49 protein-coding genes and 7 pseudogenes (1 of these 56 only partly in view) are annotated in these 57150 nt (G+C 66.4%); 22 read left to right on the forward strand and 34 right to left on the reverse strand.

Features of this window, described 5'->3' with window-relative positions:
- The 4 genes from I71_RS38075 to I71_RS00650 all read left to right on the forward strand — a co-directional run.
- Positions 1 to 1481 (forward strand): MBG domain-containing protein (locus tag I71_RS38075; RefSeq protein WP_042688689.1); only part of this gene is annotated, 1481 nt, incomplete at its 5' end.
- Positions 1478 to 2044, forward strand: a complete 567-nt coding sequence (locus I71_RS00640; protein WP_049975836.1) for an invasion associated locus B family protein — start codon at positions 1478 to 1480, stop codon at positions 2042 to 2044. The genes I71_RS38075 and I71_RS00640, both read left to right, overlap by 4 nt.
- 129 nt (positions 2045 to 2173) lie before the next feature.
- Entirely contained in the window at positions 2174 to 3688 is a 1515-nt protein-coding gene (locus I71_RS00645) for a HAMP domain-containing sensor histidine kinase (protein WP_049975837.1), read from the forward strand.
- The gene (locus I71_RS00650) at positions 3685 to 4383 is read left to right on the forward strand and encodes a response regulator transcription factor (protein WP_042688691.1); all 699 of its coding nucleotides are present in this window, start codon (positions 3685 to 3687) and stop codon (positions 4381 to 4383) included. The genes I71_RS00645 and I71_RS00650 overlap by 4 nt, the downstream gene beginning before the upstream one ends.
- Positions 4384 to 4441: 58 nt before the next feature.
- Here I71_RS00650 and I71_RS36990 read toward each other — a convergent pair.
- The 4 pseudogenes from I71_RS36990 to I71_RS00660 form a co-directional block, all read right to left on the reverse strand.
- Positions 4442 to 4534 (reverse strand): annotated as a pseudogene (locus I71_RS36990) (IS5/IS1182 family transposase); the annotation flags it as partial.
- 52 nt (positions 4535 to 4586) lie between these two features.
- Positions 4587 to 5143: pseudogene (locus I71_RS38670) on the reverse strand (Tn3 family transposase); the annotation flags it as partial.
- Between the two features lie 24 nt (positions 5144 to 5167).
- A pseudogene (locus I71_RS38675) lies at positions 5168 to 5626 on the reverse strand (DUF4158 domain-containing protein); the annotation flags it as partial.
- 7 nt (positions 5627 to 5633) lie between these two features.
- Positions 5634 to 6221, reverse strand: a pseudogene (locus I71_RS00660) (recombinase family protein).
- A gap of 255 nt (positions 6222 to 6476) precedes the next feature.
- Here I71_RS00660 and mgtA point away from each other — a divergent pair.
- A complete protein-coding gene (mgtA, locus tag I71_RS00665; protein ID WP_042688695.1) occupies positions 6477 to 9050 on the forward strand; it encodes a magnesium-translocating P-type ATPase in 2574 nt (857 codons plus the stop codon).
- A 45-nt stretch (positions 9051 to 9095) separates the two neighbouring features.
- Here the strand turns inward: mgtA and I71_RS00670 are convergent, their stop codons facing one another.
- Positions 9096 to 9950 carry an efflux RND transporter permease subunit gene (locus tag I71_RS00670; RefSeq protein WP_042688699.1) on the reverse strand — a complete coding sequence of 285 codons (855 nt, stop codon included), beginning with the start codon at positions 9948 to 9950 and terminating at the stop codon, positions 9096 to 9098.
- A 20-nt stretch (positions 9951 to 9970) separates the two neighbouring features.
- Positions 9971 to 11128 (reverse strand): efflux RND transporter periplasmic adaptor subunit, encoded by a 1158-nt coding sequence (locus tag I71_RS00675; protein WP_042688702.1) that lies wholly within the window; start codon positions 11126 to 11128, stop codon positions 9971 to 9973.
- 451 nt (positions 11129 to 11579) lie between these two features.
- Here I71_RS00675 and I71_RS38080 point away from each other — a divergent pair, with 451 nt between their 5' ends.
- The gene (locus tag I71_RS38080; protein WP_159107328.1) at positions 11580 to 11735 is read left to right on the forward strand and encodes a hypothetical protein; all 156 of its coding nucleotides are present in this window, start codon (positions 11580 to 11582) and stop codon (positions 11733 to 11735) included.
- A 2-nt stretch (positions 11736 to 11737) separates the two neighbouring features.
- Here I71_RS38080 and I71_RS35440 read toward each other — a convergent pair.
- Positions 11738 to 12411, reverse strand: a pseudogene (locus tag I71_RS35440) (IS5 family transposase); the annotation flags it as partial.
- 157 nt (positions 12412 to 12568) lie between these two features.
- Between I71_RS35440 and I71_RS00690 the strand changes: the two are divergent.
- Positions 12569 to 13768, forward strand: a complete 1200-nt coding sequence (locus tag I71_RS00690; RefSeq protein WP_042688710.1) for an IS256 family transposase — start codon at positions 12569 to 12571, stop codon at positions 13766 to 13768.
- Between the two features lie 71 nt (positions 13769 to 13839).
- Here I71_RS00690 and I71_RS36995 read toward each other — a convergent pair.
- A pseudogene (locus I71_RS36995) lies at positions 13840 to 13941 on the reverse strand (IS5/IS1182 family transposase); the annotation flags it as partial.
- 59 nt (positions 13942 to 14000) lie between these two features.
- Between I71_RS36995 and I71_RS00695 the strand changes: the two are divergent.
- The 3 genes from I71_RS00695 (at position 14001) to I71_RS00705 (ending at position 15619) form a co-directional block, all read left to right on the forward strand.
- Positions 14001 to 14324: a hypothetical protein gene (locus I71_RS00695; RefSeq protein ID WP_042688713.1), complete on the forward strand. Its 324-nt coding sequence runs from the start codon at positions 14001 to 14003 to the stop codon at positions 14322 to 14324.
- Between the two features lie 467 nt (positions 14325 to 14791).
- Complete coding sequence (locus tag I71_RS00700) at positions 14792 to 14992, forward strand: hypothetical protein (protein WP_042688715.1); 201 nt, start codon at positions 14792 to 14794, stop codon at positions 14990 to 14992.
- A gap of 273 nt (positions 14993 to 15265) precedes the next feature.
- Positions 15266 to 15619, forward strand: a complete 354-nt coding sequence (locus I71_RS00705) for a hypothetical protein (RefSeq protein WP_042688719.1) — start codon at positions 15266 to 15268, stop codon at positions 15617 to 15619.
- 60 nt (positions 15620 to 15679) lie between these two features.
- Here I71_RS00705 and I71_RS00710 read toward each other — a convergent pair whose 3' ends face one another.
- The 7 genes from I71_RS00710 to I71_RS34710 all read right to left on the reverse strand — a co-directional run bounded on the left by I71_RS00710 (position 15680) and on the right by I71_RS34710 (position 23578).
- Positions 15680 to 16183, reverse strand: a complete 504-nt coding sequence (locus I71_RS00710; RefSeq protein ID WP_049975838.1) for a hypothetical protein — start codon at positions 16181 to 16183, stop codon at positions 15680 to 15682.
- Positions 16184 to 16196: 13 nt separating this feature from the next.
- Entirely contained in the window at positions 16197 to 16439 is a 243-nt protein-coding gene (locus I71_RS00715; protein ID WP_042688720.1) for a DUF4160 domain-containing protein, read from the reverse strand.
- 832 nt (positions 16440 to 17271) lie between these two features.
- Complete coding sequence (locus tag I71_RS00720; RefSeq protein WP_049975839.1) at positions 17272 to 17784, reverse strand: hypothetical protein; 513 nt, start codon at positions 17782 to 17784, stop codon at positions 17272 to 17274.
- A 420-nt stretch (positions 17785 to 18204) separates the two neighbouring features.
- On the reverse strand, positions 18205 to 18942 hold the full coding sequence (locus I71_RS00725) for a hypothetical protein (RefSeq protein ID WP_042688724.1): 738 nt from the start codon (positions 18940 to 18942) through the stop codon (positions 18205 to 18207).
- A 305-nt stretch (positions 18943 to 19247) separates the two neighbouring features.
- Positions 19248 to 19919 carry a cold-shock protein gene (locus tag I71_RS34705; RefSeq protein WP_049975840.1) on the reverse strand — a complete coding sequence of 224 codons (672 nt, stop codon included), beginning with the start codon at positions 19917 to 19919 and terminating at the stop codon, positions 19248 to 19250.
- A 162-nt stretch (positions 19920 to 20081) separates the two neighbouring features.
- Positions 20082 to 21497, reverse strand: a complete 1416-nt coding sequence (locus I71_RS00735) for a site-specific integrase (RefSeq protein WP_049975841.1) — start codon at positions 21495 to 21497, stop codon at positions 20082 to 20084.
- Positions 21467 to 23578 carry a P-loop NTPase fold protein gene (locus I71_RS34710; protein ID WP_049975842.1) on the reverse strand — a complete coding sequence of 704 codons (2112 nt, stop codon included), beginning with the start codon at positions 23576 to 23578 and terminating at the stop codon, positions 21467 to 21469. Before I71_RS34710 ends, I71_RS00735 begins: the two co-directional genes overlap by 31 nt.
- Positions 23579 to 23742: 164 nt before the next feature.
- Here I71_RS34710 and I71_RS00745 point away from each other — a divergent pair, with 164 nt between their 5' ends.
- Together I71_RS00745 and I71_RS34715 are read left to right on the forward strand one after the other, a co-directional pair.
- The gene (locus tag I71_RS00745) at positions 23743 to 24975 is read left to right on the forward strand and encodes a hypothetical protein (protein WP_042688727.1); all 1233 of its coding nucleotides are present in this window, start codon (positions 23743 to 23745) and stop codon (positions 24973 to 24975) included.
- A 590-nt stretch (positions 24976 to 25565) separates the two neighbouring features.
- Entirely contained in the window at positions 25566 to 27248 is a 1683-nt protein-coding gene (locus tag I71_RS34715) for a tetratricopeptide repeat protein (protein ID WP_049975843.1), read from the forward strand.
- A 79-nt stretch (positions 27249 to 27327) separates the two neighbouring features.
- Here the strand turns inward: I71_RS34715 and I71_RS00755 are convergent, their stop codons facing one another.
- From I71_RS00755 to I71_RS00765, 4 genes are all read right to left on the reverse strand, one after another.
- On the reverse strand, positions 27328 to 28764 hold the full coding sequence (locus tag I71_RS00755; RefSeq protein ID WP_042688730.1) for a tetratricopeptide repeat-containing glycosyltransferase family protein: 1437 nt from the start codon (positions 28762 to 28764) through the stop codon (positions 27328 to 27330).
- Between the two features lie 147 nt (positions 28765 to 28911).
- Positions 28912 to 29346: a hypothetical protein gene (locus I71_RS00760; RefSeq protein WP_083896892.1), complete on the reverse strand. Its 435-nt coding sequence runs from the start codon at positions 29344 to 29346 to the stop codon at positions 28912 to 28914.
- Between the two features lie 1005 nt (positions 29347 to 30351).
- Positions 30352 to 30924 carry a methyltransferase domain-containing protein gene (locus tag I71_RS35450; protein WP_159107329.1) on the reverse strand — a complete coding sequence of 191 codons (573 nt, stop codon included), beginning with the start codon at positions 30922 to 30924 and terminating at the stop codon, positions 30352 to 30354.
- A gap of 307 nt (positions 30925 to 31231) precedes the next feature.
- The gene (locus I71_RS00765; RefSeq protein WP_042688735.1) at positions 31232 to 31909 is read right to left on the reverse strand and encodes a ParA family protein; all 678 of its coding nucleotides are present in this window, start codon (positions 31907 to 31909) and stop codon (positions 31232 to 31234) included.
- A 340-nt stretch (positions 31910 to 32249) separates the two neighbouring features.
- Here I71_RS00765 and I71_RS34720 point away from each other — a divergent pair, with 340 nt between their 5' ends.
- Positions 32250 to 34166, forward strand: coding sequence for a hypothetical protein (locus I71_RS34720; RefSeq protein ID WP_049975844.1), 1917 nt, complete (start codon positions 32250 to 32252; stop codon positions 34164 to 34166).
- Between the two features lie 19 nt (positions 34167 to 34185).
- Here I71_RS34720 and I71_RS00775 read toward each other — a convergent pair whose 3' ends face one another.
- Positions 34186 to 35616, reverse strand: coding sequence for a tetratricopeptide repeat protein (locus I71_RS00775; protein WP_042688736.1), 1431 nt, complete (start codon positions 35614 to 35616; stop codon positions 34186 to 34188).
- Positions 35617 to 36093: 477 nt separating this feature from the next.
- Between I71_RS00775 and I71_RS00780 the strand changes: the two genes are divergently transcribed.
- On the forward strand, positions 36094 to 36900 hold the full coding sequence (locus I71_RS00780; RefSeq protein ID WP_049975845.1) for an FkbM family methyltransferase: 807 nt from the start codon (positions 36094 to 36096) through the stop codon (positions 36898 to 36900).
- Positions 36901 to 36916: 16 nt separating this feature from the next.
- Here the strand turns inward: I71_RS00780 and I71_RS00785 are convergent, their stop codons facing one another.
- Positions 36917 to 38518, reverse strand: a complete 1602-nt coding sequence (locus I71_RS00785) for a tetratricopeptide repeat protein (RefSeq protein WP_083896894.1) — start codon at positions 38516 to 38518, stop codon at positions 36917 to 36919.
- 438 nt (positions 38519 to 38956) lie between these two features.
- The gene (locus I71_RS00790; protein WP_042688739.1) at positions 38957 to 39895 is read right to left on the reverse strand and encodes a LysR family transcriptional regulator; all 939 of its coding nucleotides are present in this window, start codon (positions 39893 to 39895) and stop codon (positions 38957 to 38959) included.
- Between the two features lie 93 nt (positions 39896 to 39988).
- Between I71_RS00790 and I71_RS00795 the strand changes: the two genes are divergently transcribed.
- Positions 39989 to 40444, forward strand: coding sequence for an ester cyclase (locus I71_RS00795; protein WP_042688741.1), 456 nt, complete (start codon positions 39989 to 39991; stop codon positions 40442 to 40444).
- Between the two features lie 91 nt (positions 40445 to 40535).
- Here I71_RS00795 and I71_RS00800 read toward each other — a convergent pair whose 3' ends face one another.
- The gene (locus I71_RS00800) at positions 40536 to 41261 is read right to left on the reverse strand and encodes an SDR family oxidoreductase (protein WP_042688744.1); all 726 of its coding nucleotides are present in this window, start codon (positions 41259 to 41261) and stop codon (positions 40536 to 40538) included.
- A 149-nt stretch (positions 41262 to 41410) separates the two neighbouring features.
- Here I71_RS00800 and I71_RS00805 point away from each other — a divergent pair, with 149 nt between their 5' ends.
- The 4 genes from I71_RS00805 to I71_RS00820 all read left to right on the forward strand — a co-directional run bounded on the left by I71_RS00805 (position 41411) and on the right by I71_RS00820 (position 44024).
- Entirely contained in the window at positions 41411 to 42343 is a 933-nt protein-coding gene (locus I71_RS00805) for a LysR family transcriptional regulator (protein WP_042688748.1), read from the forward strand.
- A 278-nt stretch (positions 42344 to 42621) separates the two neighbouring features.
- Complete coding sequence (locus I71_RS00810) at positions 42622 to 42876, forward strand: type II toxin-antitoxin system ParD family antitoxin (protein ID WP_042688751.1); 255 nt, start codon at positions 42622 to 42624, stop codon at positions 42874 to 42876.
- Positions 42873 to 43235, forward strand: coding sequence for a type II toxin-antitoxin system RelE/ParE family toxin (locus tag I71_RS00815; protein ID WP_042688753.1), 363 nt, complete (start codon positions 42873 to 42875; stop codon positions 43233 to 43235). The genes I71_RS00810 and I71_RS00815 overlap by 4 nt, the downstream gene beginning before the upstream one ends.
- Positions 43236 to 43361: 126 nt before the next feature.
- On the forward strand, positions 43362 to 44024 hold the full coding sequence (locus I71_RS00820; protein WP_049975847.1) for an HAD family hydrolase: 663 nt from the start codon (positions 43362 to 43364) through the stop codon (positions 44022 to 44024).
- Positions 44025 to 44048: 24 nt separating this feature from the next.
- Here I71_RS00820 and hydA read toward each other — a convergent pair whose 3' ends face one another.
- The 6 genes from hydA to I71_RS00850 form a co-directional block, all read right to left on the reverse strand.
- A complete protein-coding gene (hydA, locus tag I71_RS00825; RefSeq protein WP_042688755.1) occupies positions 44049 to 45485 on the reverse strand; it encodes a dihydropyrimidinase in 1437 nt (478 codons plus the stop codon).
- A 56-nt stretch (positions 45486 to 45541) separates the two neighbouring features.
- On the reverse strand, positions 45542 to 46795 hold the full coding sequence (locus I71_RS00830; protein WP_199902073.1) for a cysteine desulfurase-like protein: 1254 nt from the start codon (positions 46793 to 46795) through the stop codon (positions 45542 to 45544).
- A 17-nt stretch (positions 46796 to 46812) separates the two neighbouring features.
- Positions 46813 to 47340 carry an ureidoglycolate lyase gene (locus I71_RS00835; protein ID WP_049975848.1) on the reverse strand — a complete coding sequence of 176 codons (528 nt, stop codon included), beginning with the start codon at positions 47338 to 47340 and terminating at the stop codon, positions 46813 to 46815.
- Positions 47337 to 48125, reverse strand: coding sequence for an amino acid ABC transporter ATP-binding protein (locus I71_RS00840; RefSeq protein WP_083896888.1), 789 nt, complete (start codon positions 48123 to 48125; stop codon positions 47337 to 47339). The genes I71_RS00835 and I71_RS00840 overlap by 4 nt, the downstream gene beginning before the upstream one ends.
- A 1-nt stretch (position 48126) precedes the next feature.
- On the reverse strand, positions 48127 to 48798 hold the full coding sequence (locus I71_RS00845; RefSeq protein ID WP_042688757.1) for an amino acid ABC transporter permease: 672 nt from the start codon (positions 48796 to 48798) through the stop codon (positions 48127 to 48129).
- A 116-nt stretch (positions 48799 to 48914) separates the two neighbouring features.
- Positions 48915 to 49715: a transporter substrate-binding domain-containing protein gene (locus tag I71_RS00850; protein ID WP_042688761.1), complete on the reverse strand. Its 801-nt coding sequence runs from the start codon at positions 49713 to 49715 to the stop codon at positions 48915 to 48917.
- Positions 49716 to 49904: 189 nt separating this feature from the next.
- On the opposite strand from I71_RS00850, the gene I71_RS00855 reads away from it, so the two are divergent.
- Positions 49905 to 50642: a FadR/GntR family transcriptional regulator gene (locus I71_RS00855; protein WP_049975849.1), complete on the forward strand. Its 738-nt coding sequence runs from the start codon at positions 49905 to 49907 to the stop codon at positions 50640 to 50642.
- Positions 50643 to 50667: 25 nt separating this feature from the next.
- On the opposite strand, the gene I71_RS00860 is transcribed toward I71_RS00855, so the two are convergent.
- The 5 genes and pseudogenes from I71_RS00860 to I71_RS00880 form a co-directional block, all read right to left on the reverse strand.
- Positions 50668 to 51558 carry a LysR family transcriptional regulator gene (locus I71_RS00860; RefSeq protein ID WP_042688763.1) on the reverse strand — a complete coding sequence of 297 codons (891 nt, stop codon included), beginning with the start codon at positions 51556 to 51558 and terminating at the stop codon, positions 50668 to 50670.
- Between the two features lie 52 nt (positions 51559 to 51610).
- Positions 51611 to 52074 (reverse strand): annotated as a pseudogene (locus I71_RS00865) (DUF1348 family protein).
- Between the two features lie 48 nt (positions 52075 to 52122).
- Entirely contained in the window at positions 52123 to 54192 is a 2070-nt protein-coding gene (locus I71_RS00870) for a pyridoxamine 5'-phosphate oxidase family protein (protein ID WP_042688764.1), read from the reverse strand.
- Positions 54193 to 54238: 46 nt separating this feature from the next.
- Entirely contained in the window at positions 54239 to 54847 is a 609-nt protein-coding gene (locus I71_RS00875) for a glutathione S-transferase family protein (RefSeq protein ID WP_042688819.1), read from the reverse strand.
- Positions 54848 to 55105: 258 nt separating this feature from the next.
- Positions 55106 to 55465: a hypothetical protein gene (locus tag I71_RS00880; protein ID WP_049975850.1), complete on the reverse strand. Its 360-nt coding sequence runs from the start codon at positions 55463 to 55465 to the stop codon at positions 55106 to 55108.
- 254 nt (positions 55466 to 55719) lie between these two features.
- On the opposite strand from I71_RS00880, the gene rbsD reads away from it, so the two are divergent.
- Together rbsD and I71_RS00890 are read left to right on the forward strand one after the other, a co-directional pair.
- Positions 55720 to 56139 (forward strand): D-ribose pyranase, encoded by a 420-nt coding sequence (rbsD, locus tag I71_RS00885; protein WP_042688766.1) that lies wholly within the window; start codon positions 55720 to 55722, stop codon positions 56137 to 56139.
- 14 nt (positions 56140 to 56153) lie between these two features.
- On the forward strand, positions 56154 to 57150 hold the 5' portion of the coding sequence (locus tag I71_RS00890; RefSeq protein WP_042688768.1) for a sugar ABC transporter ATP-binding protein. 500 nt of this gene lie beyond the right edge of the window; 997 of the gene's 1497 nt are visible here — the first part of the coding sequence; it begins with the start codon at positions 56154 to 56156; its stop codon lies off the right edge, out of view.

Genomic DNA, 57150 nt, shown 5'->3' on the forward strand with positions numbered 1-57150 from the left:
CGCCAGCAAAGACCTACGACGGGCTGGCCTACAGCGGCGGCAACGGCGTCAGCTACAGCGGTTTCGTCAATGGCGAAACGGCGGCGGTGCTCGGCGGAGCGCTGGCCTATGGCGGCACCGCACAGGGCGCGGTGAACGCCGGCACCTACACGCTCACCGCGTCCGGCCTCAACTCCGCCAACTACGCCATCTCCTACGCGCCCGGCGCTCTGACGGTGAACCAGGCGGCGCTGACGGTATTGACGGTGACCGCCAACAACGCCAGCAAGACCTACGACGGGCTGGCCTACAGCGGCGGCAACGGCGTCAGCTACAGCGGCTTCGTCAATGGCGAGACGGCGGCGGTGCTCGGCGGAGCGCTGGCCTATGGCGGCACCGCACAGGGCGCGGTGAACGCCGGCACATACACGCTCACCGCGTCCGGCCTCAACTCCGCCAACTACGCCATCTCCTATGTGCCGGGCACCCTCACCATCAATCAGGCGGCGCTGGTGGTGACGGCGGGCAACGGCACGAAGACCTACGACGGGTTGGCCTACAGCGGCGGCAACGGCGTCAGCTACAGCGGCTTCGTCAATGGTGAGACGGCGGCGGTGCTCGGCGGGACGCTGGCCTATGGCGGCACCGCACAGGGCGCGGTGAACGCCGGCACCTACACGCTGACCGCGTCCGGCCTCAACTCCGCCAACTACGCCATCTCCTATGTGCCGGGCACCCTCACCATCAATCAGGCGGCGCTGGTGGTGACGGCGGGCAACGGCACGAAGACCTACGACGGGCTGGCCTATAGCGGCGGCAACGGCGTCAGCTACAGCGGCTTCGTCAATGTCGAGACGGCGGCGGTGCTCGGTGGAACGCTGGCCTATGGCGGTACCGCACAGGGTGCGGTGAACGCCGGCACCTACACGCTGACCGCGTCCGGCCTCAGCTCCGCCAACTACGCCATCACCTACGCGCCCGGCGCGCTGACGGTGAACCGGGCGGCGTTGACGGTGACCGCCAACAACGCCAGCAAGACCTACGACGGGTTGGCCTACAGCGGCGGCAACGGCGTCAGTTACAGCGGCTTCGTCAATGGCGAGACGGCGGCGGTGCTCGGCGGAGCGCTGGCCTATGGCGGCACCGCACAGGGTGCGGTGAATGCCGGCCGCTACACGCTCACCGCGTCCGGTCTCGCCTCCGGCAACTACGCCATCTCCTACGCGCCGGGTGCGCTGACGGTGAACAGCGTCGTGAACACCGGAGAGATCACCACACCGGTCGTGCCCGCGTCCGACGCGCCGACGGCAAGCACGCTCATCCGCCTCACCCGCGCGGCGAGTGATGGGGACAATCCCGGCGGTGCGACGGTCGGTGACGGGGTGGCCCCCGCCGCCGGCGGGGGCGGGGCGCTTCGTTCCTTGTCCAACGCTCCGTCGACAGCGGCGCGGCCCGTCCTCGTCGTCGCCCCGAACCCGATCCGGGTTGGGAACGCGCCATGACCCGCCCCTGGCATCATCGTGGTCGGAACGGCGTTCAAGGACTGCGCCGGTGGTGCGGCCTCGCCGTTCCGGCGATCATCGCCGCCGTCGCCGGGCATGCGGCGGCCTCCGGCCTGCCGGCCGGCTCCAGCACCCTGCGTGAAACCTACGACCGGTGGGAGGTCGCATGCGTCGCCCAGGAGGCGTCGCCCCGGTGTTTCATGATGCAGACCTTGCTCGACGGGGAGTCCCGGCAGCGCCTGCTGACCGTCGAGGTTCTGCCGGCTCCCGGCGGCACCGCAAAGGCGACCCTGATCATGCCGTTCGGTCTGGATCTGGCCAAGGGCGTGACCCTGTCCTATGGGGATGACGCAACGGGGCCGAGCCGGCCGATCACCACCTGCCTGCCGATCGGGTGCATCGTCCCTCTGGCGTTCGACGCGGCCACGATCGCCGGCTTGACGAAAGTCGCGACCCTGACGGTCGGCGCAGTCACCATAGACGGCGGCAAGGCGGTTCGGATCCCGGTTCCGCTCAAGGGCTTTCCGGCCGCCTTCGCCCGGATCTCCGCGATGTCCAACTGAGGGCGCGCCGATGGCGGCACGGCGCGGGCCACCGCGCCGACCGCGCAGCCGCGATCTTTTCCACTGCCGAGGTCGCGGTGATATCCGCTACACAAAGCGTTCCAGCATTAGCCAGGTCGCAACGCACCGATGTTTGACCTCAAGACAATCGTCGCCGTCCTGTTCTTCAACGCGCTGATGCAATCCGTCGTATGGACGCTGATGTGGTTGTCCTTACGCCGCTTTGCCGCGTTGAAGTTCGTCGCCGGCGGGCTGCTGCTGGTCGCCATCGGCCTTTTCCTGTTCATGCAGCGGGAAACGCCTCCCGAGCCTTGGCGCGTCATTCTCGACAACCTGCTGATCAAGGCCGGTCTTCTGATGCTCGCCGACGCGCTGGCACGTTTTCTTGGACAGCCGTGCTATCCCCGGCTCGCGGTGGCGTGGTTCGGTCTCCACGCGGCGATCTGGAGCACCTCGGTCATTCTCACCCCGAGCGATCTCGGCCCGCGCGTCCTGTCCGCGGTGATCTACACCTCCGTCGTCATGCTCTTCATGTGCGCGACTTTGATGCGCGACCGCAGCCAGCCGAGGGCGTTGCGCTGGATCACCACAGGCATTCTTGTGGAATACATCGTGGCGATCACCGGCGTGTACATTATGGGGGTCACCCTGCGATCCGGCGACACGGCCGAGACGGCGGTCCTGACGAACGGCGATGGCTGGTTCTTCCTGCAAGCGAACCTGTTCCTGATGGCCTATTTCGGTTGCATGCTGTTCATGGTCAGCAACCGATTGGCCATCGATCTGAGGATGCAGAACCACGCCCTTGCCCAGGAAGTCCAACGGCGCCGCGAGCTGGAGGCGGAACTGTCCGCCAGCCTGGCGGCCGAGACGGCGCTGCGCAAGGATCAGGAACAGTTCATCCGGATGGTCGGGCATGAATTCCGCACCCCGTTGGCGATCATCAAGCGGGCGACGGAGATGACCGGTCTGATGCTGCCCAATCCCCCTGCCGGCGTGACCGAGCGTCTGGGATGGATCGACGACGCGGTCAGCCGGTTGATCACCCTCATCGACCGTTTCCTGGTGATCGACAGCCGGGATGGCGGGATGTTGCAGATCGAGGACATCGACGTCAACGCCATGCTGGAGGATGTCGACCGCCATTTCGAGGCATTGGGGATGGCCCCACGGCTGCGGGTCGAGCCCTACCCGGGGACGTTGATCTACCGCGGCGATCCCGACATGCTGCTGACTGTGATGATCAATCTCGTGGACAACGCGCTCAAATATTCTCCGCCGGACAGCGTCGTCGATGTCCGGGTGTCGATCGTCGACTCCGCCATTCTATTGATGGTGACCGACGCCGGCATCGGAATCCCCGAGGAGGAGAAGGGCCGGATCGGCAGCCGTTTCTACCGCGCGTCCAACACCCGCGCGGCGACCGGCACCGGCCTGGGGCTGTACAACAGCCGCCGGCTGCTGGCCTATCACGACGGGACGCTCACGCTGGCCCGGCGCCAAGGTGTCCCTGGGGGTGTCCCTGGGGGCGACCCCAACGGCGACCGCAGGGACGGCGGCGGGGGAACGGTCGCCACGGTCAGGCTTCCCCTGCCCGGCCCGAACGCCGCCATGGACAGTGCGCGAAAGGTCGATGTACCATGAGTTGGATTCTGGTGGTTGAGGATGAGCCGGCGCTGCGCGCCGATCTCGTCACGTATCTCGGCATGCGGGGCTTCACCGCTGAGGGGACGGGGTCGGTCGCCGCCATGGCGGAGCTGATGGCGACGCGACCGGATCCGGCCGTGGTGATCCTCGACATCGGCCTGCCTGACGGCGACGGGCGGGAAATCGCGCGCCGGCTGCGCGCAGAGCGAACCTGCGCGATCATCATGCTGACTGCCCTCAGCGAAGCCGACGAGCGGGTGCGCGGCTATGACAGCGGTGCCGACATCTACATGGTCAAGCACACCTCGTTGCGTGAGATCGAGGCGGCGATCAACAGCCTGCTCCGCCGTATCCAGGAACCGTCCCACCGGACACAGCCGCTCCCCCCACGGACCTGGGTCCTCCACCGGCCGAGTTGGAGCCTGATCGCTCCCGATCTCAGCGCAGTGAAGCTGACCGCCACCGAGGTGGCGTTTCTGACCGTGCTGATGAACACCATCAACGAGACCTGCCTGCGCGACGACCTGGTCCGCGCCATGGCCCGCCGCTACACCACCTTCGACAATCGCCACCTCGACGCGGTGGTCAGCCGCCTGCGCCGCAAGATCGCCAAATCCACTGATCTTCCCTCGCCAATCAAGGTGATCTATGGCACCGGCTATGCCTTCACCAGCCCTGGACGGATCGACTGATACCGCCGCTCCCTGCGGATCTTCGCCTCATACACTTTGGCGAGACCGGGACCCGGACTCATAACCGGTAGGCGACGGTTGCCGCGATGTGGACGGCGGCCATGAAGTTGGTGACGGACCGGTCGTAACGGGTGGCGATGCGCCGGAAATCCTAGAAGTGTCCGAAACTGGGGTCCGAGTAGCAGCGGAACAGAAAGTCCGATTCAGGCGTCCTCATAGGCCAAGGCTACCGGACTGCGCAGTGGCCGCAGTTTACCCCGAGCCACCGGCTCCGGAAGGGTGAAGGCGTAACGGCCGAGCACGTTGATGTGCTCATGGGTAAGCGGTGACAGGCGGGCCACATCCTCGTCACGAACATCGAAGCCTTCCATCCGTAATTGGCCGAGCGCAGCATCCATGTAGATCGTGTTCCATAGGATGATGGCGTTGACACCAGACCAAGGGCGCCAAGCTGATCCTCCTGGCCTTCCCGGTAGCGCTGTCGCAGTTCGCCCCGCTTGCCGTGAAGGACGACGCGGGCGAGCTGGTGGCGGCCCTCGCCACGGTTGAGCTGGGTGAGGATGCGGCGGCGGTAGGCTTCGTCGTCGATGTAGGCCAACAGGTAGAGCGTCTTGACGATGCGGCCCAGTTCCTCCAGCGCCCGCGCCAGCCGGGTCGGCCGGTCGTTCGTCTGGAGCGTTCGCATCAACCCGCCGGCTTGTACGAGGCCCAGCTTGAGGGAACCGGCCAAGCGCAGCAGATCATCCCAATGCTCGGCGATGAGGCCCGTCCGCACCTTGTGCGTTACCAGCCAGGCCGTCGCCTGGTCGAACAGGGCCGTCGGCCGGTCTGTCCCCGTCCAGCACAGCGCGTAGAGCCACCGCTGGAGGCGCCATTGCGCGGCCGGCTCAGCGAACTCGCGATAGCCGTAGGCGTGTCGGATTTCGGCCGCGTGGTGCCAGCGGGCCTTTCCGCCGCGATAGCGGCCAAGGCATGCCGGGTCGGGGATGCCGATTTGTCGGGCCAGGGTGGCAGCCACCTCCGCCGGCACCTCGGTCGGGTCGGCGAGAAAGGTGCCAAGGAAGCGCACCGTGCCGAGTTGCACGGCGAAGCCGAGGCGCATGTGATCCCATCGCCGGCGCCCGATCATCGCCAGATCGGCGTCGTCGAGATGGAAATGGCGATCGAGCTGTTCCTGGGCCGGGACACCGTTGAAACGGCCGTACCGCCGCTCCTGCTCGGGCGTCAGGAAGCTGACCGGCATTCCGGGATCACCGAGGCGAGCCGGGGCCGGTCCAACCGGCGCGGGCCAACGTGTCGATGAGCGTGCTCCGGGCGATACCGAAGGTACGGCAAACCGCCGCTTTGCTCGCGCCGTTATCAAGAGCGGCAACGACCGCGTCCAGTTTTTCAGGTGCAATGGCGAGAGGGCGACCACCAATCCGGCGGCGCCGTCGTGCCGATACAAGCTAAGATTGTGCTCGCTCCCGGGTCAAGGCACGCTCATACTGGGCAAGCGCCCCGAAGATATGGAACAGAAGCTCCCCATGCGGTGTGTTCGTGTCCATGCCCTCCGTCAACGACCGGAACGCGACGTTGCCGTTGCGCAAGCCGGTCACGATGTCGAGCAGGTGGGGCAGCGTACGGCCGAGACGGTCGAGCTTCCACACCACCAGCGTGTCGCCGGGCTTCAGGAAGGCGAGACATGCTTTGAGGCCGGGGCGGTCATCGCGCGCTCCCGACGCCTTGTCCTCGAACAGGTGACGTGCATCGATGCCGGCGGCGATCAGGGCATCGCGCTGCAAGGCCGTGCTTTGCCGGTCGCTGTCGGACGAGACGCGCATGTAGCCGACCCGCATGTACGGAAAACCGCTCTGCGGCGATTTCCGTGCAGCCTATCATTCCGACGGGGATTGCCGTACAGGAAAGCGGAGCCGGTGAGCCGACCAGCGGCGAGGTGGGGAAACCTGTCGGAAAACAGGTGTTTTTCGATGCCTGAGCCACCGTGCCGCCAATCTCTTTAGTCTTGAAGAGCCGGGCCGATCGTTCGCGTCGTTTCCTCGCCATCGGTGGTCGTTTACCATGGCGCATGCCGCACAGCCGAGGGCACGCCAGTGGGCCAGGGCACCATCCGGGATGAGATTTGGAACCGGCCGATCTCTGCTGTTCTCGAAAGCCTTGAAACAACCGTCGCCGGGTTGAGCCGGACCGAAGTGGAGGACCGCCGTCGCCAATACGGCCTCAACCAACCGCTGGCGCACCGTCACCGGCCTTTGTGGCTGCAATTCCTGACCCGTTTCCTCAACCCCCTGGTGCTGATCCTGCTGTTCGCCAGCGGCCTGTCGGCAGCCACCGGCAACGTCACCAGCTTCGTCATCGTCATCGTTATGGTCGCGCTCAGCGTCACTTTGGACTTTGTCCAGGAGGTGCGAGCCGAGAATGCCGTGGAGGCGTTGCGCCGCACCGTCGCCGTGCGCGTCCAGGTCCGCCGGGACGGCGTGGAGGTGTCGGAGCCGGTGGATCAGCTGGTCCCTGGCGACGTGGTGCGTCTGGCCGCCGGCGATCTGGTTCCAGCCGACTGCCGCCTCATCGAAACGCGCGACCTGTTCGTCAACCAGGCCATGCTGACCGGGGAGCCCTACCCGGCGGAGAAGCGCGCCGAGGCACCCGCCGCTCCAGCCCAGGATGCCGGCGAGGCGCTCAACACCGTCTTCATGGGCACCTCGGTGATCAGCGGCAGTGCCATCGCCGTGGTCTGCCGGACCGGCGACGCCACAGCGTTCGGCCAGTTGAGCGGCACCCTGCAGGCGCCCCCGCCGCCCACCGCCTTCGAGCTGGGCATCCGTCAGTTCGGTTTCCTCATCCTGCGCCTGACGATCTTCCTGGTGCTGTTCGTGCTGGCCGTGAACGTGCTGTTCCACCGGCCCTGGCTGGAGTCCCTGATGTTCGCCCTGGCCTTGGCGGTCGGGCTGACGCCGGAACTGCTGCCGATGATCGTCACCGTCACGCTGGCGCGCGGGGCGATGCGGCTGGCGCAGCGCCGGGTCATCGTCAAACGGCTGGCCGCCATGCACAACGTCGGCGCCATGGACGTGCTGTGCACCGACAAGACCGGGACGCTGACCGAAGCGACGATCCGCATGGTCCGCCACTTGGACTTCCGCGGCAAGGAGAGCGAGCGGGTCTTCCGCCTCGCCTACCTGAACAGCCATTTCGAAAGCGGCATTAAGAGCCCGCTGGACGAGGCCATCATCGCTTTCCGCACCCTGGATGTGACCGGCTGGCAAAAGATCGACGAGGTGCCCTTCGACTTCGAGCGGCGGCGCGTCTCGGTTCTCGTCACCGATGGCACCGAGCGGTTGCTGGTGGTCAAGGGGGCGCCGGAAGACGTTCTGCGGCAATCCACCCATTACGAAGGAGAGGGAGGCGTCGAGAAGCCGCTCGACCCGGCGGCGCGGGCCGCGTTGGATGCCCTGTTCCAGAAGCTGGGAGAGGACGGGTTCCGGGTGCTGGCGATCGCCTCCAAGGCGATGGGACCGGAGCATACCTCCGCCGCGCTGGGAGACGAAAGCGAGCTGGCCTTCGCCGGCTACGCGGTTTTCCTCGATCCGCCCAAGGCAAGCGCGATGGCGGCGATCCGCGATCTGACCGGGGCCGGGGTGGCTGTCCGCATCCTGACCGGCGACAACGAGCGGGTGACGCGGCACGTCTGTGCCGAACTCGGCCTGCCCGTCACCGGCCTGATCACGGGCGACGATCTGCGGGCAATGAGCGAGGAGGCGTTGCGCGCCCGCCTCCCCAAGGTCAACGTGTTCTGCCGGGTGACGCCGGCGCAGAAGGAACGCGTGCTGCTGGCCTACAAGCGGTCCGGCCGGGTGGTCGGTTTCCTCGGCGACGGGATCAACGACGCCTCGGCCCTCCATGCCGCCGACGTCGGCATCTCGGTGGACAGCGCCGCCGACGTTGCCAAGGAAGCCGCCGGCCTGATCCTGCTCGACCACGATCTGTCTGTGGTGCACGAGGCGGTGATGGAGGGGCGCCGGACGGTGCAGAACGTCACCAAGTACATCCTGATGGGCAGCAGTTCGAATTTCGGCAACATGTTCAGCATGGCGGGAGCCTCGCTGTTCCTGCCCTTCCTGCCGATGCTGCCGACCCAGGTGCTGCTCAACAACCTGCTGTACGATGCGTCGGAGGCCGGCGTTCCGCTCGACAACGTGGAGGCGGAGGCGTTGGCCTTGCCGGTACAGTGGGATCTGCAACTGATCCAGCGCTTCATGCTGGTGCTGGGCCCGGTCAGCTCGCTGTTCGATTTCCTGACCTTCTACGCCTTGCTTCACCTCTTCAACGCCGATGAGGCGCTCTTTCAGACCGGATGGTTCGTGGAGAGCCTGGCCACCCAGGTGCTGGTCATCTTCGTGATCCGCACCCGCCGCAGCCCTTGGCTCAGCCGACCCAATGCGATCCTGGCCGGGCTGACGCTGGGAAACGCCACCATCGGCGCGCTGCTGCCGCTGAAGCCGCTGGCATCCTTCTTCGGCTTCGTGGCGCCGCCGGTATCCTTCTATCTGTTCCTGGTGGCCGCCGTCGTCACCTATCTGGTCCTCGTGGAGATCATCAAGCGGGTGTTCTTCCGCTATGTCGCTCCACAGCACGGCGTGCGAGGCCGGGTCTCATTGTGGCATTGATCGCCTCCTGCCCTCTCCGAGGCGCCTTGCAGGCGCCCCCAAAAATCACCAACCGACGATCGACACTCTCAATCGGACTTTCTGTTCCACTGCTACTCGGAGCCCGACATCGCCGAGCGTCACCTTCGAGCCGTTGGACTCCGCGCGGAGCACGATGCCGGCGAACTCCTCGGCTGTGGTCAGCTGTCCCTGAACGGTGAGCGGCACCGTCACGGCCTGCCCCGGCAACGCGGGCGACGCCCCGACGCTGCCGGGGGCGATCTGGACATTCTGCTGGCCGATGGCCGCCATTAGGTCGCCCATCGACAGCCCGCGGGCCATCAGCTTTGCCGGATCGACCCACACGCGCATCGCCTGCTCGGAACCGAACAGCTGCACCCGGCCGACGCCGTCGATGCGCCGCAGCTCCTCGACGATGTTGCGCGCCATGTAGTCGCTGAGGGCGGTTTCGTCGAACCGGCCGTCATCGGATTTCAACCCGACGATCATCAGGAAGCTCGACGACGACGATTCAACGGTCAGGCCGTTCTGGCGCACCACCTGCGGCAGCCGCGGCTCGATGGACTTGAGCTTGTTCTGCACATCGACCTGGGCCATGTCCGGCGCGGTGCCGGGCTTGAAGGTGGCGGTGACGGTGGCCGATCCGGAGGCGTCGGACACCGATTCGAAATAGAGCAGGTTCTTGACGCTCGACAGTTCGCGTTCGATCAGGCTGATCACGCCGTCGTTCATCGTCTGCGGCGTGGCCCCGGGGTAGGTTGCCAGAATGCTGACGGTTGGCGGCGCCACCGAGGGGTAGCGGGCGATCGGCAGCTGTGGAATGGCGATCACGCCGAACAGGATGATGAACAGGGCGATGACCCAGGCGAACACCGGGCGCCGGATAAAGAATTGGGGCATGTTGGAATCGTCCTGTTCGCTCAGCGCATGGTGGTGGCGGTTTGTTTGGAAACCGGCCAGTCACGCGCGGCCACCGGAACGCCCTCGGACAGACGGTCCATGCCCTCGACCACGATCTTCTGCCCGGCTTCGAGGCCGGCGCCGACGCGGTAGCGGCGGTCCACCAGTTCGCCGAGTTCCACCGGCTTGAGCGAGGCCTGATCGTTCCCGTCGAGCGTCCACACCTGCGGCTGGCCGCCGACGCGCACCACCGCCTGCTGGGGAAGGGTCAGGGCATCGGCGTAGCTCGTGCGCGGCACCCGCGCGCGAACGAACATGCCCGGAAGCAGATCGCGCTGCGGGTTGTCGACAAGGATGCGGAGCAGCACGTCGCCCGTGCCGGGATCGACGGAGATGCCCGAGAACAGCACGCGCCCGGTCGCGTCGTACGGTTTGCCGTCGTCGCGCAGAATGGCGACCGGCAGGCCGTCCCCGGACTCTGCTTGCCGCAGGGCCAGGGCCTTGCGCAGGGAAGCGAGCGAGGACGCCGGCTGGCGGACATCCACATAGACCTGATCGATCTCCTGGACGCGCGCCATCGGATTGCCGTCGCTGCCGCCGACCAGCGCCCCCTCGGTCACCAGCGCCTGATCGACGCGCCCCGGGATCGGCGCCTCCACCGTGGCGAATTTCAGGTCGAGTGTGCGGCGGGCCAGGGTGGCGCGGGCCTGTGCCACGTCGGCCACGGCCTGATCCTGCTGGAACACCGCATCGTCGTAGACCTGCCGGCTGACGGCATCGGACTTCAGCAGCGGCTGCAGCCTCGCCACCTGCACCCTGGCGCGCTCCAGCCCCACCGTTGCCCGCTGCAGGGCGGCGGCGGCAATGTCCACCTCGGCCTTGAACGGCGCCGGGTCGATCTGGAACAGCGGCTGGCCGGCACGCACCTCGCTGCCTTGCTCGAAGCTTCGGTGCAGCACGATGCCGCTGACCTGCGGCCGTACCTCGGCAACCCGCAACGCGGTGACACGGCCCGGCAGATCGTCAGTCAGTTCCAGTCGGGAGGGCGCAAGGGTGAGAACGGAAACCTGCGGGGCCGGGGGGATCACTACCGGTTCGGACCGCTCGCACCCCGCCATCAGCATCACGGCCACCAACGCACAGGCGCCGCCGTGGCAGCGCAACTGGTCGATCCTCATTCTCTTTCCTTCAGACGCCGGCCGGTCTCAACAAGCACGCGGACAAACTGAAGGCAGCAGATTGCGTTTCGGTCGAGGGAGTGTGGAGATTCGATGGAGATTGAAAATCATAGCGAACTGCCGCGAAGCCGATGGTGCCCGCCTCCGCCCGACCTCCCAGGCCATTACGGCGGCTTCCTTCCATCCTTTTCCCGCCGTACCCGCGCCACCTGCCTGTTTACCCTGCTCGCCATCCTGCTGCTGGACACCGGCCAGCTCGACCCCAGCCCATCATCGCCGTCCTCGATGCCGCAGCTCCGCTGGCGGCCTGCCGGCGCTGACCGCGCGCGGCTCCGGAGTAAATGGGGCGCGACCATGCTATGGTTGCCGCCCATGCTCCCGACAATCGGAGACTGCCATGCCAACTCCCCCCTCTAAGCGGCTGACCGTCGACGATATTCTCGCACTCGATATGCGCCCACCAGACGAGTGGTTTGCCGAGGTGACCGAACCGCTGGTCGAGGAGTTCGCCCGAGATCCCGACACCCTGCGCCGCGCAGTGAGCGCCGTGCGCGAGGTCTTCCACTTCCACGAACGGCTATACCACTACTGGAGGGTTAGGCCGTAGACTCATAATCCCTGGCACCATAGCCTGACGGCGACGAGCTTCACTGCCGCCAGGAAATTTTCGGGTCGTTTGTCGTATCGGGTGGCGATACCTCTGAACTGCTTGATCTTGTTGAAGAACCTTTCGACAAGGTTCCGCTGACGATAGAGCCAGGACGAGAAGACGAAGCTGCCCTTGCGGTTGGTTTTGGGCGGAATGTTAGCCCAAGCCTTCCGCTCGGTGGCTTTGGCGCGGATGGCATTGCTGTCATAGCCTTTGTCGGCCAACAGGATGGCCCCCTCGCCAAGATCCTCCGTCAGGGCGTCGGCTTCGGTGCAGTCGGCAACCTGCCCGGCAGTCAGGCGCAGACGGACGGGGCGGCCTTCCGCATCGACGAGCGCGTGGATTTTGCTGGTGAGGCCCCCACGGGAACGTCCCATGCCGCCATCGTCTCCAGCCCCCTTTTTCCCGTGGCCGCGTGCTGGTGCACGCGAACACAGCTGCTGTCGATCATCACGATGTCGCCGTCGTAGGCTGCCGATACCGCTTCCAGAAGCCGATCCCAGACCCCGGCCTTCCGCCATCGCACGAACCGGTTGTAACAGGTCGTCGAAGGACCATACCGTTCCGGTATCTCCGCCCAGGGCGATCCGGTGCGGAACCGCCACAGAATACCATTCAGAACCCGGCGATGGTCGTGCCCCACGAGGTGGTGTAGGAGCTGTGGGGAACCGGCCCGCCGCAGCGCCCCCTGAGCTGGCGTAGGCGGGCCGGTTGTCCACAGCGGGGCGGTCATCGTGGTTCTTCGGTAGAGTCTGGTCACCACACCTCAACCCGATCGAAGGGTGACCACGATGACCGACGAGATGATGGCGCTTCGCGCGCTGCTGGAGAAGCGTCCTGACGCCGACGTGCTGCGCGAGATGATCGGCTTCGCAGCCGAGCGGCTGATGGAGCTGGAGGTGCAGGGCCTGACCGGCGCTGCCCACGGCGAGCGCTCCGCCGAGCGGCTGGTCCAGCGCAACGGCTACCGGGAGCGCGACTGGGAAACCCGCGCCGGCACCGTCGAACTGCGCATCCCCAAGCTGCGCAAGGGCAGCTACTTCCCCGGTTTCCTGGAGCCACGCCGGATGGCCGAGAAGGCGCTGACCGCCGTGATCCAGGAAGCCTACATCCACGGCATTTCGACACGCTCGGTGGATGATCTGGTCAAGGCGCTCGGCATGGGCGGCATCTCCAAGAGCCAGGTCAGCCGGCTGTGCGAAGAGATCGACGAGCGGGTGAAGACCTTCCTGGAGCGTCCCATCGAAGGCGATTGGCCCTACCTGTGGATCGACGCCACTTACGTGAAAGTCCGCCAGAACGGGCGCATCGTCTCGGTCGCCGTGACCATCGCGGTGGCCGTGAACACCGACGGACGGCGCGAGGTGCTGGGCATGGACATCGGCGCCTCGGAGGCCGAGACCTTCTGGATCGAGTTCCTGCGCAAGCTGAAGCGTCGCGGGCTGGCCGGGGTGAAGCTGGTCATCTCTGACGCCCACGAAGGCATCAAGTCGGCGGTATCCAAGGTGTTCCGCGCCACATGGCAGCGCTGCCGGGTGCATTTCATGCGAAACGCCCTGGCGCACGCCGGTCGGAGCGGCCGGCGTGTGGTGTCGGCCTTCATCGCCACCGCGTTCGCCCAGGATGACGCTGGCGCTGCCAAGGCGCAGTGGCGTCAGGTCGCCGATCAGGTCCGCCCCAAGCTGCCCAAGCTGGCCGCCCTGCTCGACGAGGCTGAGGAGGACGTGCTGGCTTTCATGACCTTTCCCAAGGAGCACCGCGCCAAGATCCACAGCACGAACCCGCTGGAGCGGCTAAACGGCGAGATCAAGAGGCGCACCGAGGTCATCGGCATCTTTCCCAATGAGGCGGCGATCACCCGCCTGATCGGTGCCATCCTGCTCGAACAGAACGATGAATGGGCGGTTCAGCGGGCGCGCTACATGACTCTGGAAACCATCGCTCCGCTGCGCGATGATCTCGCCCTCACGTTGCCCGCTGCGGCCGCGTGACCGTCCCGGCCAGACCTGCCGGAGACCACATGAGCGCCCCGCGATCCTACACCACGCCTCGGGACACGATCCCGGCGATCATCCACACGCCGCACACCGCGCGGCTTGTTCGGCAGTAGCGGCGATAGGATCGACCATTCCTGGTCCGTGAGTTCGTAGCGGCGGCACGTCATCAAGGGCTCCTTCGGGAAACCCTTGAATCACGACACCACTCTCTAGGCCAAGACGATTTATGAGTTTACCGCCTAGAGACCGCGCGCGCATCCACAACAGCGACAGCGAAAAAGCCTTCTTCGGGCATCTGAAGAAACAATCGGACGCCTTCGGCGCCTTGGAACCGGCCGCCAATGCCACCAAGCACCATGCTCTCAGGAAAGCGGAGCCGCTCCCGCAGGGCATCCGGCTAACCATCATCCCCGCGCCAGCTTTCGATTGTGGCATTATAACCGCCACCGAGATCCACAGGACCATTGGCGACGGCGGCCCGGACACCCTGGCCACCATCCAAGAGGCTATGTCGATCTACCGCACATACCTTGGGACGCCCGGCTCGTAAAGCAGGCTCTGGGATATATGGAAAATGCGCCCGCACAACCGAAAGCGAGGGGGGCCCCCACTCTTGGAACGGCCCCGCTGCTGCGATACCGCGCGCGGAAATGGGCGGATCGGGGTCTTGCCGCCGCAAAGGCAACGCCCCAGATGATATTTGCATCATAACGGGTACCGTCCGGCTTAACGGACACCGCCCCAAGACCAGAGTACTGGTATGTAACGCCGGGTGTGTCTGCCGCCCGGACTGTTGCCCGACCGAGGCAACAGGGATAGCTAACCTTTGACCTGGAGATCGGTTTAGTCTCAAAGAGTTATCCGTTCCTCAGTGTTCTTGAGCGCAGACCCAGGAACAAGGGACTTCATCGTAGCCGACTGCTGCTCGGCCGCGGATGAGGTTCGCTTGTCCTTTGTCAGGCACTTGCCCCCTCATCGCGGCCACTCAACCGCTGACCTATCCTGAAGGGGCATTGAATGACCACCTATGTTATCGTCTTGGAAACCGGTGGGACTCTGCTGCTGCTGTCGCTGATCACCGCCCTGGCGGTCATCTGGCTCGGCGGGCGGGAGCCGACACCGATGCACATCCACGCGGTTCGTCTGCTGCTGAACACCTATCGGGCCGGCACCGTCGGCATCCTGATGCTGCTCGGCACCGTCGCCGCCATCGGCTGAAGCCCAAACGCTGTCGACCGACCAAGCGGCCCAGCTCAATGATGCTGCGCGTCCAGATCCCGGAGCGCCGCGCGTACCCACCGGACCCAATCCCGCCGCTCCGGTGAGAACCGCACCTCCAAGTGCGCGGTGATGATTTCGGCCGTCAGGTCCGCACCGGCAAAGGGAGTAAACGGCGCCCCACGCGCGGGAGGGGGCCGTTTACTCCCTTTGCGCCGGCCGGCGACGCTCCCCATGTCGAAGGAAGGCGACGACCCGACAGAGGACACCCCCATGAAACAACCCATCCACAATCCCCGCGGGCCGGCTGGCAATCCGCCCTACATGATCGACCTGGAGGCGAAAACCGTCAGCCACCCCGGCAGCACCAACGTGGACAAACTCCACGCCACCTACAGCGGCACCCCTGAAAACCCCGGCGACATCACCGTCCGGCCGCACCCCCGCCCCACGCCCAGGCTGGCATCGGCGGCGGAAATGGCCAAGGCCCACTCCGCCGCCGATGCCGAACACGACAAGGCCCGCGCCCGCGAGCTGCTCGCCCTCTGGGATGAGCAGGACCGTGCCCGCGTCCAGAAGATCGCCGAGCAGTACCTCAAGACACGTCCCCTGCCGCCGCGCCCTTGAAGGCCGAAGGCGCGCCCCCCCGGGCAGCAGGGGCAGGGTCCACATGGCAAGGGCGTTCGGTCAGGCGGCCTGGGGGCGGCGGGGGCGCAGGAAGGCGGCGAGCGGCAGGGGGTCGCGGTCGATGGCGCGGGCGGCGATCACCAGGGGCCGCGGCACCGGGCTGGCGCCGGTGCGGTAGTTGCTCCAGGTGTTGACATGGACGGCGAAGAGGTCGGCCGCCTCGATGTTGGAGAGGCGGTGGCGGTCCTGCCACGCCACCAGCTCGGCGGCGCCGAAGGCGGCCTGCTGGTCGGCGAGCAGCTCCAGATGGACGCTGTCGATGGACAGGTCCTCGCTGCCGGCCCACTGGACGGTGTCGCCGTCTTCGCCGATTTCGGGCTTGGCGAAGATGCCGGGGATGCGCAGGGCCTCGATGTCGTGCAGGGCGATCCAGCCGGCGAGATCGACGGTTACCCCGCCGCCGCCGACCCACTCGACGGTGAGGAGGGTGCCGGGTCCGGCTTCGACGTGGGCGATCTCCGGGACGGGGCGGGGATCGATGCCGGTGACGAACGCTTCGCTCATGGGGGGCCTCCTTTCAGACCGTGGGGTAGAGGGGGTTGCACTTGTTCCACTCGGCGACCAGGGCGGCGCGGTTGGCGATGGCCCAGGCCTGGACCTGGGGCCACAGGTCGGACGGCACCTTGCCGCGGAGGATGGTGACGGGGTCGATGGCGATCATGGCGCGGACGCCGGCGCCCTTCAGGTGGAAGTGCGCCGGGTTGTGGTCCCGGGTCTGGACCCCCACCCACACCTTCCCGAAGTTCGTCAGCTTGCCCATTCCTTCCCCCCGTCTTGATGCCTTCAGCTTACCCAAATTTTGTGTTTCTATAAACACAAAATTTGTGATGTCGTGCAAAAAGATGGCGGCTTCACGCGGGGCGCGCGGCTTTCCGCCGTCCTGGTCGGGTCCGGTTTTCGAGCCGGCGGCGGGGAGTGCGATTCAACCGGGGGAACGCCGGGGACGGAAGCGGCCGAAGGGGATGATCGGTCCGTTGGCAAGGATACCGCCGTTGCGACCGATGTTGGCGTTGGCAACGTTGCCGCCGGTGTTGTCGGTAGCGGACGAAGTTAATCCAGCGGTTCAACGCGATGTTGTGCAGGGATGTAAACAGAACAAAACATTTCGACGATGATGTTGTAGGCGTATTCCTATTCCTATTCCTATTCTAATCCGAAGCCCCTTTGTGGGACATCCGGGCAACGCCGGTTAATGACTGGTCAAAGCCCCGGCATCGTCTTGCCTAATGGCTCACTTTTTTATTGCCGCGGGAGAGGTCGGGAGGCGATGCTTTCTTCACCACCGAATGGTCGGTGGGAGGGCCGCGGGGGACGGTTTGGACGCCACGCCCCCGCGCCCGCTCGAACTGCCAACTGGAGCTACCGATGAACACGACGTCGAAAGTCTACCGCCGCCTGATCCGCCACCGTCGCCGCCTGACCTGGTTTGCCCAGGGCCTGCGGTTCGTCGGGTCGGTGATCATCTTCATCCGCAGCGTGACCTGACCGGCTGGCCACCGCCGGCCGGGTGTTCCAGACCCGGCCGGCGGTAGCGGTCAGTATGCGGTGCCGGGTGGCTTCCCGCAAGGGACCCCCCGGTTACATGTCCACCGTCAGGGATAGAGCGCCGCACTGTTCAGGATCTGCATGATCCACGGCGGCGGGTTTGCGTTCTTAGACGCGTAACCGACCCGATCTGACGAGCGCAGGACGGTGCCGCCGTCGGGCACCAGGGTGGGAATGAACGCTTCGACCATCTTTCGGGCGGCTGCGTCAGCGTGGGCGTAGGAAACGAACTCCGACAGTGTCACGGTGATCGGCAGCGTACCGCCGCCGCTCCAGGTGAAGACGGTTTGCCAGCCGTCTTCTGTTTGGCTGGCGACGGTGGTGTCGAACGGGCGGCGGAGGGCCTCGGCCAGTTGGCGACCGATGGCCCAGCGGGCGAAGGTCAGCAACATTGGCACATGGTCTTCGGCGCCGAGGCCGGGCCAAGTGAATGGACGCTCTTCGACAGCTATGGGACCGGTGACACCGACGACGGCAGTGGCCGTGTGGTCTTCGATGCGGATGGCACCGCGCGGTCGCGTCATGGTCACGCGGCTGGTGACGGTGGGGTTTTCGGTCACGGGGGAGGCCTTTCTGCAATTTCAGCGGAAAGGGTGGAAAGCTAATCAGCCTTGAACAAGAGGGTGCGACGGAGTTTCGCGTTCCGCGGGTGGTTTTCGGCCGCGGCCGGCGGGTCCGCTTCGACCCCTCCGGCGGAGCGGGCGGATTCAACCGGGGGGCGCCGGGATTTCGGCCCTGTCCTACCACATCTTGATTCCGCCCCGCCCGGGCGCTTTCGCATAACTTCCACCCCCGCGCGAAGGGGCGTCAAATCAGTGGGTTACGCCCCTACAACCCGGCCGCGGAGGGACGTTATGACAAACCCGCCCGTACAACCGCGCACAGCCGGCCTCGCGCGCGCGAGGGGGGCACGCAACGCCGAACAGCGATGATGGAACATCGGGATTTGCAACCGCGCTGGACAGGCGCGACCGGCGACCTCACAGGCAGACGCTGTCGTAGCCGCCGCGCAATGCCCGGCGCACCGTCGTCAGCAACGTGCCGGCGCTCTTCTCAAAATGGTCGATCACATAGACCACACGGTCCTCGTAGTACGGGTAGCGTCCCCATAAACGGTAATGTGTCTCGTGCAGTTCCTGCAGATCGGCGAGAACGGCACTGTCCAGACCCAGCTTCCGGTCCTGCGCCTCGTCCAGAAGCGCGCCAAGGTCATGACCAAAGCATTTCGTGAGAACCTTATCGTCGATACCGCGCGCGCCCAGGAATGCCTTCAGCGCCAACTCGATCATGTGGGTGAGGAGGAAGTGCGACGGCCACCATGACATTGGATGCTTCTCCATCGTCTTAAAGGCGTCGAAGAAGGCATCCGCCATCCTGAGACGGTCGTCGGACATCATGGAGGAGGGCACCACCGCCTGCACGCTGGCACCGCTGTTCCGAACCACCAGGCACTCGGCATTGATATTTCTCACGGTATCCATTGCTTGATCTCTTATGTCTTCCTCCCGCTTCAAGTCGGTCTGCAGTTTCTTGATTTCGGCTTGTATGGCGGCCAACCGGGCCTTATCGGCTGGGCACTGCTTCTTCTCCGCTTTCAGCTCGCGAAGCCGGATCTCGATCGCCGCCCACTCCCGACGCGAGTCACTGACCATCGCCAGTACCTGCCGACGCTCCTTCCGCAGTTTATCAAGGTGCTCGAACTCTTCCCGTGTCATCATGCCCCCGCATGGTCCGCAACCATCACGGTGCCCATACTATCCGACACGCGGGGCGGCGCACAGTAAGGGCGGTTGCACAAGGCCACTTCTGCAACCGCGCACACGGGCGCGCCAGGACGGAACCTTCGTCTCGTAAAGCAGAGTCCGGACGTTATGACAAGCCGGCCCTGCGGGATGTAGGAGCACAGGGTCTCACCGTGTTCCGATATCCCAGACGAATCTTACTTTGGTGTCGTGACCCCAGATTCCAACGACAACGGATCCCTGACAGAGTTGAAGCGTCGGTATTCAGGTCTTTGCGAATCCTACCGTCTCAGGAACGCGAGCACCAACACGGCAGCTGCTCCCCAGAACACGCACTTGAGCACGGCCCGCACAAAACGCTCACGGCGTAGTGTCTCCTGGTACTTTCTGTAGCGATCCTGGAACTCGTAGATGAGCTCGCCGCACTCCTTTTCATTTTGCTCCACGCGCTTCAGGTCGGTCGTCACCATTGGCTCCATAACGACGGCCGGAATCCCTTGGTATCCATGTACGGTGTATCGGTAGTTGCCGCTGCTCGCAGTGCCCTTCACGTAGCGGGCGCCGAGCACGGCAGTGGCACCCAGACTATGTGCCAAGTCGGCAAGCGCAGCCCGGGCTTCGTCGGGAGATTCCTTCCCGCTAACCCCAACAGCATCCGCTTCAACCAGCACCCTACCCCTCTTCAGGCTGGTCTCTTTGAGGAACAGAAAGCGGTCAGGACGAACCCAGTAAAGTGCTTGGTCGCGCGCCACACGTACTTGGCGGGCCTCCACGCCTTTCGGCGTCGGAACCGGATCAAAAGTGACCAGCGCCCCTTCGACGATCCGCTCTGGATCAACGCGTTCTGCGAAGCCGTTGACATGGAAAAAATAGCTTTTTCCATCGGAACCGTCGATGAAGCCAAACCGCTTCACAGCCACGAACGACCGTATGGTCCCTTCTAATTGAGCCATCTTGTCCCTCCGTCCGACGGATATGCTACATCTTCGGGTAGCGCAAGATGAGCATGCGCTCCAGACTTCCACTGTACGAAGCATTGATCTCCATCAGCGGGGGAATGCTCTGTGCCGGAACACCACGTCATGGGACACGACCCCAACCAGAAGATGCAGGAATTACCCTTTCCCTTTCCCTCGCCGCACCCGAGCCACCGCGCCTCGTGTTGCCCGTAGGCGCTCGGTGTAACGGGCCGGCATCACCGGCGACGTCCACCGCCCCGCCTGCATTAGTCCGGGCAGATCGACGCCGGCGGCCAGCAGGTCCTGAGCGGCGCCGACGCGCAGGGAATGCCCGCTGAAGCCGACGGCGAGTGGGTTCGCTTCGCCAGTACGCCGTTCCACCACGCGGCGCACCGCCGCCGGGCTCATCCGTTCGCCGACGCCACTGCGCGACAGGTGGCAGAACAGAAAAGCCCCGCCCCGGGTGTTCGGCCCCTCCCCGTCCGCGTCGGCCGGCCACCGCGGCGCCACCGCGCGCCAGGCAGCGAGCGCTGCCACGGTTTCAGCGGACAGCCAAGCCTCGGCACCTTGCCCTTCTTGGTCGGTTTTGGAGCGGCGGATGCGGATGGTCGCCTCTCCCGGCTGCGCATCCGGGTTTAGGGCAAGATCGACCGGGTGGAGATCCTCCCAACGTAGCGCCACCAGCTCGTTGGCGCGTGCCAGGGTGTCGCGGCCGACCAGCAGCAGCGCGCGGTCGCGGAGGTCGATGGGCTTCAGCGGTTTCGGCCGGTCGGGCTGGGCCGGATCGAGCCGATCGAGGATGGGGGCCAGCACGGCGTCGGTCAGGGCGGCCGCCTGTCGCCGCTCGGAGCCCACCTCGCGCGCATGCCCGCGCCGTTCCAGCGTCACGCTCCAGTGCCGGCAGGGGTCGGTGTGGCCGGCGGCGCGGTGGATCAGGCTGATCGACGCAAGATAGCGCGCGATGGTCGCCGGCTTGCGGGCCTTGCCGATCGTCTGGATGTACCGCCGCACCGTCTCCGGCTCGGCCGGCAGCCAGGACAGCCCCTGCTGTCCGCACCAGCCAGCAAACAGCCGAACGTCGGCCTCGGTGGCGCGCAGGGTCGCCTTGGCATAGCCGCGCTGGGCAACGTCCATGAAGCCGCGCAGCGCGGCCATGGCGGCATCGGTGAGGGTGGTCGCGGGCACCGGCACGGCCATGGCCGACCGGGCGCACGGATTGGCGAAGCCGCCGGCGGCATGCCACCAGGCGAGCGAGCTGCGGTAGCGGCGTACGGTGCTGTCCTTGCGGCCGGCGGCGCGGGCGGCGGTAAGAAATGCCTGTACCGTACCCGGCGACGCCGGCAGCGCACCCAAACCGGCTTGGGCGCACCAGCGCACGAAGGTCCGCCCGTCACCGAGCAGCGCCCGCCGGGTTGCCACGGCCATAGGCCCGGTGATGGCGACGCGCAGGCTCTCCACGATCTCGGGACTCAGCGAGGGCAGGAAAGCGAAGGGAATAGCCACTGCGGTAGCGGATGGAAGAGTGGTGGTTTTCGCCATCGTCAGAACCGCCGGCAGTTCAAGGCCGACCATCGGGCGTTCCCGGCTCGACCAGCCCACGCAGGATCGGCGTCCGCAACCGCCGCTAGACGCTCTTGCAGCAGAGCAGCATCCAAGAAGGTGTTGACGTGTGCGAACCCCATCATGCCATAGCCGAACAGCAGGAGCGTGACGGTGCGGAGCGCGCCATCGTCGACGCGAACACGCTCTGTCAGACCGGCACGACAATCTTCGCTCCACTGGTCCAGGTTGTGCGTCAAGAACAAGGGCTCGGGGGTATAAACGGCTGACAGCAGGGTCCCAGCTTTCCAGTGGGCCAGCACGACCTTGGCCAACTCGCCGGCTAGATGCTTGACAGTCTCAGGCGACAGCCACGCGTCGTTGATGTCTTGCTGCTTGTCCCCGAACAGGCCGAGCGCAGAACCTTGATGGCGCAGCACCGTCGCTACGGCGTCGAGATGGCCGTCTGCCAGCAGTGTGGTCAGCACGCGTGCTCCGAGTTCGATGGGCACGCCGCACCGTTTCACCGCCTGATGCAGAAGCTCAATGAACCAGAGACAGCGCGCATGGCATTCGCCGCTGTGCTCCGGCGTGGCGGCATCGATGTCTCGGGAAATGCGACCGAGAATCCGAAGGGTCCGCTCGGGGGCGGGGTCCGCGATTTCCCGGTAGACATCCTGCAGCCGGTCAAGGAAGGGGCCGAGGGTCTGTTCGGCGGAGCGTGCCTGAAGCTGTATCAGCATGCTGCCCTCGTCGCCGGCCAGGAAGCGTGTGATTTCATGGCGGGATACGGCACCGGGCAGCAGGCCGAGGCGCAGCACCGTCATCAGTGTGCGATGCCGGCCCAGACTGTCGGCGATGTCCGGGAGGGGCGCCGCGCCAGTCGTGCGCAACCGTGGAAACAGAAGCGCCAGCAGGTGGGCCAGCGGCGTTTCGGCTTCGACGCCCAAATCGGCCAGCCGCCGGTCTGGACCGGCCCGCTCCTGTTCGGAGAAGGCGACCCAATCTATGTCCGCCTCCCGGTCAACCGGAGCATCACGCACCACTAGGCGCGGCTTGCGGCGGATCGCCTCGACAACGGCCGGAGCCTTGGCCAGCAGAATGCAATAGCCCAGCAGGTCCAGCCAATCGACTTCACCGACGACCATCGGCGCCAGCACGGCGTACATGCCGCACACCCGTCGGCTGTCGCGCGGCGTGGTCAGCAGGCCATCGGTGGCGATTGCGAGCAGACGCGTCCAGCGCGGATCGGAGCGCCAGCCATCCGGGCGAACACCGGACGGCACCGCAGCCTCGAACTCCGTCGTGAAGAGGCCCTGCGTCTCGGACCTTACGGCGACGGGCAGGGGAATCTCCAACTGGACGATCTTCTCCAGATAGGCAGCCCCGCGCTCCGAATTTTTGTCGCCAAGGGCCTCGATCACCCGGCTCCGGTCGTAGGCAAGCAGGTAGGAAATGCCCGGAAAGTCGGCGACGGCACGCACGAGCTGGGCGACGGCACGGACCTCGGCGTCCTCGACCCGGTCGAGTTCGTCGATCAGGACGACAATCGGCACGTCGACGCCGGTCAGCATGTCGGCCAGTTCCCGATGCTGCGCCGCCAGGGACCGGTCGCGGGTCAGCAAAGTCTCGGCCACCCTGACAGCCCCTGCCGCGGCCATGCCGACGCCGGGCACCACGCTGAACAGGCCGGCGGCCGGCGCGAGATCCTTGGCATAGCCGGCCAGCTTGGCGCCCAGGTCGCGCAGCATATCGCCATGCCGGCCGTTGGCGGTGCCCACCATGGTGATCGTCGCCAGCAGCTCGGCAAAGAATTGGGTGATCACGTCGTCGCGGCCCGACACCAGCCAGGGATCGAAGCGCACCACCACCGCAGCCGGATGCTGCCGTTCGATCTCCGCCTGCAGCAGGTTGAGCAGAGACGACTTGCCGCTGCCCCAGGGACCAGTGAGGCCGACCACGACACCGCTGGCTCGGCCATCCGAGGTGACCAGGGCGCGGGCGAGGCGGGCGACGAAGCCGTCGCGCCCGAGGCGGTCGTCGGCGGGAGACTTAATCGGGCGGTCGGGGCGGTGGTTCACAGCGGCCTCGGGCGGGAAAACGACGCCGTCCAAGCTAGCCGAGCCAATCGCGGCGGGCAAGGCAATATAATAACGCCCTGATAACTGTCATTATCATGGCGTTATCAAAGGCCGGTTTTTCCTACCCTTCGATGTCGGTGCAGTTAGCAACAATCACTGCAATCGGCTATCCTGGCGCGGCTTTTCCTGGAACCGCGATGACCGTCCTCTCCTGTCTCCCCGCCCTGCTCGCCGCCGAACGCGCGCTCGGCCGCCTCGACCAGGCCCTCGCCGACCCGGCGCGGCGCCGGCGCCTCGCCGCCGATGCCGCCCGCCGCTCGGCCGCCGCGGTGATCCGCCTCGACGGCCACCGGCTCGACGCCCACGACTTCCAGCGCGCCCTCGCCGCGCCGGAGCACGCCCGGGGCGAGGCCGCCCGCGCCGCCCTGCTGGTGCCGCTGTTCGCCCAGCTGCCGGCCGGTCTGACCGCCGCCCTGCCGCTGGAGCGTGCCCCCATCCGGTCCGCGGCAACCCCGGCCAGGGAGGAGGAGTCGGGGGACGTCGTGGCCGCGGTGCGCGCCTCGATCGCCGCCCTGGAGGCGATCGACCTCGGGAGCGGCGAAGAGCCGGAGGACGTGGAAGGCAATGTGGCCGTCCCGCCGCCGCCGCTGCTGACGCCCTGGACCCGGCCCTGGCTGGACGAGTTGCACCGGCGCTGGAGTGTTGCCCAGGGCGGCCGTCCGGTCGGCCTCGGTGAGGCCCGCGCCGCCGAGGCCGGTCCGGCGCTGGAGGCGGTGGCGGAGGCCCTGGCGGCTGCGCCCGGCCTGCTCGGCGCTGCGGCGGCGATCCGCGCCCTGGCGCTGCGGCCCGATCCGGGAGCGCCGGAGCGCCGCGGTCCGGACGACGATGCCGAGAGCGCCGCCTTACGAGCCGCCGTCGCGGCGGAACGGCCGCCGACCTCCTGGTGGAATGTGGTGGTCTGGCTCGCCGCCCCCGACTTGGTCCGGGGGGCCTGCCACCTGCATCATGCGTGGCCACCGCTGACGACGGCCCTCCCCCGGGAAGTCACCGGCTACCGCCTCGCCCTGGCCGGGACCGAGGCTGCTTGGACGCGCTGGGTCCTCGACAGCATTCCCGAGCTGGTGGCGCATGAGCTGGAGCGATTGCGGCACCTTGATCTGGTCCAAGAACACTGGGAGGCGCGGCTGGCCGCCACGCCGCGACGCAGCAGCTCGCGCCTGCCCGACGTGCTCGACTGGCTGCACGACCGTCCGGCCTTCACCATCAGCCGGGTGGCGGGCGAGCTGAAGGGGCGGTGCGGTCTGTCGCTGCGCGGGGTGCATCTGCTGGTGGAGCAACTCGCCAAGGCCGGCGTGGTGCGCGACATCGCCGACCGCGGCGGCGAGCGGCTCTGGGCCTGCGATCTCAGCTTCCTGCCGCCCGGCCGCTGAGCGGCTGGGCCTCTCATCCAACAGGCCGTGGCGCATGTGGATCGGCAGAGCGTGACGCGGGGCCATGAGGAAGTCGACGCTGTTGCGATGGCCGCATGGCCTCCTCCATGGACGGCCGGCAGCGGGCCGGCAGCAGAACCGTCGTGTCGAGAGCATCCAGCGATCCTCCCGCCAGGAGCCGTACAAGGAGGGTGCGGGGGGACCTTGTCGCCGGCGCCACCAACACCTCATGGGCGGCGGCCAAGGAGGTGTCCACCGCGTGCAATCGCTGACGAAGAGTCCAGGCTGCGCCGTTCGGTTTGCCGCCCAAAGCCCGGAACGCGGTCAGCGCATGCTCGATCGGTTCCGACCGGTCGATGTCTTCGGCCAGAACTGTCAGATCCTGGAGCAGCTGTTGGCCCGCTATGGCCGGATCGCGGGGGTGGCGGATAGAAAGGTGCATGTCCCGTCGGATGCGGGAGACGCCAGCCGGTTTGAAGCCCTGCCCACATGGGGAGGCCGTTCGGGCTGCGAATTGTCCTGGCTTGCCTCGCTGCGGCGGATTAAGGATGCGCATTGGGTGTGCATAACGGCATTGGACCACCAGATTTATGGCGACGACCGGCGACGTTCTGCGTCTCGCAGCGGATCACCATGGCGCCGGGCGCCTGGAGGAGGCGATGGCGCTGTATCGTCTCCTCCTGCGGGCCGATCCTGTGAACGCCGATGGGTGGCGCTTGCTGGGCAAGGCCGTAGCGAAGGCCGGCGACCGCAGGACCGGACTGGCCTGCCTCCGGCGCCTCATCGCCTTATGTCCAGCCGACGCCACCGCCTTTGCAGAGTATGCGGCCCTGCTGGTGGACCAGGGCGAGGAGGCCGGCGCGGTTGCGGTCTATGGGGTGGCGCTGCGTTGCGACCCGCTGATGGCCCAGGTGGCATTCCAGCACGGGATGCTTTTGTACCGGCAAGGTGCTTTGAAGCAGGCCGAGGTGGCATTCCGCACGGTTGCCTTGCTGGTGCCCGATCTGGCGATGGCCCACATCAATCGCGGAGCCGTCCTGCACGCCCAGGGAGCCCAGGAGGCCGCCGAACGGTCTTTGGCGCACGGACGCCGCCTGGCCCCGGAGACGGTGGAAGCCGCGCTCAACAGCGCGCTGGTGGCGATGGCGCAGGGGCGGCTGCCCGATGTGGAGCGGCATGGCGGCAGGGTGATCGTCCTGGCCCCCGACTCGGTCCAAGGCTATGCGCTCGTTGCCAATGCGCGGGTGCATCGGGGCAGGCCGCAGAATGGGATCGCCCTGTATGACCGGGCGCTGCATATGGAGCCGGACAATACCGGTTTGCGGGTCAACCGGGGGGTTGCCCGGCTTCTGCTGGGAGAGATGGCCGGCGGATGGGACGATCTGGCGGCCCACTGGCAGAGCACGGCGCCGCCGGGAGGGGGGGAGGACGGCCCGCCGCGCTGGTCGGGGGCTGCCATAGCGGCCGGCCGGTTGCTGGTGGTGGGGCAACCGGGGGTGGGGGATGAGATCCTGTTCGCCAGCCTGATCCCGGAACTGGCCGAGACCGGCATTGCCTGCCGTCTTGCCTGCGACCCCCGTCTCGTCCCCCTGTTGCGGCGCTCTTTGCCTGGAACGGAGGTGGTGGCGAGAGCGGACGGCCCATCCGCCCTGGCGGCGCCCGGCTCGGGAGCGGACAGCGTGGCGCAAGTCCGGGCAAGCGATTTGCCGCGCTATCTGCGGCGCAGGCCGGAGGATTTCGCCCGTCAGCGGCCTTATCTGGCCGCCGATCGCCACAAGGTCGCGGCCTTGCGCGCCCGCCACGGCGATGCCCGGCTGTGCATCGGCATCTCCTGGCGCTCGGTTGCCAGTGAAGCCCGTTCGCTTGGCCTGGAACAGCTTGCGGCGGCTCTCGCTCCGGGGCTGGCGGCGGCTGGAGGACGCCTCATCAACCTGCAATATGGTGCCGACGACCGGGAGCGGTGCCTCGCCGGCCTTTTCCATGAGCCGGACATCGATCCGTCCGGCGACCTCGATGGCTTTGCGGCCCTGGTTGCGGCGATGGATCTGGTCATCACCATCGACAACACCACCGCCCATATCGCCGGCGGGCTGGGCGTTCCGGGGTGGGTGCTGTTGCCGTTCATGCCGGCATGGTTCTGGGGGCTGAGGGGGCCGGCAACCCCCTGGTACCCGAGCTTGCGCCTGTTCCGTCAGGCCATTCCCGGCGATTGGAGCGGCGTGTTGGCCGAGGTTGCCGAGGCGCTGCGGCCCATCGGCGGGACGCGGCAGTAAAACGGGGAGACCGTACGTCCCGCCCCCATGGCGATGAGCAGCGCATGGGGGCTTTTGGGAACCGGGCCGGTGCTTGCCCTCAGGTCCGCAGCGCCACCACCTGACGCAGGGCCTGTTCGGCGGCTGCGAACACGCTGTCCCAGTCGCCCGGCGTGGTCTGGCGGAAAAGACGCATCGACGGGTACCAGGGGGTTGTCTCACCCTTGCCGTCGCCATAGACCCAGTAGGGCATGAACTGCAGAAGGTTCCACACCGGGCGGCCCAGCGAGCCGGCCAGATGCGCCACCGAACTGTCGGTCATGATCACCAGATCGAGCCGTTCCAGCACCGCCGCGGTATCGGCGAAGTCGTTGAAATGCGGCCCCAGCGGCGTGATCAGGGTCGAGGTGCCGAGCGTCGCCAGCTCCGCCTCCGGCGGACCCTTCTGGATGCTGTAGAGCCGCACCTTCGGCACGTTGAGGAAGCGCAGGAAACGGCTGAGCGTCGTGGCGCGGCGCGCGTTGTCCTTGAAGGTGACACGGCCGGACCAGATGATGCCGACCTTGATCGTCCCGTCCGGGCCGGGGACCAGCCGGGCGGCCTTCTCGCGCGCTTCGGCTGGAACGGTCAGGCGGGCGGGCGGCGGCACCGTGTCGATGGTCGTGCCCAGACGGTGCGGCAGGCTCATCAGCGGGCAATGGACGTCGTAGGCCGGATAAGGGGTGCCGGCGCGCACGAAGCCGTCGATGCCCTCCAGCCCGGACAGCAGGCGCTGCAGTTCCGGATGGCATTCCAGCAGGACCCGGCCGCCGCGCGCCTTGACCATCGGCGCATAGCGCGCGGTCAGCAGCACGTCGCCGAACCCCTGTTCGGTGGTCAGCAGGATGGTCTTGCCGTTCAGCGCCCCGCCATCCCACATCGTGCCGCCCGCGACGCGGTTCTGGTAATTGGGCAGCGACAGGCGGGAATCGTAGTCGCGGAAACCCTCGGCATAGCGGCCGACCTGCAGCAACGTCAGGGCACGGTCCCACAGCAGCCCCGGGTCGTTGGGCCGGGCGTGCAGGGCGACGTCCAGGATCTCCAGCGCACGGTTGAAGCGGCAGCCGTGCCGCAGCGCCACCACCAGGTTGGACAGCAGGTTGGCGCTGCCCCCCGACAGCACCACCGCATGCTCCTGTGCGGCAATGGCCTCGTCATAGTGCTCCACATCGCCCAGCACGTTGCCGAGATTGGTCCAGGCGCCGACATGGCGCCGGTCGATCTCCAGCGCGCGCCGCTGGCAGGCGATCGCCGCCTCCGGCTTACCGGCCTGGCGCAGCAGGGCCCCCAGCGCGCTCCAGACGTTGGGATCCAGTGGCTTCTGCTCCAGCATGGCTTCCAGCATCTCGATGCTGAGGCCATGGGAGCCCTGGCTGGCGGCCGGGGGCGGAGCTGGTGCTGGGGCCGGTGCCGACGATACCGGATGGGGCGAGGCCTGAAGAGGCAAGGCCACCTGAGGGGGCGGCGCCGGAACGGCCTGGGTAATGTTTGCCTTCATCTCTCGTCGTCGCTGGTGGTCTGCAATCGGTTGGAGCAGGAGCAGAGCGCGGGTAGGGCATAGACGGCTACTCATGGAGAGTCAAACCGTCCCTTCGGCTGCACTTGAGTGCTTCTTGGGGCCGCCCGGGACTCAAAAGCGGGAGGCTCAGCGCCGCCGCAGATCCTGGAGGTCGATGTCGTCGATCCGGAAGCCGGCCTGTCGCAGCGCCTTCAGCACGATCACCTTCTGGGCGGTGCCTTCGCGTGCGGCGGCCTGCCGCAACTCCTCCACCAGGTAATCCGGCAGCATCGCCTGCCACGGCCGGGTCGGCGCCGGGCGGACGATGGCGGTCGCCGGTGCCGGCTGTGGCTGCGGAGCGGGCTGGAACGTGGGTTGGTGGACTGCGGCATGGGAGATGCCTGGTTGGGGCGGCGCAGGCGGCTCCGTTTCGGTCGGCAGGAAGCCCTTGCTCAATCCATATTGGCGGATCGGATCGACGTCATCCGTGCCCAGCCCGCCGATCCCGATCCCGCCCAGCGGAGGACGGGCCGGCTTGGCGACGGCTTTCAAAGGAGGCTTGGCGTGGCTGTCGGTCGACATGGAGACTCCGGTCGGGACGTTGCCGGCATGGGGGCCGGCCGGATAAGCCATGAAGCAATATCATGACTTGCCGTCCTGTCTTTGCGACATCTGGCGGGGGTAGGCGGCAACATGGCGGAAAGCCGGCGGGCGTGGCGTGGGAAACACAGGGGGGAAGACCGGGGAAATCGTGAGATAATACCATGAAGCAATATCATGAAATAAAGGTTATGGGATCGGCAGAGCCGGGGGAAGCCGGTTGCCGTCCTATGATGCGGTCGAGCGGACGTCTTGACTTGCGCTCGACCGTAAAGGCCGCGACTGCTTTCCCGCAGACCCATGCCTGGGAAAGAAAGCAACCCGGCGGTCTCGTCCACCGACTGAGGGCGGGCGTAAAGCCTGATGATAGGAGAGATCATTTCATGGCATGAAGTCATGGCATATAAATAAATATAAAATCATGATATGATAAATGGGGACTGATTCGCGGATGGCGCTTTCGCCCTTCCGTCTTGACCGAACTGGAAGGCGTTCGTCCCTTCCGGTTTTCCAACTTTGGGGACGCGACGTAAGGGGCGATAGGTGGGGAAGAGCATCGTCCAGTCTTTCCAAGCTTCAAGTCGGAAGCCATCCGTTCCTCACATGACATGGAATCATGATTAATGTTGATAAAGACATGTCATATTTTATTGGGTCCGTGCACGTCGAGGAACAGGCAGGCCGGCGCCACTTACGGTCGGAATGGTCCGGATGACCGGCTCACGCAATCCGGCTGCCGTCTCCCTGGCCCGATTACGCAGCCACTTATGGTTCTGCTGTGTCGGACATGCGCAAATGATTGCAGCATGAACATTGCTGGAGAGGGTGGACGGGTATTTTGACGATGCACAGGCGGGGGATGAGTTCGGGATCAGGCGCTCATGGCGATGACGGACTCCACGCGACCACCGGCTCGATGCTGCTGCGTTCACCTGAGAAGGGGCAACCTGGGACAATTGGCACGAGACGGTGCTCGATGCGGTATATTTAGGGTTTTCTCAATAGCACTTGAATTTCTGGAATGCCGCCGATCAGAAAGCAAAGTAACAAATCCGTGATTCTGTGTGATTTATTCAGTATCCTGTCAATGATTTCCGAAAATAATCTTCTCCTTTTATTAAATTTATCGATGCTTCCAGAATAAGCTCCAATGCTTATCAGTTCCATCATCGGGAGATATGGGTTTTTTCCATGGGTTAAGCTATAAAATGCATTGAGACCATAAAGAGTGTGATGCTCCCATCCGGTTCCCTGAATGCTGCTTTGGTGTGGGACACGAATGAAAAGCAACCCTTCACGTTTCAAGCTTCTAAAGATGGAGTTAATCACGCGATCGCGATCTTGAGCATACAGATGCTCAATCACATGACTGGCGTAGATAAAGTCAAACTCCTCATCTTTGAACGGCCATTCATGGACAAAATCGCATACGATGGTCTGTGAAGTGGTGTGGTCAAAATCAACGGTAACGATTTGGTCATTGGCGCGCCCCTCGAATGGGTTTTCGCCTGCCCCGACATCCAATATACGCAGGGGCTGTTCAGGAAAAATTTCAATCAACTCGTCATGCGTCCACGACCTCTTATACAAAGGGATTCTGTAACATTCGGGCGTCCGAACGGATTGGAGTCGGAAACTCATGATTTCCCCTTGCAGCACTGTCGCCAATACCGTGTTTGTATCCGACATGGGATTGGCATACCCAGGCTTTTGATGCCGGATTGGAAAAGTCGCAATGGGCAAAAGCCATGGGCCGATGCCCTGAGCGTTGCGATCAGGACGATCATCCGGCGCGACACAATATCATGAAATCATGATAAAAAATCTTTCTAAAAAATCATGATTAAATATCATGAAATCATTTTCCTCATCTTCGCGGGATCAGCGGATTGGCCGGGGAGGAGTCCAGAAAGGCGACGAACTCGTCGGTCAGGGCGCGGACGTTCTTGTCGGCGTTGCTGTCGGGATTGACTTCGCCCGGGCCGTGGCCGGTGTAGGTCATCTCCTTCAGCAGAGAGCGCTCGATCAGTTCGGTGCGGAAGGCCGGGACGCCATGTTCGTCCAGCAGGCTGCGGGCGTGGCGGTCGACGCGGGATTCGATGGCGGCCTGGGTGCGGACGATCACCACGCTTGAGGCCGGGGTGTGTTTCAGCACGCCGACGGAATCCGCCACCACCTTGAAGGTGCGCACCGTCTCCTTCACGTCCATGAAGGACTGCTGGGTCGGGATCAGCACCCCGTCGCTGACCGAGAAGGCGTAGAGCATGGTCAGGTTGCCGAAACCGGCAAGGTCGATCAGCGTGTAGTCGAAGCTCGGTGCATTCTCCTGCACCGTCTGGCGGACGTTCGATTCCGTGATCTCATCCAGCACCCGCACCCCGGCATCGTTGCGCCGCCGCGCCCATTCAGCCAGATGCCGGTTGGGGTCGCAGTCGAGCAGAAGCACGCTCGCCTCGCGCCGGCGCAGTTCGGAGGTGAGCGCCATGACCAGACTGGTCTTGCCGACGCCGCCCTTGGTGGAGGCGAAACTGATGATCCGAGCCATGCGGTGGTTCCCGGTTGCGGAGAATGGAATGCGGGCTGACCCGAGCGGGAGCTTCGCGGATTTACACGCAAGATCAGGAAAGATGGAAGTGGTTTCACGTCATGAAGAAGAAGAATGAAATCATGACATTGAAATAGGGTATGATACCGTGGCTCGTGAATGGAGAGGCCGGGGCGGCGATGCCTCCGTCTCCCGGCACTTGTCAGCCCGGGCGTCGCCATGGCATAGCCACCCGGTCCAGCCGGCGGCAAGCGGTGCCATGTCCGAACCGGCCGCCGCCTCTCCGTGAATTCCTTATCAATTCATCCCGTTCATCTATCCCGTCGCCAGGACCCGCCGCATGACAGACCCCAGCTTCCTCCAGGCCCGGACCGATGCCGATGCGGGGCGACCCTGGCACGCCATGGAAGGGGTGTGGCGCGTTCTCCAGCGGGATCGGACGCATGCTGGTGCGGTCGCCCTGTCGCAGGCGCTGCTGAACGACCTCGTCACGAAGGGAAACGAAGCCTACAAAGCGGGTCGGCTCGATGTGGCGGTCTGGTGTTTCGCCCTTCTCGCGGAGTATGGCGCGCCGCGCGATCCCCTTCGCGCCAACCGTGACGCCATGATTTCGATGATCCTTCAGCGTGCCATGGAGGATGCGAATGCCGGGCGGACCGGCGACGCCAGGCGCGCCTGCCGGCTGCTGCTGGTCCTCGATCCGGCAATCGACCAGGCACATCTGCTCGTCGGGCAACTCGAACGCGGCGGCGACGGGGCGGTGGCGGCCATGTCGATCGCCCGGGGCCTTCTGCTCGCCCCGGGGGCGCCCCATGCCGACCAGTTGCGCGACACCGCCCTGCCGGCTGGCGTCCGCGCCCTTGCCGAGTGGTTGGACCGCGACCGGCCGACGGCTCCGCTTCTGGGGGCGCTCGACCGGCTGTGCCCGCCCGGTCAGGCGGAGGCCCTGGCCCGTTGCCGTGGGATGACCCTTCAGGCGGAGGCGTGGCAGGGCGCCGGCCGGACCGAGGCGCGCCGGCAAGCGGCGGCTGCCGCGATGCATTGGCTGGGGGGGCTGCGGCAGGAGCGGCAGCGCTACCGTGAAGCCTTGGAGGCCCACAGCCAGGGCTTCGAGCTGTGGAACAGCCCGCTCGGGCTGGAGCGCAAGGCGCAGGCGCAGCAGTATCTCGTGATCGAGAGTCTGCTGGAGAGCCTGAAGAACTTCGCCCATGCCTATGTCTACGACATGGACGGGCAGGCTGCGGCCCGTACCTCCTTCGACAGCCTGTCGGCGACGATGGAGCGCCTGCTGGAGGCGCCCGGCATCGACCATTGGACCCGCACGCAGCGCTGGACCACCCTGCTCGGTCTGCGCTCCCTCGTCGGCTATGCGGCCGCACTCGGGCGCAACCCGTCTCTCCCGCTGTCCGGCAACCCTTTCGCCGAAGGGGCGGCGACCTCCGGTCCGGCGGCGCCGGCATCCCGGCGGGTCTTCGACTGCTGCACCTTCTTCAACGAAGCCGAGATCCTGGAGCTCCGGCTGGCCGAGCTGTACGACGTGGTCGAACGCTTCGTGGTGGTGGAGGCGACCCACACCCATTCCGGCGAGCCCAAGGCGCTGACCTTCGGCGACCATCACGAGCGGTTCCGCCCCTATATGGACAAGATCCGCTACGTGGTGGTGGACGAGCTTGTCGGCACCTTCTCCTGGCAGCGGGAAGCCTACCAGCGCGACGCCATCCTGCGCGGGCTGGACGGCTGCCGCGACGACGACATGGTCATCGTTTCCGACGTCGACGAGATCCTGCGGCGCGAGGTGGTGGAGCGGCTGCGCGGCGGCGGGCCGGCCTTCGACACCGTCTTCACCGCTGAACTCGACCTGTTCTTCTACCGGCTGAATTACCGCTTCGCCCGCAACTGGCGGGCTGCCGGTGCCGCCCCCTTCCGCTTCGTCCGGCAGACCGGCCCCAATGCCGTGCGTTACCTCGCCAAACAGGACATCGGCCATCTCATCCGCGACGCCGGCTGGCACTTCAGCTGGATGGGCGATCTGAAGCGCTTCGCCGCCAAGCTGAACGCCTATGCCCACCAGGAGCATGCGCAGTCCTTCGGTGCGGGCAACATGGCCGGCGTCGCCAGCTTCCTCGATGGTGGCGGTGCCCTGCCGGAGGGAGCGCCCGGCGCCCGCGGCGAGTACGAGGTCGTGGCCGTCGACCGCCATCCCCGGCTGGTGCGCGACAATCTCGACCGCTTCCGGACGATGGGCTGGCTCCGCTGAGGCCGGCTCCGGCCCGTCCTCATCCCCTCCGCTGCACGTCGGCGGTGGTGCCGGCCCGGCGCTTCAGCCGGTGCATCGCGTGCTGGCCGCCGCCGGTGGCGCGGACCGAATAGAAATAGGCGCTGTCGTCGGTCCAATAGCGGCCTTCGCCATCGACCATCACCGTGCTGCTGTGGATATCGGCCGGATAGACCGTCAGGCGCGGCGCCGCCTCCGTCGTGAAGCCGGCCAGATGCACGGCGGCGAGCGCCGCCTGGTCGAGAAACCAGACCGGCAGGCCTCGATCCAGGTGATGGCGGATGTAGCGCCGGGTCAGGTCTAGGAAACGCAGCGCCCCCATGGTCGGCCGGATGTGCAGCACGTCGGCGTAGAGCAGGCTCCAGATGTCCAGCCGCTTCAATGCGTGGCTCATCATCCCCAGGTCCGAATGGGCGGAGGCCGCCAGCAGCGGGGTCAGGTCACGGATCGCCATCAGGTCGACGTCCAGCATCAGCACCGGCCGTTTCCAGCGGGCCAGCAGGTCGGGCAGCACCAGGAAGCGGCTGCAGGCGTAATAGGTCTTGGCATTGTCGCCCAGCGGCGTCAGGTCGATGGTCTCGCGCAGGACGATGAAGCGGCCGGCGCCATGGGCGGCGGACAGCGACGCCACCGTCGCCTCCGTCTCCGCATCGGGATTGATCAGGTGCAGGGCGATGGCGCAGTCCAGGCCGCTGTCCTCGACGATGGACCGCACCATGGTCGGCAGGAACTTGCGGGCGTAGACCGCGTCGCAGGATGCGTAGACCACCAGCGGCCGCCCGGCGCTTTCCGTCCCCTCGGCAAGGGTGGCGCGGATGCCGGCGGGTGCCGGCCCCTCGCGCAGCCAGGTCAGGAAGGCGGGGGCGGTGCGGGTGACGGCATCGCGCCCGCCATGGCGCTCCGCCGCCTGGAGGAACAGGGCGTCGGCCTCCTCCAGCCGGTTTTGTTCGGCGCACAGGCAGGCCAGCCGGCTGAGCGTGAAGGAGACCTCCGGAAACCGCTCCAGTGCCTGGCGATAGGCGCGCTCGGCGCGCAGAGCCTGCCCGTCGCGGCGCAATGCATTGCCCAGCGCCACCAGCCCGACACAGTCGTCGCGGCCCTGGAAGCGGGCGACATCCCCGGCCTCGCCCAGATGGGTCAACAGCTGCCACAGGTTGGACCGGCGGGTCGGATCGGCGGGCGTCAGCCGCCAGGAGGCGAGCGCATGGCCGGCCGCCTCCGCCATGTCCTGCCCCACCAGCAGCCGGGCGAGCGCATCATGGGCCGCCGCTTCGGCTCCGGCACCCTCCGCCCCACGGTTCGGCGGCCGGTTCAGCACCCGGCGGTACAGCGCCGTCGCGGCGTCGTGCCTGCCCGCGTGCTCGGCCTCGCGTGCGGCGTCCAGATCGCTTTGGAGGTCTGCGGGTGCGGCGGGGGACGGGATGGGGGACATGACGAACGGCCTCGCAGGCTGGGGCGGGTTTCATCCCATGACACCCCGCCGGCTGACAAGCCGCCGGTATGGACGGCTCCCTCCTCGAGTCGCGGCCCGCGGGTCCCGACCTGTCCATTCCGGCGCGATGCCGCCGGGAAGCCGGGGGGTGGCCGGGACCGGGAAAACGTATCCACCGCCGTCCTGCGGAAATATAAAGGCGTCGCCAAGCAAAAACGCGGCCGCCTGGGAGAAGGCGCTTGAACCGCTCGTAAAATGTCATCAAATGTTTGTATGGACCCGGGAAAGGGTTCCAGCCGAAACTGTGCCACGCCGGTCGCTCCGGCGTGGCACTTTTATATTCGCACGTCCGAATGCGGCGATCCATCCGGCGATCCATCCCGACGGTCCTCCGCAAACCCGGCGGGCGCCCAAGGGGGCGCTTGAGTGGGAGCCTGCCGGCAGGCGGGGCGAGAGACTGGGGGGAGCTGCGGAACGGTGAGCATCGCTGACGGCCTCAAGATCGCCTTCGACGTCCATCTGTCCGGCGATCTGGAGCGGGCGGAGGACTTCTATCGCGCCATCCTGCGTGCCAGCCCGGGCCACCCGATGGCGGCGACGCTGCTGGGGCTGATCCGGTCCCAGCGGACGATGGTCCGCCAAAGCAAGCACAAGACGCTGGCTCTGCTGCGCGGCCGGGGCTTCCGCCCCGCCACCGTGGTCGATGTCGGGGCCCAGACCGGCACCCCGCCGCTCTACGAGGTCTTCCCCGATGCCCGCCATGTGCTGATCGAACCGGTGGCGGAGAACGAGCCGGCGCTGCAACGGCTGTGCGCGGATCTGCACAATGCCGAATACCACATTGCCGCCGTCGCGCGGCAGGGCGGCACCAGCCGGCTGGCGGTGTCCGACGACCGGCTCTATTCCTCCGTCGTTCCGGCGGACCATCGGATCGAGCCGGGCCATGCGCTGCGCAGCCTGCGCGAGGTGCCGGCCGTCTCGCTCGACGGGCTGTGCGCCGAGCGCGGCTATGCCCGTCCCCTGCTGGTCAAGATCGATGTCGATGGCCTGGAACTGGAGGTGCTGGCCGGCGCCGCCACGCTGATGGAGCCGGGCAACGTCTTCGTGATCGAGGCAACGGTGGCGGGGGAGGAGGCGCGGCTGGCCCGCATCATCGACGCGATGGCTCCGTACGGCTTCCGCGTCTGGGATATTGTCGATCCCCTCTACCGCCCCGAGGACGAGCGGATGTGGCAGGTCGATCTGGTGATGGTCCATCGCGACGGGCCCTACGCCGCGCTCTGAACCCTGCCAAGGCTCCCTATCCGGCGGCGCGTTTGCGGAGCGCGCGTTCGAGGCTGTCGAGGGTGTCGTCCCAGTGCTGTGGCCTGGACTGCCGGAAGAGGCGCATGGTCGGGTACCAGGGGCTGTCGTCTCGGTCGAGCATCCATCGCCAGTCTGGGGCGAAGGGGACGAGGACCCAGACCGGCACGCCGAGCGCGCCGGCGAGATGGGCGACGGATGTGTCGACGCAGACCACCAGATCGAGGTTTGCCATGATGGCGGCTGTGTCGGCGAAATCCTTGATTTCCGGGGACAGGTTCAGCAGCGGGAAGCCGCCGGGCGGGTTTTCCGCCTGGCCTTCGGTCGGCCCCTTCTGGATGGAGACCAGGGTGACGCCGGGGATCGCGGCCAGCCGGGCGAAGGGGGCCAGCCCGATGGAGCGGTTCCGGTCGTTGCCGTGGGTGGGCGATCCGGCCCAGACGATGCCCACCTTCAGTCCGCCCCCGCCCCCGCCCCCGGCCCCGCCCCCGGCCCCGCCTTGTGCCGGAGCCGTCAGCCGCTCGCCCCAGTGCGCCACCAGTTCCGGCTCCGCCGACAGGTAGGGAACACGGGACGGCACGGTCTCCAGCCGGGTGCCGAACAGCGCCGGCAGGCTCATCACCGGGATCTGGACGTCGAAGTCGGGCAGCGGCTCACCGGTCGGCGCCAGGGTGACGCCGGACAGGCCGCGCAGCGCCGGCAGCAACGGACGCTGGCATTCGAAGATGACCGGCTGTCCGTCGGCCATCTGCGACAGCAGCGGCAGGTAGCGCACGAACTGCAGCACGTCGCCGAATCCCTGTTCCCAATAGACCAGCAGCCGCCGTCCCCGCAGCGGCGATCCGTCCCAGCGCGGCTTGGTGAAGCTGCGCTGCGGCGAGGGCAGCTGACCATGCTTCCAGCGCCATTCGTAGCCCTGCCAGCCCCTGACGAAATCTCCCAGCAGAAGCCGGAGCAGGGAGTCGTTCCAGTGGGCGCCGGCGAAATCCGGAACCAGCCTCGTGGCCCGGCGGAATGCCAGCAACGCCTGCCAGAAGATGGCCCTGTCCTTCAGCGTGGAGCCCAGATTGCTGTAGGCCCCGCTGTGCTGCGGGTTCAGCGCGATCGCCCGGCGGAAGCAGCGCGTGGCCTCTTCCAGCCGCCGGTCGTTGCGCAGCATGGCGCCGAGGTTGTTGGCGTATTCGGCCTCCATCGGGTCGAGTTCCACCGCGCGGGCGAAGGCCCTGCACGCCTCGTCCGGGCGTTTCAGCCCATCCAGAAGAAGGCCCAGCTCGTTGAGCACCGCGGGATCGTCGGGCCTGAGCTTCGCCGAGATCCGGTAGATCCGGGCAGCATCGGCGCGCCGGTCGAGCCGGGTCAGCAGCGATGCCAGATTGTTCCAGCTATTCAGCGACCCTGGCACCAGCGCCAATGCCCGCCGCAGCAGGGCGACCGCCGCCTCGTTCCGGCCGGCCGCGGCATGCAGAAGCCCCAGGTTGTTGATCGCGGGCGCGAAGTACGGATCATGGGCGGCGATCTGTGCATACAGCCGCCCGGCCTCTTCGGAAAGGCCGGCTTTCTGGAGGCCGACCGCCGTCGTGAAGGCTTGTTCGATGTTCATGGAGGCCGCGGCGCTTCGGGTGGGGGACGGCGGGATCAGTAGCATGAAGATGGCCGCTCCTGCAAAGCACGGCCCCTGGGAACGGCCCTTGGGAACGGTCCCTGCGATTTTCCCCGTGAACCGTTTCCTTCCGCGTGATGTCTGTTGCATCGCCCTCCCCGCCTCCGCATCAATGGCGCTCGTCGAACGGGGAGCGTGGCGGGCGGCATGGCGCGGTTTCTGCTGGAATGCCACGCCGGACGGTGCCAGCCCTGCTGCCGGAAGCGATTGTGTCCGCCACGCCCGATCTCCCATTTATCGACGCATCCCGCGGGAGGATCGCGCAATGCGCGCAACTGGGCCAGCCGCCCGGACGGGGTAGCGATTTCACGTCACGCCGGCATGCCGTTCTGACAGACTGGCTGTGAAGCCGCCCCGCCGGACAGGATCCTCGCCGCGTCAGCTGGCGGCGGTGGACGGGGGATGAAGGCCGGCCCGGCACGGGACCGATGCCAGCATGTCACGGAACCACCGTTGCGCCGGATGGACATCGTTGCGGCGATGCCAGGACAGCGCGAAGAGGATCCGCGGGAGGTCGAGCGGAGCCGGCATGATGCAAAGCCGCTCCTCATATCCCGATGCGGCGACCACGCCTTCCATCAGGGTCGCGATCAGATCGGTTTGCGCCACGAGCGCGGGGGCGGCGTACAGCTGCGGCAGCGTCAAGGCCAGCCGGCGCTTCAAGCCCTGCTTGGCAAGGGCCGCATCGACCACCCCGTAGCTCTCGTTCTCCGGCGACACCAGAAGGTGGGGCAGCTCCAGGAAGCCCTGGAGTTTCAGCGGCGGATGCACGGTCGGATGGCCCTTGCGGACGACGCAGACGAAATGCTCCTCGAACAGGGGCCGGCTGAGAATGCGGCCTGTTGCCGACGGCGGCACCCCGATCGTCAGATCGACCTCGCCAGCATCCAGCATGCCGATGGCATCGTCCCGTGCGATGAAATTGCGGATGCGCAGGGTGATGCCCGGCGCCTGTTCGCGCAGCACCTCCAGCAGGGCCGGCAGCAGCGCAAAGGTCGGGTGGTCCGACAGACCCAGGGTGAAGCTGGCGGTGGAGGTCGACGGGTCGAAGCTCTGCGTAAATTCCAGGGCGCGTTGGAGTCCGGTCAGCGCCTGGGCGATGGGGTGCGCGAGATCGAGGGCGAGCGGCGTCGGCTGCAGCCCCTTCGGCCCGCGGACGAACAGCTCGTCTTTCAGCAGCCCACGCAGGCGCGCGAGCGCGGCACTCATCGCCGGCTGGGTCCGGCCGATGCGGGCGCCGGCCCGTGTCACGCTGCGTTCGGCCATCAGGGCGTCGAAGGCGACGAGCAGGTTCAGGTCGATGCCATACAAATCCATGCCATGGATGTTTCCACATATCGATGATCGATTTCAAGCATGCACAGTCCTCGGGTAGCGTCCCCTCATCGCACCGACAACGGGAGAAACCCCATGGCACCGCAGGACGAGACACTGACCGAAACCGGGCTGACGCCGCAGGATCGCCGCGCCATCGACATGCTCTATCGTTCCTTCAATGAAGGTAATCCGGACCTCCTCGACGAGGCGGTGACCGAAGACTGGCAGGACATTCCCCTCAATCCCGGCCAGCAACCGGGGCGCGAGGGGATGAAGCCGTTGATCCGCGCCTTCCGGGCGGCGTTTCCGGATACGAAGATCGAGGTTCTGGACATCATCGGCGCACCCGGACGGGCCGCGGTGCGCGCGGTGATAACCGGGACCCACAGCGGGGAGTGGTTCGGGATCGCTCCGACCGGCCGGTCCTTCCGGGTGGCGATCCATGAGTTCCACCGCATCGCCGACGGCAAGCTGACCCACACCTGGCATCTGGAAGACTGGTTCGGCTGGATGAACCAGATCGGAGCCCGCCCCGTCCTGGCGGAGTAGGCCAGCCGGTAAAAACGGTGCGCCGGGAGGCCCGGACCTCCCGGCGCACCGCCTTTCTCAGAACGGCTGCGGAACCGCCTTGCCCCGCCCGTCAACTCCGTGCGACGGGGCGGACGGTGATCTCGTTGACCCCGACCTCCCGCGGCTGTTCGATGGCGAACAGGACAGCCCGTCCGATCGCCTCCGGTTCGATTGCATTGCGGCGGTACTCCACCATCGCCCGGGCCGCCGTTTCGTCGGTGATGGTGTCGGCGAGTTCGGAGCGCGTCACGCCGGGATAGATGCAGGTCGTGCGGATCGTCTCGCTTTCCTGGCGCAACCCATCGGTGATGGCCCGCACCGCGAATTTGGTGGCGCTGTAGACGGCGGAGGTCGGCACCACCTCGAAGCTGCCGACCGAACCGATGTTGACGACGTGGCCGCTTCCCTGCGCGTCCATCACCGGCAGGACGGCCGCGATGCCATGGAGGACGCCGCGGATGTTGACGTCGATCATGCGGTCCCATTCCTCCACCTTGAGGGAGGCGAGCGGCGACAGCGGCATCACGCCGGCATTGTTGACGAGGACGTCGATGCGGCCGAAGCGCTCCCTGGCCTCGGCGACGAAGCCGTCCATGCTGGAACGGTCGGTGACGTCGAGGGCGCGGGCGGCGGCCATCCCGCCCTGCGCCTGGATTTCCCCGACGAGCGCGTCGAGCCGGCCAGTCCGCCGCGCCCCCAGCATCAGGGTGGCGCCGGCCTGGGCGAGGACGCGCGCGGTGGCTTCGCCGATGCCGCTGGAGGCACCGGTGATGAGAACGACCTTGTCGATGGTCATGGCAATCTCCTGGCTTTTTGCGTGCTGAAACGTTCGGCCGGCGGCGGTCACTGCGCCCTGTGCCAGCCGTCCATGCCCACAAGGTGGCATCCGACCGCTGTCGAGAAAACTTGCCAAGAACTGGACGATGCGGTTAGTTCTGCTAACCAATGCAGATCGACCTGAACCTGTTGACGCTGTTCACCGCGGTGGCGGAGACCGGCAATTTCCGCGCGGCGGCGGATCGCCTTGGGGTGACGCGCTCGGCCGTCAGCCAGGGCGTGCAGCGGCTGGAGGCCGCACTCGGCCAGGCGCTGTTCCTGCGCACCACCCGCAGCGTGCGCCTGACCGAAGCGGGCGAGCGCTTTCTGGCGCAGGTCTCCGCCCCCTTGGCCGAGATCGCGGACGCCATCGACACGGCGTCCGGTTCGGCGGCGGAACCACGCGGCCTGCTGCGGATCGCCGCCACCTCCATTGCCGAGCGGTTCCTGTCGGGGCCGCTGATCGCCTCCTTCAGCGAGGCCCATCCCGGCATCGCCCTCGACGTGACGGTAACGGATCTGGAATTCGACATCGTCGCCGCCGGATTCGATGCGGGCGTGCGGTTGGGCGAAGTGATCGAGCGCGACATGATCGCCGTGCCGCTGACCGGCGACCAGCGGCAGATCGCGGTGGCGACGCCCGGCTATCTGGCCCGTCACGGCACGCCGGGACACCCGCGCGACCTCGTCCGCCACCGCTGCATCGGCTGGCGGCCGCAACCGGACACGGCCCCCTATCGCTGGGAGTTCGAGAAGGACGGGCACTCCTTCGACGTGTCGGTGGAGCCGCAGATCACCACCAACGACATGCTGCTGATGCTCCGCACGGCGCTCGCCGGGGCCGGCATCACCTTCGGCATCGAGGAGACCTTCCAACCCTATCTGGAGCGCGGCGAACTCGTTACGATACTCGACGACTGGCTACCGCCCTTCGCCGGCTTCTTCCTGTATTTCCCGAGCCGGCGCACGGTGACGCCGAAGCTCCGCGCCCTGATCGACCATGTGCGGCGTTATCGCGAAGGTGCGAAATCCGGAGAAGCATCCCCTCCCCCCTCGACATAGGCCGCGGGTTCGTCGTCGGTCCCCTGCGGAAAGACTGCCTTCAAATAATCGAGAAAGGTGGAGACGCGCATTGAGCAGCCGCCTGAAGATCGATGCTTCCTACTTCCGTTGAAATGTTCGGGTGGCGCAGAAGACCGGGACTGTCTTGCCCGATCTGCTCCCATCGTCGAACTCTGCAATGGAACCTGGGCCGGCGTTCCGCCACCGTGCCTGCCGGCAAATTGACAAAAATTGCCATACCTCCTAGATTGGGATCTTATCAAAGTCAGGAGCAACGCATGGCGACGATGAATGTCAGTCTTCCGTCGGAGATGGTCGACTTCGTCGAGCGTGAAGTGGCGACGGGTGGTTATTCGTCGTCCAGCGAGGTGGTGCGAGAAGCGTTGCGCCTCCTCCAGCGGGACCGCGCACAGGAGCAGGAGAAGACTGCCATCCTGCGGCGGGAGGTCGCCGCTGGCCTGTCGGCAGCGGCGCAAGGCGACTTCTCGTCCCGGTCAGCCCTGGACATCGCCGAGCAGGTTGCTCGCGAATGAGCCATATCCTCACCGGTCCGGCCGAGCGTGACATCGTGGATATCCTGCGCACGACAAGGACCCGGTTTGGAACTTCGCAGCTGCGCCTCTATGCAACGCTGATCGACAAGGCGATCCAGATGGTTGCCGAAAATCCGGACCGACCGGGGATGCTGTCGCGTCCGGAACTCGGCCCCGACGTTCGTCTGTTCCATCTGGAACTGGCGGCCGGCAGGCGCGGTGCCGCTGCGCATTGCCTCTACTACACGACGGGTCTGCTGCCGGACGGAACGGTGGGCACGATCATCCTGCGTGTCCTCCATGAAGGCATGGAACCGCGCCGCAAGGTCGCCAGGTCATTGACCGGTCATGCCACCTAGGCGCTCCTTGCTATTCGTGGTGTTCATGCATTGCCATGGATTGCTGGTGCGGACAGCCGAGGATTGCTTCACACTGCTCTGCCGGCATCGGCATGGCAGCCGGATAGAGCAGGAGATGTGCGCGGGATGGACGGCATGTTGCAGGACCGGTGGGACGCGGTCATTTTCGATTTCGACGGCGTTCTGTGCGATTCCAACCCTTTGAAGGGCGAAACCTTCGCCACGCTCTATGCCGACGAGGGTCCGGCGGTGCAGGAGGCCATCCGCACCTATCACCGTGGCAACGGTGGAATGCCGCGGCGCGAGAAGCTGGCGCGGTTCGAACGCGACGTGCTCGGCCGTACATTGGACGAGGAGCGGCTGGACCGGCTGGTCGACGGGTTCGCCGCGGCGGTGGAGGAGGCGGTGATCGCCTGCACCGAAATCCCCGGCGCATCGGAATTCCTCGCCGCGCATGCCGGCCGTCTTTCCCTGTTCATCATCTCCGCAACGCCGCACGAGGAAATGCTGCGCATCGTCGCGCGGCGGGGGATGGCCGGCCGCTTCGTGTCCGTCCACGGCAGCCCGCCGGGCAAGGCAGAGACGGCGGCCATGCTGCTGGCCCGCCACGGCCTGCGGCCCGACCGCGTGGCGTTCGTCGGCGATGCGGTTCAGGATTACGCGGCGGCGACGGCGCTCAACCTCCCCTTCGTCGGGGTACGGGATACCGATGGCGGCCATCCCTTCCCCGACGGAACGCCGACCATCGCCACGTTGCATGAGCTACCCGCCGCGCTCGCCGCGCTTTGACCTCACTCCTCGGTCACGCCGCCATCAATCATACTGCGTCGGCCGGTGGCCGCGCGGTGCCGCGAAGGGCGAGATCGAGCGGTGCAGGAACCATCCATCGCCGGCCTTGCCGGTCTGCACACCCTTGTCGATGATGACGGTGCCGCGCAGCAGGACGGTTTCGGGCCAGCCGGTCACCTCCATCCCCTCATAGGGCGTGTAATCGGCCCCGTGATGCATCAGATCCTGGGTGATCGTCACCTTGCGGTCGGGATCCCACAGCACGAGGTCGGCATCCGCCCCGATGGAGATGCTGCCCTTGCGCGGGGCCAGCCCATACATGCGGGCGTGGTTGGTGGATGTGAGGGCGACGAACTCCTGCAACGAGATCCGACCCTTCCCCACCCCTTCCGAGAACAGGATCGGCAAGCGGACCTCGACGCCGGGGATACCGTTGGGAACCCATTTGAAGGCCGTCCGCTCGCCCTGTTTCTTCTTGCCGGCGGGGCTGTCGAAGCGGAAGGGGCAATGGTCGGAGGAGAAGACCGAGAACAGTCCCGATTGCAGGCCGGTCCAGCAGGCGTCCTGGCTCTCCTTGTCGCGCGGCGGCGGGCTGCAGACGTATTTGGCGCCTTCCATGTTCAGGCCCTTCAGGTCGTCCGCCGTCAGGGTCAGATACTGGGTGCAGGTTTCGGCATAGACCTTCAGGCCACGGCTCTGCGCCCAGCGGATCTGTTCGATGGCGTCGGCGGACGAGACGTGGACGATCATGATCGGCACGTCGACGATCTCGGCGAAGGAGATGGCGCGGTGGGTCGCCTCCCGCTCCACCGGAATCGGGCGCGATTCGGCGTGGTAATAGGGATCGGTGCGGCCGGCGCGTTCCAGCCGCTCGGTCAGGAACTTGATGGCGTCATAGCCTTCGGCATGGACCATCACCAGCGCCTTCTCGCGCCGGGCCACGTCGAACACCTCCAGAAGCTCGCGGTCGTTCAGCTTCAGGTCGTCATAGGTCATGAAGACCTTGAACGAGGTGTAGCCGTCCTGCACCAGCGCCGGCAGCTCCTGGCCCAGCACCTGCTCGGTGGGGTCGGAAATGATGAGGTGGAAGGAATAGTCGGTCAGGCATTGGCCGTCCGCCCGCTCGTGATAGCTCTGCACCGCGGCGCGCAGCGACTTGCCCTTGGGCTGCAGGGCGAAGGGGATGACCGTCGTGTTGCCGCCGAAGGCCGCGGACAGCGTGCCGCTGCGGAAATCGTCGGCCATGATCGTGCCGTCGTCGCCATCCTGCGCGATGTGGACGTGGCTGTCGATGCCGCCCGGCATCACCAGCTTGCCGGCGGCGTCGAGGACCGGCCCCGTCGCGGTCAGCCGTTCGGCCAAGGCCACGATGCGGCCGTCCTTGATGCCGATGTCGCAACGGCTGACATCCGCAGCCGTGACCACCGTGCCGTTGCGCACCACCAGATCGAATTCAGCCATGTGCCTTATCCCGTTCCAGATGTGATCGGTCGGTCATCCCTCGGTCCTTCCGGCGCTCACTGCCCAACCGGCATGACGCGGCCGAGCGCCTCGACGAGGCGGTCGACCTCGTCGAGCTTGTTGTAGTGGACCAGCGACACGCGGATCACGCCGTTGACCGCGGCCAGCCCCAGCGTCTCGATCAGGCGCTTGGCGTAAAAATCGCCGAAGCGGATGCCGATCATCGACGCATCGACCGCACCCACCACCTCGTCGGAGCGGCGCCCATCCACCACGAAGCTGATGGTCGGCACCCGCAGGGTGCGGTCGGCAGCGGAATGGCCGATGATCGTCACGTCGTTGCGTCCGCGCAGATAGGAGAGCAGCCGTTCGGCAAGCGCCTCCTCATGGGCGGCGATGACGTCGAAGGCAGCCTCGATCCTGGCCCGGCGCGATCCGGTGGCACCGCAGCGCTCCCCCAGCTCCGCGAGATAATCGACGATGCCGGTGCAGCCGACGGCGAGTTCGTAATTCACATTGCCGGGCTGGAGCTTGTAGGGGATCACCGAGCGGTCGATGAAGTAATGGTTCAGGCTGGGCAGCGCAGCCAGAAGCTCGTGCTTGCCGTAGAGAACGGCGAAATGCGGCCCATAGACCTTGTAGAAGCTGAAGACATAGTAATCGACATCCCAGCCGGCGACGTCGACCGCCCGGTGCGGGGCATAGGCGACGGCATCGACCAGCAGCCTGGCACCATGCCGGTGGACCAGCCGGGCGATGTCCGCAACCGGGTTGATGGTGCCGAGGATGTTGGAGGCATGGGTGACGCAGACCAGCCGCGTGCGTCCATTCAGCAGGGACTCCAGATCGTCCAGCGATAGCTCCAGGCTGTCGGGGCGGACCGTCCAGGTGCGGATGACGGCGCCCTTCTCCTCCAGCTTGCGCCAGGGGCCGATATTGGCCTCGTGATCACAGTTGGTGACGACGATCTCGTCGCCGGGCCGGATCTGCTCGGCCATCGCCGCCGACAAGGTGTAGAGCAGGGCCGTCGTGCTTCCCCCCATGACCAGCTCGTCCGGCCGGGCGGCGCCGATCAGCTCGGCGATGTCGGCATGGGCGTCGGCGACACGCGCGCCGGACTTGCGCGACACGGCGTAGCTGGCGCCAAGCTGCACGTTGCTGGTCAGCAGGTAATCCCGGATGCGGTCGGCGACACGCGCCAGCGTCTGGGAACCCCCGGCATTGTCCATGAAGGTCCAGTCGCCGGCGAGCGCCGGGAACTGGGCGCGGACAAAGGACAGATCGAGCGGGGAAGTCGTCACGTTCGACACGGGTTCGGTTCCTTCGGTCAGGTCGCCGCATTCTGGTCGGCGACCAGCAGCGGCACGGACAGGGAGGCGACGCGGCAGTCGGCGTCGGGATCGGGGGCGCGCCACATCATCATGGCGAAGTCGGCGGTCTCGTCGAGAGCCACAAGCGGACAGTGCCAGACCCCTCCCGCATAGGTGATCGCCTGATCGGGGCCGGCGATGAAGGCGCGGGCGGTCCGGGGATCCGGCACGCCATCGGCATCGGCCAGGGCGGCCACCACCAGGAAGCGCCCGCCGGTCATCGGCACGAAGGTCTGGCTGCTGAGCGGATGCTGCTCCATCGCTGTCACCGCGAAGGGCAACTGCGACGGTACGATGCGGTAGAGCGCCAGCACCGGCGGCAGCGGCTCGCCGGCGTACCCCAGCCCATGCTCGGCATCGTAGCGGATGCCACGCCCGTCATTGACCAGCGACGACCTGCCGACGCCGGCGGCGAGCACGGTGCCGAACGGGGCGAAGGCTTCGCCGGTCAGCGGCACCGGCGGGATGATGCGGGGGGCGCTCAATGGTTCAGGACCGCTTGCAGGAAGGCGCGGGCACGCTCCTCCTTCGGCGCGGAAAAGAAGGTCTCCGGCTCGGCCTCCTCGACGATCTGGCCGCGCTCCATGAAGATCACGCGGTCGGCCACGCGGCGGGCGAACCCCATCTCGTGGGTGACGACCAGCATGGTCACGCCGGTGCGGGCCAGCGACTGCATGACGTCGAGCACCTCGCCGACCATCTCCGGGTCGAGGGCCGAGGTCGGCTCGTCGAACAGCAGGATTTTCGGTTCCATCGCCAGCGCGCGGGCGATGGCGACGCGCTGCTGTTGGCCGCCCGACAACTGGCCGGGGAACTTGCCGGCCTGTTCGGCGATGCCGACACGGTTCAGCAGGTCCATCGCCCGGTCTTCCGCGGCCTTCGGCGCCAGCTTGCGCACCCGGATCGGCGCCAGCGCGACGTTGCGCAGCACGGTCATGTGGGGAAACAGGTTGAAGCTCTGGAACACCATTCCGACCTCGCTGCGGACGGCCGCCAGGTTGGGACCGGGCTGGACGGCGACATCGTCGACCCGCACGGTCCCGGAATCGTAGGTCTCCAGCAGGTTGATGCAGCGGATCAGGGTCGATTTGCCCGAACCCGACGGGCCGAGCAGCACGACCACCTCGCCTTCCGCGACATCGAGGTCGATGCCGGACAGGGCGCAGAAGCTGCCATACATCTTGCGCAGACCGCGGATGGAGATGATCGGCCGGGCGGCGGACGGTGCCGCGATGCCACGGCCCCCTGCTTGCACATCGTCGATCTGCATGTCAGCGGCGCTCCCTGGCAAAGTGTTTCTCAAGCGTGCCGACGGCGCGGACCATCGGCAGGAGCAGGAGGATATAGAGCGCGGCGGCACCGATCAGAGGCGTCGGATTTGCCGCCAGCGCCTGGGCCTGGGTGGCCTGCTTCAGCAGGTCCGGCATCGCCACGACGGAGGCGAGCGCGGTGTCCTTCATCACGTTGATGCAGTTGCTGGTCATCGGTGGAACGACGATGCGGACGGCCTGGGGCAGCACGATGTCCCCCATCATGCTCCAATAGGACAGGCCCAGCGCCTGGCTGGCCTCGAACTGGCCGCGGGGGATCGCCTGGATGCCGGCCCGCAGGATTTCCGCGCTGTAGGCGGCGCTGACCAGCGACAGGGCGGTGGTGGCGGATGCAAAAGGGGAAAGCCGGATGCCGACGAACGGCAAGGCGTAATAGACGATCACAAGAAGCACCAAGATGGGAATGGCGCGGAACAGGTCGATATACAGCACCCACAATCCGCTCAGAGCCGGCGGACCGTAAAGCCGCAGCAGGGCCAGGATCAGGCCGCCGATCAGGCCGAGCACGATGCTGATAATCCCCAGCGACAACGTCGTCCCCAGCCCCATCAACAGGAGCGGCAACGAATCCCACAGGACCCTTCCATTGAAGAAGGTGTCGATCAAATCCATGAGAGAATGTCCAGGCATGGGGTCCAGGCATGGGCCGGGCACGCGCAACTCAGGCGCCGTGTGCCCGGCCATGGGATCCGATGACGGGGGTCCGATGGCGGGAAGACGGTCCGCGCTCAGGACTTCTTCGGGATGTCGAGAATCTTGACGGTGCTGCCGTCGGCGTCGGGCTTCACACCGAACCACTTCTCGTGCAGGGCGGCCAGCGTTCCGTCCTTCTTCATCGCGGTGATCTGCTCGTTGACGGTGGGCAGCAGCGGGCTGTCCTTGGCGAACATCACGGAATAACGCTCGCCGGTCGGGATGCGCTGGATGACTTTGAACTGCGGCTTGTCCTTGGTGTAGTAGAGCAGAGCCGGAATGTCGCTGATGTAGCCGTCCAGACGCCCGGCCCCGAGGTCGAGCATCGCCGGCTGCAGCCCCTCATAGCGGCGGACATCGCCGAAGCTGTATTTGGCCTGGTTCTGGTTCACCCACATGTCGCCGGTGGAGCCGGTGTCGACTCCCACGGACTTTCCCTTCAAATCCTCGACGGTCTTCAGCGGGGTGTTCGCCCGCACGGTCAGCGACTGGTCGCTGTCATAATAGGGCTGGGCGAAGGAGACCGAGTCCAGACGCTTGTCGGTGATGGTGATCGACGAGATCGCCATGGCGATCCGGCCCGACTGGACAGCGGAGAACAGGCCGTTGAAGGGGATGTTGACGATCTCCACGGTCTTGCCCAAGCGCTTGGCCGCCTCGTTGACCACATCGATCTCGAACCCGACGAAGGTGCCGGAAGCGTCCTGGAACTCCCAGGGGACGTTGCCGATGTTGGCGCCGACGGCGAGGTCGGCGGCGCGGGCCGGTGCGACGCCGCCCCAGACGGTGGCGGTCGCCGCCGCGAGGAGAGCGAGTTTGAGAATCTGTCTGCGCATGGCTGTTCCTGCGTCTCCCTGCATGGATGGAAGAGTGCCTGACGCGAATCCCTGAGTGCCGGTGCTGTTGTTTTTGGTCTGATAGGCCATACCGGTCTGACCAGTTGGATTGCACCCCCTTTCTGGTCTATTGTCAAGGCGTCGCGTGGGGCACCCCCGGCATGGCAAGGACAGACAGGAATCGGCAGGATGCGTGGACGGCTGTTGGTGCCACAGGCGGCGGTCGAGAAGATCCGCCAGATCATCGACGAACAGGGGTTGCGTCCGGGCGACCAGCTTCCGCCCCAGCGCGAACTTGCAGAGAGGCTGAGCATCAGCCGCGCTTCGTTGCGTGAGGCGCTGTCGGCACTGGAAACCCTCGGGCTGATCAGGATCGAGGTGGGGCGCGGCGTCTATCTCACCGATGGGAAGCCGCCGGACCCGGTCGCCGCCTGGCGGTTCGCCGACCTCTATTCACCACGCGAAGTCTATGAGGCACGGTTGGCGCTGGAGCCGCAGGCCGCCCAACTGGCCGCCATCACCCTGCCCGACGCCGCGCTCGAAACGCTTGCCGGCACGCTCGTCCGGATGCGCAGCGCCTTCCAGGCGCATGACTTCGCCCAGGCCGGGGTGGAGGACAGCATGTTCCACCGCCTGATCGTCGAGGGATGCGGCAACCGCATGGTCCTGGACCTGTTCCGCACGGTCGATGCGGTGGTTGCGGAAATCCAGACGCTCCCCTTCGCCCAGGAGGACCGGGTTTGGGAAACGCTGGAGGAACATGAACGGATTCTCGTGGCCTTGCAGAGCCGCGACGGCGGCCGCGCCGCCCAGGCGATGTTCGACCACATCAGCGGTGCCGCGGGCCGGCTCGGCATTCTGTTGGGTGGCGGAAGCGGTTCGGCATCCGCTGGTCGTCAGATGCCGGTGGAAGTGCCAAGCGGATGAGCCGGGCGCACCCCCACCGCGTGACCTAATTGAGCAGACGGTTCGACCGCAGACTGGCAACCGCCAGATCGACGAAGGCCCGCACCTTCGCCGGCGCATGGCGCCCCTCGGGATAGAGGATGTGGATCGGCAATGGCGGCTCTTCATGGTCGCCGAGCACGATCCGCAATGTTCCCTCAACCAGCGCCGGGCCGATCTGGTAATGGAGAACCCGCGTCAGGCCCCAGCCGTCCTTGGCCGTGGCGATCACCGCTTCGTTGGTGTTGCATTGAAGGATGGGATCGACGGTCACCCGCTGATCCCCGGCGAACCGCCATTCCGGCGATGCCCAGGCGCTGGTCGAAGCGGCGATCCGATGATTCTTCAGGTCGGCGGGCGTCAGCGGAACGCCGTGACGCTCAAAATAGGACGGCGAGCCGCAGATCACCCGCCGGACCGAGCCGACCTTGATCGCCGTGAAGCCCGAATCCGGCAGATGACCGATCCGCACCGCAACATCGATGCCTTCCTCGATGATGTTGACGGGCCGGTCGATGAAGAAGGTCCGGACGCGCATCGCCGGATAGGTGTTCAAGAATCCGGTCACGATCGGCAACACATACATCTGCCCGAACAGCGCGGAGGCGGTGACCGCGAGCGTGCCGGTGGGGTTGGCATAGGAACCGCCGGCCGCCGCTTCCGCCTCGGTGATGTCCGCGAGAATTCTACGGCAGTCTTCGAAGTAACGGGTCCCCGCTTCGGTCAGCTTGACCGACCGGGTTGTGCGGACGAACAGCCTGGCGCCGATCACATCCTCAAGGGAGGCCACGGCGCGAGTCACCGCGGGCGCGCTCAGATGCATGAGGCGGGCGGCTTCGGCAAAGCTCCCGGTCTCCGCCACCTTCGCGAAAATCCGCATTGCCTGCCAACGATCCATTCCCCGCCCCTTCCCCGCGTTCAATGATGCAGGGATTTTAGACTCCTCGTCATCAAAATCCGAAATGGCTGAGACCGGGATGATCGTCCGGCCGGCGGCCGAGCGGCCAATGGAACCTGCGGTCCGCCTCGGCGATTGGGTGCTCGCTGATGCTGGCGTGCCGGGCGCGCATCAGCCCATCCTCGGCGAATTCCCAGTTCTCATTGCCTTAGGCGCGGTACCATTGGTCGCTGTCGTCGCGATATTCATAGGCATAGCGCACCGCGATTCGGTTCCCCGCAAAGGCCCAGAGTTCCTTGATCAGCCGGTGCTCCAATTCCTTGTTCCACTTGCGGGTGAGGAAGGCTTGAGCCTCGGCCCGGCCGGTCACGAATTCGGCCCGGTTGCGCCAGCGGCTGTCCTCGGTCTAGGCGAGAGCGACCTTCGCCGGATCTCGGCTGTTCCAGCCATCTTCGGCAAGCCGGACCTTCTCGATGGCGGCTTCTTCGGTGAAGGGGGGAGGGGCGGACGGGACATGGCAGCTCCTTGAAGCGGAAAGGGTGAGACGGGAAAAGAGGGGAGGCGTCAGAGGGCGAGCTGGATGCGGTTTTCCTCATCCGGCCCGGCCTCCGCCGGGACGGCGCTGCAGATCAGCACCTCGTCGTCGGCGACATGGACGCCCGGTTCCCGGATATAGGTCACGGCGCCCTTGAGCAGCTTGGTCCGGCAGGTGCCGCAGGTGCCTTCGCGGCAACTGTACTCGGGATTCAGGCCGCGCGCCTCCGCCAGTTCCAGCAAGGTGCCGGACGCCGGTGTCCAGCGATCCTCCTTCATGGAGGTCATGAAGGCCACGGGCACCGGTTCGGTGGACGGCGGCGGGCGAATGGCGGCGGGGGCGGAACCGGCATCAACCGTGCGCTTCAACGACGACGGCCCGAAGGCTTCGGCATGGATCCGCCCGTCGGCGATGTTGCGGCCACGCAACCCGTCATAGAGCGCCTGCGTGAAGGCGGGCGGGCCGCACAGGTAGAAGTCGTAATCGTCGAACGGCAGGAAGCGGGTCAGCAGGGCCATGTCGATGCGGCCGGCCGCATCGTAATCGACACCCTCCGCCGCCGCGCTGGGATCGCTGAGAACCCGGATCCAGCGGACCTTCCCGTGCGCGGCGTCCACCAGATCGGCAATCTCGCGCTCGAAGGGACGGTCGGACTTGGAACGTGCGGCCTGGATCAGGATCGTCGGCCGCATCCGCTGCTTGCGCAGCCCCTCGTAGACGATGTGGCGCAGCATCGCCAGCAGCGGCGTGATCCCGATCCCGCCGGCCAGCAGGACCGCCGGCCTTGTTTCGTGCGGGTCGATGATGAAACCGCCGTCGGGAGCACGCGCTTCGATGAGGTCGCCGGCGTGGATGCTGTCATGGAGGTGACGCGAGACCAGCCCGTCCCGCTTGACGCTGATGCGGTAGAGACCGTCCGACGGCGCGGTGGACAGCGTATAGGTGCGGGTGATGGGCTTGTCCGTGCCGGGGACGGTCACACGGATCGGCAGATGCTGACCGGCGGCATGGGGAAGCAGGCCCGCCCCATCGGCCGGCTGCAGGTGAAAGGAGCGGATCTCCGGCGTCTCGTCGGTGATCTTCGTCACGCGGTAGGGCCTCCAGCGCGTGGCGAGGTCGGCCGCCTGCAGGCGGCTTGCCGCCTCCGCCCAATCCCCGGTCATCAGCGAGCTGGGGGACCAGCCCTCCTTGCGGAACGACCAGCGCAGGGCCAGCGCCCCAGCCCGGCGCAGGATGCGGCGCGGCCGGAACGTCCACAGCCGCTCCGCCCCCTGGAACGCGGCGATCTCTGGCGAGTCCAGGAGCACCTCGGCATCACCGGTCATCTGCAGCAGGCCGCCGCTTTCGTAATCGATGAAGACCAGACCCGCCTTGCCGTTCAGGACGATATTCCCGAGGGTCGAGAAAAAGAGGTTGCCGTTGAAGTCCGGCACCGTCAGCGTGCCATCCGCGGCGACGCGGACGAATCCAGCCTTGCCGCCGCGATGGGACACGTCGACCTGCCGGCGCTCCGCCCGGTCGGCATAGGTGGCGACGAAGAAGGCATCGGCCGCCCCGATCATGGCGCGTGCCGCCGGATCGAGCGCGGGCAGGTCCTCCACCACGCCGGTGAACGGATCCGCCGGATCCCGCGCATAGTCCAGATCGCGCAGCTGGATGTAGCGCGGGCAATTGCCGAAGCTCTGGTCGACATCGACCTGGAAACCGGCCTCAGTGGCGGTGACCACGCCATTCATGCGGTTGCGGCGCCGGGTATGCATCTCGATCCCCAGCAAACCGATGGGGTCGCCGTCCCGCATGCCCCCGCCCGCCGGATCGCCGGGCGCGGCCTGGGCGGCGATGTCGAGCCTCGTCGGCGTCGGCGACGACAGGAAACCCGGCTTGCCGACCAGCAACGTGGCCCACGGGTCGCCCGCGGGGTCGACGCTGCCCAGAACGATGAAGGGAAGCTGGGCATAGAAGTCGCGATGCTGGTCGGGCATGTGATCGCGGATCACCCGCTCGCCGACCGCTTCCATCCGTTCGGCCACCCCCAGCTTCCGCTGGATGAACACCTCACCCTCGTGCCAGGTCGGCAGCGTCTTCAGTGTCGCGGTCATCGTCAGTGTCCTATGCTGGGGGTCGCAGGCAGGATGGGACTTCGGATCAGGCCGTCAGCCCGGCCGGCGTCTGCGCGAAGGGAACGAAGCCCGGCAGCTCCTCGACGCGGCGGAGGAAACCCCTGACCGCCGGATAGCCGGAGAGATCGACGTTGCCTTCCGGTGCGCGGGCGACATAGCTGTAGATCGCGACATCCGCGATGGTCGGACGGTCGCCGACCAGCCAGTCCTGTCCGCTCAACCGGCTTTCGAGCCGGCCCAGGAGGGTGTGCGCCCGGGCGATGACCTCGTCGGCGTTGAACTTCGCCCCGAACACGGTGATGAGCCGGGCCGCCGCCGGGCCGTAGGCGACCTCTCCGGCAGCCACGGAAAGCCAGCGCTGAACCGCCGCCGCACCGCTCGGGTCTTCCGGCAGCCAGTCGCCACCCCCCGCCTTCTTGGCGAGATAGACCAGGATCGCGTTCGAGTCGGCGATGACGACGCCGTCGTCGAGGACCGGCACCTGACCGAAGGGGTTGAGCTTCAGGAAGTCCGGGCTCTTGTGCTCGCCCGCCATCAGGTCGACCTCGACCAGTTCATGGGGCAGACCGAGCAGCGAGACGAACAGACGCGCACGGTGCGCATGGCCCGACAGGGGATGATGATAGAGCTTCATGTCCAACTCCGGTGATCCATCCAACGGGGTCATTCCCGTTGCGCATCACCAGACTGAGCCATCCTCTTCCTGACGGGAATGACCGGGCTTGGCAGTTCATCATTGCATAGGATGAAATAATCCGCCGACTTCCGGCCGATCATGGCGGGCAACGGAAGCAGAGCTTAGCGCGAAGCGACTCGGTACCGGAAAAGCAATTCAGCCGCCATCCCAAAGAGCAGAGATGACGGCTGAGAGAAAATCACGTTTGTCAATCAATCACTTGCGGGCACATTTTTTCAGATCGTCTTCGCTGATCGAGAATGCATAGGCTTCCGTTCCCGACAGGCTGACATTGCGCAAGACGCAGGTGCGGCCCTTCTTGTCCTTCATGCTGACATCCCATGTGCCGGGCTTCACGTCGCTGAGTTTCAGCCGTTCGTCGGCCTCGACCGTCTTGTCCTTGTCGTTCAGCGTCTGATTCTTGCCCCATTTGTTCGTGCCGGGTTCGGCCAGCTTCAACTCCGTGATGGTTTCGCTGGTCAGGTTCCAGAACTTCAACGTCTGGGCTGTCTGGGCATGGGCGGCCGTGGTCAGCGATCCTGCGCAAAGGCAGAGAATAAGGCCGTATCTCTTCATGGTGTTTCCCCCTTGGATTATGCCGGCACCCCAGTGTGGCCATGGCTCAGGGGAAGCGAAATTGGACATTGGAATTAGTTGGCCACGCGAACAGGTGCCGTCGGGGTGCAGCGGCGCGGATGTGGCCCTCGGCAAAGCTGCAACGTGAAGTCCGTGCCCCGCATAATTGATGCGATGCAGCACCGCAAACGTTTGCGCAAACGTTTCGATGGCGCTAGGGTCCGGCCGTCCCGCCCAGTTGGAGCCGCTTTGCCATGAAACGGATTGGCCTTCTCAATGCCCCGCTCAGCCACGCGATTGCGTCTCTGGGCCATACGCAGGCGTTGGTCATCGCCGATGCGGGACTGCCGATTCCGGCCGGGCCGGAGCGCATCGACCTCGCGGTGACGCCGGGCCTGCCCTCCTTCCTCCAGATTCTCGACGCGGTGGCGGAGGAGATGATGGTGGAGCGCGTGGTGATCGCGCGCGAGATGGTGACGGCGAACCCGTCGCTGCGCGCCCAGCTGTCGGTGCGCCTGGACCGCATGGCGGCGGAGCAGGGCCGGCCCATCGCGCTGGACGAAGTGCCTCATGAGGAGTTCAAGCGGCTGACCGCATCCTCCGCCGCGGTGGTGCGCACGGGCGAGTGCAGCCCCTACGCCAACATCCTTCTCTATTCCGGCGTAACCTTCTGACCGGGGAGAGCGCGATGGATCCCCAGTCCGGATTCCTGCTCGACCTCAAGGGGGTCGGCAAGGGCTTCAACGGCGTGACCGTGCTCGACGGGGTGGATTTCCGCCTGCGTGGCGGCGAGATCATGGCCCTGATCGGCGAGAATGGCGCCGGCAAATCGACGTTGATGCGGATCATCACCGGCATCGTCCAGCCCGATTCCGCCAGTGCGATGATGTTCCGCGGGCAATCGGTGAGGTTCACCGCTCCGCGACAGGCGATCGACGCCGGCATCGCGATGATCCACCAGGAACTGAACCTGCTGCCCCATCTGTCGGTGGCCGACAACATCTGGCTGGGACGGGAGCCACGCAACCGGCTGGGCCTGATCGACCGCGGCCGCATGCGGCGCGAGGCCAAGGCCCTGCTGGAGCGGCTGCGCCAGACCATCGACCCCGACCGCGCGGTCGGAAGCCTCAGCGTCGGCCAGCAGCAGATGGTGGAGATCGCCCGCGCGCTGTCGCTGAACGCCGAACTCATCATCATGGACGAGCCGACCGACGCCCTGACCGACGTCGAGACCGCCGTCCTGTTCGAGGTGATCCGCGCCCTGAAGGCGGACGGCAAGGGGATCGTCTACATCTCGCACCGGCTGGGCGAGATCTTCGCGCTGTGCGACAGCGTCACCGTGCTGCGCGACGGCCACATGGTCCATCGCGGCGCCGTCGCCGATCTCGACGAGGCGGCGCTGATCCGCCACATGGTCGGCCGCTCCATCACCGACCAGTATCCCTACCTGCCCTGCCCCGCCGGGCCGGAGCGGCTGGCTGTCGAAGGCGTCAGCGCCGATGGCGTGACGGATGTCAGCTTCACCGCCGCGGGTGGCGAGATCCTTGGGTTTGCCGGGCTGATGGGTGCCGGCCGGACCGAACTGGGCAAGGCGATCTTCGGCGCCAGCCGTCTGCGTGCCGGCAGCGTCCGCGTCGATGGGACGGAGGTGCGGCTGCGCCATCCCCGCGACGGCGTGGCCGCCG

It is taken from the genome of Azospirillum sp. B506 (assembly GCF_000333595.1).
Lineage (GTDB): Bacteria > Pseudomonadota > Alphaproteobacteria > Azospirillales > Azospirillaceae > Azospirillum.

Excerpts from the sequence above, each read along its gene's own strand:
- I71_RS00690 (WP_042688710.1), top strand. The coding sequence starts at position 12,569 with ATGACCGACGAGATGATGGCGCTTCGCGCGCTGCTGGAGAAGCGTCCT.
- I71_RS00815 (WP_042688753.1), top strand. The coding sequence starts at position 42,873 with ATGAGCCATATCCTCACCGGTCCGGCCGAGCGTGACATCGTGGATATC.
- I71_RS00795 (WP_042688741.1), top strand. The coding sequence starts at position 39,989 with ATGGCACCGCAGGACGAGACACTGACCGAAACCGGGCTGACGCCGCAG.
- I71_RS00710 (WP_049975838.1), bottom strand. The coding sequence starts at position 16,183 with ATGAGCGAAGCGTTCGTCACCGGCATCGATCCCCGCCCCGTCCCGGAG.
- I71_RS38080 (WP_159107328.1), top strand. The coding sequence starts at position 11,580 with ATGCGCCCACCAGACGAGTGGTTTGCCGAGGTGACCGAACCGCTGGTC.
- I71_RS00745 (WP_042688727.1), top strand. The coding sequence starts at position 23,743 with ATGACCGTCCTCTCCTGTCTCCCCGCCCTGCTCGCCGCCGAACGCGCG.
- I71_RS00875 (WP_042688819.1), bottom strand. The coding sequence starts at position 54,847 with ATGAAGCTCTATCATCATCCCCTGTCGGGCCATGCGCACCGTGCGCGT.
- I71_RS00840 (WP_083896888.1), bottom strand. The coding sequence starts at position 48,125 with ATGCAGATCGACGATGTGCAAGCAGGGGGCCGTGGCATCGCGGCACCG.
- I71_RS34705 (WP_049975840.1), bottom strand. The coding sequence starts at position 19,919 with ATGGCTCAATTAGAAGGGACCATACGGTCGTTCGTGGCTGTGAAGCGG.
- I71_RS00640 (WP_049975836.1), top strand. The coding sequence starts at position 1,478 with ATGACCCGCCCCTGGCATCATCGTGGTCGGAACGGCGTTCAAGGACTG.
- I71_RS00670 (WP_042688699.1), bottom strand. The coding sequence starts at position 9,950 with ATGCCCCAATTCTTTATCCGGCGCCCGGTGTTCGCCTGGGTCATCGCC.
- I71_RS00870 (WP_042688764.1), bottom strand. The coding sequence starts at position 54,192 with ATGACCGCGACACTGAAGACGCTGCCGACCTGGCACGAGGGTGAGGTG.
- I71_RS34720 (WP_049975844.1), top strand. The coding sequence starts at position 32,250 with ATGACAGACCCCAGCTTCCTCCAGGCCCGGACCGATGCCGATGCGGGG.
- rbsD (WP_042688766.1), top strand. The coding sequence starts at position 55,720 with ATGAAACGGATTGGCCTTCTCAATGCCCCGCTCAGCCACGCGATTGCG.
- I71_RS00850 (WP_042688761.1), bottom strand. The coding sequence starts at position 49,715 with ATGCGCAGACAGATTCTCAAACTCGCTCTCCTCGCGGCGGCGACCGCC.
- I71_RS00715 (WP_042688720.1), bottom strand. The coding sequence starts at position 16,439 with ATGGGCAAGCTGACGAACTTCGGGAAGGTGTGGGTGGGGGTCCAGACC.
- I71_RS00695 (WP_042688713.1), top strand. The coding sequence starts at position 14,001 with ATGAGTTTACCGCCTAGAGACCGCGCGCGCATCCACAACAGCGACAGC.
- I71_RS00845 (WP_042688757.1), bottom strand. The coding sequence starts at position 48,798 with ATGGATTTGATCGACACCTTCTTCAATGGAAGGGTCCTGTGGGATTCG.
- I71_RS00755 (WP_042688730.1), bottom strand. The coding sequence starts at position 28,764 with ATGAAGGCAAACATTACCCAGGCCGTTCCGGCGCCGCCCCCTCAGGTG.
- I71_RS00760 (WP_083896892.1), bottom strand. The coding sequence starts at position 29,346 with ATGTCGACCGACAGCCACGCCAAGCCTCCTTTGAAAGCCGTCGCCAAG.
- I71_RS00705 (WP_042688719.1), top strand. The coding sequence starts at position 15,266 with ATGAAACAACCCATCCACAATCCCCGCGGGCCGGCTGGCAATCCGCCC.
- I71_RS00860 (WP_042688763.1), bottom strand. The coding sequence starts at position 51,558 with ATGGATCGTTGGCAGGCAATGCGGATTTTCGCGAAGGTGGCGGAGACC.
- I71_RS00735 (WP_049975841.1), bottom strand. The coding sequence starts at position 21,497 with ATGGTCGGCCTTGAACTGCCGGCGGTTCTGACGATGGCGAAAACCACC.
- I71_RS34715 (WP_049975843.1), top strand. The coding sequence starts at position 25,566 with ATGGCGACGACCGGCGACGTTCTGCGTCTCGCAGCGGATCACCATGGC.
- I71_RS00805 (WP_042688748.1), top strand. The coding sequence starts at position 41,411 with ATGCAGATCGACCTGAACCTGTTGACGCTGTTCACCGCGGTGGCGGAG.
- I71_RS00700 (WP_042688715.1), top strand. The coding sequence starts at position 14,792 with ATGACCACCTATGTTATCGTCTTGGAAACCGGTGGGACTCTGCTGCTG.
- I71_RS00810 (WP_042688751.1), top strand. The coding sequence starts at position 42,622 with ATGGCGACGATGAATGTCAGTCTTCCGTCGGAGATGGTCGACTTCGTC.
- I71_RS00765 (WP_042688735.1), bottom strand. The coding sequence starts at position 31,909 with ATGGCTCGGATCATCAGTTTCGCCTCCACCAAGGGCGGCGTCGGCAAG.
- I71_RS00855 (WP_049975849.1), top strand. The coding sequence starts at position 49,905 with ATGCGTGGACGGCTGTTGGTGCCACAGGCGGCGGTCGAGAAGATCCGC.
- I71_RS00820 (WP_049975847.1), top strand. The coding sequence starts at position 43,362 with ATGGACGGCATGTTGCAGGACCGGTGGGACGCGGTCATTTTCGATTTC.
- I71_RS00645 (WP_049975837.1), top strand. The coding sequence starts at position 2,174 with ATGTTTGACCTCAAGACAATCGTCGCCGTCCTGTTCTTCAACGCGCTG.
- hydA (WP_042688755.1), bottom strand. The coding sequence starts at position 45,485 with ATGGCTGAATTCGATCTGGTGGTGCGCAACGGCACGGTGGTCACGGCT.
- I71_RS00725 (WP_042688724.1), bottom strand. The coding sequence starts at position 18,942 with ATGATGACACGGGAAGAGTTCGAGCACCTTGATAAACTGCGGAAGGAG.
- I71_RS00880 (WP_049975850.1), bottom strand. The coding sequence starts at position 55,465 with ATGAAGAGATACGGCCTTATTCTCTGCCTTTGCGCAGGATCGCTGACC.
- I71_RS00650 (WP_042688691.1), top strand. The coding sequence starts at position 3,685 with ATGAGTTGGATTCTGGTGGTTGAGGATGAGCCGGCGCTGCGCGCCGAT.
- I71_RS00675 (WP_042688702.1), bottom strand. The coding sequence starts at position 11,128 with ATGAGGATCGACCAGTTGCGCTGCCACGGCGGCGCCTGTGCGTTGGTG.
- I71_RS00800 (WP_042688744.1), bottom strand. The coding sequence starts at position 41,261 with ATGACCATCGACAAGGTCGTTCTCATCACCGGTGCCTCCAGCGGCATC.
- I71_RS00785 (WP_083896894.1), bottom strand. The coding sequence starts at position 38,518 with ATGAACATCGAACAAGCCTTCACGACGGCGGTCGGCCTCCAGAAAGCC.
- I71_RS00790 (WP_042688739.1), bottom strand. The coding sequence starts at position 39,895 with ATGGATTTGTATGGCATCGACCTGAACCTGCTCGTCGCCTTCGACGCC.
- I71_RS00775 (WP_042688736.1), bottom strand. The coding sequence starts at position 35,616 with ATGTCCCCCATCCCGTCCCCCGCCGCACCCGCAGACCTCCAAAGCGAT.